The 57,671-nt window shown below is 73.2% G+C and carries 47 protein-coding genes, 2 pseudogenes and 1 riboswitch (2 of these 50 running past the window's edge); of the genes and pseudogenes, 16 read left to right on the top strand and 33 right to left on the bottom strand.

What is annotated here, in order from left to right; translation table 11 throughout:
- Positions 1–1,370: the 3' portion of an NAD-dependent malic enzyme gene (locus ACIRG9_RS04205; RefSeq protein ID WP_402849831.1), read on the top strand. 142 nt of this gene lie to the left of the window's left edge; 1,370 of the gene's 1,512 nt are visible here — the last part of the coding sequence; the start codon falls outside the window, past its left edge; it ends in the stop codon at positions 1,368–1,370.
- A 227-nt stretch (positions 1,371–1,597) separates the two neighbouring features.
- On the opposite strand, the gene dapF is transcribed toward ACIRG9_RS04205, so the two are convergent.
- Genes dapF through ACIRG9_RS04190 form a run of 3 tightly spaced genes read right to left on the bottom strand, consistent with a single transcriptional unit; the run spans position 1,598 to position 4,084 of the window.
- Positions 1,598–2,443: a diaminopimelate epimerase gene (gene dapF / locus ACIRG9_RS04200; protein WP_402849829.1), complete on the bottom strand. Its 846-nt coding sequence runs from the start codon at positions 2,441–2,443 to the stop codon at positions 1,598–1,600.
- 7 nt (positions 2,444–2,450) lie between these two features.
- Positions 2,451–3,383, bottom strand: a complete 933-nt coding sequence (miaA, locus tag ACIRG9_RS04195) for a tRNA (adenosine(37)-N6)-dimethylallyltransferase MiaA (RefSeq protein ID WP_402850269.1) — start codon at positions 3,381–3,383, stop codon at positions 2,451–2,453.
- A complete protein-coding gene (locus tag ACIRG9_RS04190) occupies positions 3,359–4,084 on the bottom strand; it encodes a class III extradiol dioxygenase subunit B-like domain-containing protein (protein WP_402849826.1) in 726 nt (241 codons plus the stop codon). Before ACIRG9_RS04190 ends, miaA begins: the two co-directional genes overlap by 25 nt.
- Before the next feature lie 201 nt (positions 4,085–4,285).
- Here ACIRG9_RS04190 and ACIRG9_RS04185 point away from each other — a divergent pair, with 201 nt between their 5' ends.
- Together ACIRG9_RS04185 and ACIRG9_RS04180 are read left to right on the top strand one after the other, a co-directional pair.
- Positions 4,286–5,494 (top strand): DUF349 domain-containing protein, encoded by a 1,209-nt coding sequence (locus ACIRG9_RS04185; protein WP_402849823.1) that lies wholly within the window; start codon positions 4,286–4,288, stop codon positions 5,492–5,494.
- Between the two features lie 347 nt (positions 5,495–5,841).
- A complete protein-coding gene (locus ACIRG9_RS04180; protein ID WP_402849820.1) occupies positions 5,842–7,509 on the top strand; it encodes a cellulase family glycosylhydrolase in 1,668 nt (555 codons plus the stop codon).
- 56 nt (positions 7,510–7,565) lie between these two features.
- Here the strand turns inward: ACIRG9_RS04180 and ACIRG9_RS04175 are convergent.
- Together ACIRG9_RS04175 and miaB are read right to left on the bottom strand one after the other, a co-directional pair.
- Positions 7,566–7,805, bottom strand: a pseudogene (locus tag ACIRG9_RS04175) (tRNA (N6-isopentenyl adenosine(37)-C2)-methylthiotransferase MiaB); the annotation flags it as partial.
- A 108-nt stretch (positions 7,806–7,913) separates the two neighbouring features.
- Positions 7,914–9,173: pseudogene (gene miaB, locus ACIRG9_RS04170) on the bottom strand (tRNA (N6-isopentenyl adenosine(37)-C2)-methylthiotransferase MiaB); the annotation flags it as partial.
- A gap of 52 nt (positions 9,174–9,225) precedes the next feature.
- Here miaB and ACIRG9_RS04165 point away from each other — a divergent pair.
- Positions 9,226–9,453, top strand: a complete 228-nt coding sequence (locus ACIRG9_RS04165; protein ID WP_402849817.1) for a DUF2277 domain-containing protein — start codon at positions 9,226–9,228, stop codon at positions 9,451–9,453.
- Between the two features lie 33 nt (positions 9,454–9,486).
- Here the strand turns inward: ACIRG9_RS04165 and ACIRG9_RS04160 are convergent, their stop codons facing one another.
- Positions 9,487–9,966 (bottom strand): hypothetical protein, encoded by a 480-nt coding sequence (locus ACIRG9_RS04160; protein WP_402849814.1) that lies wholly within the window; start codon positions 9,964–9,966, stop codon positions 9,487–9,489.
- A 201-nt stretch (positions 9,967–10,167) separates the two neighbouring features.
- Positions 10,168–11,157, bottom strand: a complete 990-nt coding sequence (gene selD, locus ACIRG9_RS04155) for a selenide, water dikinase SelD (RefSeq protein WP_402849812.1) — start codon at positions 11,155–11,157, stop codon at positions 10,168–10,170.
- Positions 11,158–11,338: 181 nt separating this feature from the next.
- Between selD and ACIRG9_RS04150 the strand changes: the two genes are divergently transcribed.
- Genes ACIRG9_RS04150 through ACIRG9_RS04135 form a run of 4 tightly spaced genes read left to right on the top strand, consistent with a single transcriptional unit; the run spans position 11,339 to position 14,752 of the window.
- On the top strand, positions 11,339–12,109 hold the full coding sequence (locus ACIRG9_RS04150; RefSeq protein ID WP_402849809.1) for an amino acid ABC transporter ATP-binding protein: 771 nt from the start codon (positions 11,339–11,341) through the stop codon (positions 12,107–12,109).
- Positions 12,110–12,165: 56 nt separating this feature from the next.
- Positions 12,166–13,041 carry a glutamate ABC transporter substrate-binding protein gene (locus ACIRG9_RS04145; protein ID WP_402849806.1) on the top strand — a complete coding sequence of 292 codons (876 nt, stop codon included), beginning with the start codon at positions 12,166–12,168 and terminating at the stop codon, positions 13,039–13,041.
- A gap of 41 nt (positions 13,042–13,082) precedes the next feature.
- The gene (locus tag ACIRG9_RS04140; RefSeq protein WP_402849804.1) at positions 13,083–13,790 is read left to right on the top strand and encodes an amino acid ABC transporter permease; all 708 of its coding nucleotides are present in this window, start codon (positions 13,083–13,085) and stop codon (positions 13,788–13,790) included.
- Complete coding sequence (locus ACIRG9_RS04135; protein WP_402849801.1) at positions 13,787–14,752, top strand: amino acid ABC transporter permease; 966 nt, start codon at positions 13,787–13,789, stop codon at positions 14,750–14,752. Before ACIRG9_RS04140 ends, ACIRG9_RS04135 begins: the two co-directional genes overlap by 4 nt.
- Positions 14,753–14,815: 63 nt before the next feature.
- On the opposite strand, the gene rny is transcribed toward ACIRG9_RS04135, so the two are convergent.
- The 8 genes from rny to ACIRG9_RS04095 form a co-directional block, all read right to left on the bottom strand.
- The gene (gene rny, locus ACIRG9_RS04130; RefSeq protein WP_402849798.1) at positions 14,816–16,582 is read right to left on the bottom strand and encodes a ribonuclease Y; all 1,767 of its coding nucleotides are present in this window, start codon (positions 16,580–16,582) and stop codon (positions 14,816–14,818) included.
- A gap of 710 nt (positions 16,583–17,292) precedes the next feature.
- Positions 17,293–17,979 carry a regulatory protein RecX gene (locus ACIRG9_RS04125; RefSeq protein ID WP_402849795.1) on the bottom strand — a complete coding sequence of 229 codons (687 nt, stop codon included), beginning with the start codon at positions 17,977–17,979 and terminating at the stop codon, positions 17,293–17,295.
- Positions 17,980–17,987: 8 nt separating this feature from the next.
- A complete protein-coding gene (gene recA, locus ACIRG9_RS04120) occupies positions 17,988–20,345 on the bottom strand; it encodes an intein-containing recombinase RecA (protein WP_402849792.1) in 2,358 nt (785 codons plus the stop codon).
- 185 nt (positions 20,346–20,530) lie between these two features.
- Positions 20,531–20,731, bottom strand: coding sequence for a DUF3046 domain-containing protein (locus ACIRG9_RS04115; protein WP_018785963.1), 201 nt, complete (start codon positions 20,729–20,731; stop codon positions 20,531–20,533).
- A gap of 4 nt (positions 20,732–20,735) precedes the next feature.
- Positions 20,736–22,034, bottom strand: a complete 1,299-nt coding sequence (locus tag ACIRG9_RS04110; RefSeq protein WP_402849788.1) for an MFS transporter — start codon at positions 22,032–22,034, stop codon at positions 20,736–20,738.
- A 70-nt stretch (positions 22,035–22,104) separates the two neighbouring features.
- Positions 22,105–23,247 (bottom strand): acyl-CoA dehydrogenase family protein, encoded by a 1,143-nt coding sequence (locus ACIRG9_RS04105; protein WP_402849785.1) that lies wholly within the window; start codon positions 23,245–23,247, stop codon positions 22,105–22,107.
- Between the two features lie 80 nt (positions 23,248–23,327).
- Positions 23,328–24,026: a UdgX family uracil-DNA binding protein gene (locus ACIRG9_RS04100; RefSeq protein ID WP_402849782.1), complete on the bottom strand. Its 699-nt coding sequence runs from the start codon at positions 24,024–24,026 to the stop codon at positions 23,328–23,330.
- A 254-nt stretch (positions 24,027–24,280) separates the two neighbouring features.
- The gene (locus ACIRG9_RS04095; RefSeq protein ID WP_402849779.1) at positions 24,281–25,621 is read right to left on the bottom strand and encodes an aminotransferase class I/II-fold pyridoxal phosphate-dependent enzyme; all 1,341 of its coding nucleotides are present in this window, start codon (positions 25,619–25,621) and stop codon (positions 24,281–24,283) included.
- 38 nt (positions 25,622–25,659) lie between these two features.
- Between ACIRG9_RS04095 and ACIRG9_RS04090 the strand changes: the two genes are divergently transcribed.
- Together ACIRG9_RS04090 and leuE are read left to right on the top strand one after the other, a co-directional pair.
- The gene (locus ACIRG9_RS04090) at positions 25,660–26,907 is read left to right on the top strand and encodes a bifunctional pyridoxamine 5'-phosphate oxidase family protein/GNAT family N-acetyltransferase (RefSeq protein ID WP_402849776.1); all 1,248 of its coding nucleotides are present in this window, start codon (positions 25,660–25,662) and stop codon (positions 26,905–26,907) included.
- Complete coding sequence (gene leuE, locus ACIRG9_RS04085) at positions 26,904–27,572, top strand: leucine efflux protein LeuE (protein WP_402849774.1); 669 nt, start codon at positions 26,904–26,906, stop codon at positions 27,570–27,572. Before ACIRG9_RS04090 ends, leuE begins: the two co-directional genes overlap by 4 nt.
- A gap of 113 nt (positions 27,573–27,685) precedes the next feature.
- Here leuE and ACIRG9_RS04080 read toward each other — a convergent pair whose 3' ends face one another.
- The 10 genes from ACIRG9_RS04080 to ACIRG9_RS04035 all read right to left on the bottom strand — a co-directional run bounded on the left by ACIRG9_RS04080 (position 27,686) and on the right by ACIRG9_RS04035 (position 38,232).
- On the bottom strand, positions 27,686–28,615 hold the full coding sequence (locus ACIRG9_RS04080) for a sporulation protein (protein ID WP_402849771.1): 930 nt from the start codon (positions 28,613–28,615) through the stop codon (positions 27,686–27,688).
- A gap of 97 nt (positions 28,616–28,712) precedes the next feature.
- Complete coding sequence (locus tag ACIRG9_RS04075; RefSeq protein ID WP_402849768.1) at positions 28,713–29,777, bottom strand: hemolysin family protein; 1,065 nt, start codon at positions 29,775–29,777, stop codon at positions 28,713–28,715.
- A 139-nt stretch (positions 29,778–29,916) separates the two neighbouring features.
- Entirely contained in the window at positions 29,917–31,272 is a 1,356-nt protein-coding gene (locus ACIRG9_RS04070) for a hemolysin family protein (RefSeq protein WP_402849765.1), read from the bottom strand.
- A gap of 162 nt (positions 31,273–31,434) precedes the next feature.
- On the bottom strand, positions 31,435–31,764 hold the full coding sequence (gene mnhG, locus ACIRG9_RS04065; protein ID WP_402849763.1) for a monovalent cation/H(+) antiporter subunit G: 330 nt from the start codon (positions 31,762–31,764) through the stop codon (positions 31,435–31,437).
- A complete protein-coding gene (locus ACIRG9_RS04060; protein ID WP_402849760.1) occupies positions 31,761–32,027 on the bottom strand; it encodes a monovalent cation/H+ antiporter complex subunit F in 267 nt (88 codons plus the stop codon). The genes mnhG and ACIRG9_RS04060 overlap by 4 nt, the downstream gene beginning before the upstream one ends.
- Complete coding sequence (locus ACIRG9_RS04055; protein ID WP_402849757.1) at positions 32,024–32,701, bottom strand: Na+/H+ antiporter subunit E; 678 nt, start codon at positions 32,699–32,701, stop codon at positions 32,024–32,026. The genes ACIRG9_RS04060 and ACIRG9_RS04055 overlap by 4 nt, the downstream gene beginning before the upstream one ends.
- Positions 32,698–34,206: a Na+/H+ antiporter subunit D gene (locus ACIRG9_RS04050; protein WP_402849754.1), complete on the bottom strand. Its 1,509-nt coding sequence runs from the start codon at positions 34,204–34,206 to the stop codon at positions 32,698–32,700. Before ACIRG9_RS04050 ends, ACIRG9_RS04055 begins: the two co-directional genes overlap by 4 nt.
- A 114-nt stretch (positions 34,207–34,320) precedes the next feature.
- Positions 34,321–34,791 (bottom strand): Na(+)/H(+) antiporter subunit C, encoded by a 471-nt coding sequence (locus tag ACIRG9_RS04045; protein ID WP_402849751.1) that lies wholly within the window; start codon positions 34,789–34,791, stop codon positions 34,321–34,323.
- Positions 34,788–37,613 carry a Na+/H+ antiporter subunit A gene (locus tag ACIRG9_RS04040; protein WP_402849748.1) on the bottom strand — a complete coding sequence of 942 codons (2,826 nt, stop codon included), beginning with the start codon at positions 37,611–37,613 and terminating at the stop codon, positions 34,788–34,790. The genes ACIRG9_RS04045 and ACIRG9_RS04040 overlap by 4 nt, the downstream gene beginning before the upstream one ends.
- A gap of 235 nt (positions 37,614–37,848) precedes the next feature.
- Positions 37,849–38,232, bottom strand: coding sequence for a hypothetical protein (locus ACIRG9_RS04035; protein WP_402849745.1), 384 nt, complete (start codon positions 38,230–38,232; stop codon positions 37,849–37,851).
- 149 nt (positions 38,233–38,381) lie between these two features.
- On the opposite strand from ACIRG9_RS04035, the gene ACIRG9_RS04030 reads away from it, so the two are divergent.
- Positions 38,382–43,094, top strand: a complete 4,713-nt coding sequence (locus ACIRG9_RS04030) for a DEAD/DEAH box helicase (RefSeq protein ID WP_402849742.1) — start codon at positions 38,382–38,384, stop codon at positions 43,092–43,094.
- A gap of 122 nt (positions 43,095–43,216) precedes the next feature.
- Positions 43,217–43,723: a GNAT family N-acetyltransferase gene (locus tag ACIRG9_RS04025; RefSeq protein WP_402849739.1), complete on the top strand. Its 507-nt coding sequence runs from the start codon at positions 43,217–43,219 to the stop codon at positions 43,721–43,723.
- Positions 43,724–43,804: 81 nt separating this feature from the next.
- Here the strand turns inward: ACIRG9_RS04025 and ACIRG9_RS04020 are convergent, their stop codons facing one another.
- Positions 43,805–44,899 (bottom strand): TIGR03118 family protein, encoded by a 1,095-nt coding sequence (locus ACIRG9_RS04020; protein WP_402849737.1) that lies wholly within the window; start codon positions 44,897–44,899, stop codon positions 43,805–43,807.
- 271 nt (positions 44,900–45,170) lie between these two features.
- Here ACIRG9_RS04020 and ACIRG9_RS04015 point away from each other — a divergent pair, with 271 nt between their 5' ends.
- The 3 genes from ACIRG9_RS04015 (at position 45,171) to ACIRG9_RS04005 (ending at position 50,949) form a co-directional block, all read left to right on the top strand.
- Entirely contained in the window at positions 45,171–45,980 is an 810-nt protein-coding gene (locus ACIRG9_RS04015; protein ID WP_402849734.1) for an S-adenosyl-l-methionine hydroxide adenosyltransferase family protein, read from the top strand.
- Between the two features lie 82 nt (positions 45,981–46,062).
- Positions 46,063–46,869 carry a DNA-formamidopyrimidine glycosylase family protein gene (locus ACIRG9_RS04010; RefSeq protein ID WP_402849731.1) on the top strand — a complete coding sequence of 269 codons (807 nt, stop codon included), beginning with the start codon at positions 46,063–46,065 and terminating at the stop codon, positions 46,867–46,869.
- A 402-nt stretch (positions 46,870–47,271) separates the two neighbouring features.
- A complete protein-coding gene (locus ACIRG9_RS04005; protein WP_402849729.1) occupies positions 47,272–50,949 on the top strand; it encodes a multicopper oxidase domain-containing protein in 3,678 nt (1,225 codons plus the stop codon).
- A 59-nt stretch (positions 50,950–51,008) separates the two neighbouring features.
- Here ACIRG9_RS04005 and ACIRG9_RS04000 read toward each other — a convergent pair whose 3' ends face one another.
- From ACIRG9_RS04000 to ACIRG9_RS03970, 7 genes are all read right to left on the bottom strand, one after another.
- A complete protein-coding gene (locus tag ACIRG9_RS04000; RefSeq protein WP_402849726.1) occupies positions 51,009–51,779 on the bottom strand; it encodes a hypothetical protein in 771 nt (256 codons plus the stop codon).
- Positions 51,780–51,793: 14 nt separating this feature from the next.
- Complete coding sequence (locus tag ACIRG9_RS03995) at positions 51,794–52,651, bottom strand: PspA/IM30 family protein (RefSeq protein WP_402849724.1); 858 nt, start codon at positions 52,649–52,651, stop codon at positions 51,794–51,796.
- A gap of 174 nt (positions 52,652–52,825) precedes the next feature.
- Positions 52,826–53,260: a helix-turn-helix domain-containing protein gene (locus ACIRG9_RS03990; protein ID WP_402849721.1), complete on the bottom strand. Its 435-nt coding sequence runs from the start codon at positions 53,258–53,260 to the stop codon at positions 52,826–52,828.
- Positions 53,261–53,491: 231 nt separating this feature from the next.
- Positions 53,492–54,079: a CinA family protein gene (locus ACIRG9_RS03985; protein WP_402849719.1), complete on the bottom strand. Its 588-nt coding sequence runs from the start codon at positions 54,077–54,079 to the stop codon at positions 53,492–53,494.
- Positions 54,080–54,097: 18 nt separating this feature from the next.
- Complete coding sequence (gene pgsA / locus ACIRG9_RS03980) at positions 54,098–54,682, bottom strand: CDP-diacylglycerol--glycerol-3-phosphate 3-phosphatidyltransferase (protein WP_402849716.1); 585 nt, start codon at positions 54,680–54,682, stop codon at positions 54,098–54,100.
- A 77-nt stretch (positions 54,683–54,759) separates the two neighbouring features.
- Entirely contained in the window at positions 54,760–56,259 is a 1,500-nt protein-coding gene (rimO, locus tag ACIRG9_RS03975; protein ID WP_402849715.1) for a 30S ribosomal protein S12 methylthiotransferase RimO, read from the bottom strand.
- Between the two features lie 204 nt (positions 56,260–56,463).
- On the bottom strand, positions 56,464–57,384 hold the full coding sequence (locus ACIRG9_RS03970; protein WP_402850266.1) for an ornithine cyclodeaminase family protein: 921 nt from the start codon (positions 57,382–57,384) through the stop codon (positions 56,464–56,466).
- Between the two features lie 89 nt (positions 57,385–57,473).
- Positions 57,474–57,539: riboswitch (guanidine-III (ykkC-III) riboswitch) on the top strand.
- Positions 57,540–57,596: 57 nt separating this feature from the next.
- Here ACIRG9_RS03970 and ACIRG9_RS03965 point away from each other — a divergent pair.
- Positions 57,597–57,671: the beginning of a DMT family transporter gene (locus tag ACIRG9_RS03965; RefSeq protein ID WP_402849712.1), read on the top strand. 240 nt of this gene lie beyond the right edge of the window; the window shows 75 of its 315 coding nt (coding positions 1–75); it begins with the start codon at positions 57,597–57,599; its stop codon lies beyond the right edge, outside the window.

Raw genomic sequence — 57,671 nt, 5'->3', positions numbered from 1 at the left:
AGGCCGGCGCCATCGTCACCGCGCTCGACGTGGTCGACTCCGACCCGGCGCACGTGATCGTCGACCTCACCTGCGACACCGCCGACGCCGGCCACGCCGACCAGGTGGTCCAGGCGCTGACCGCGCTGGACGGGGTGGACGTCCGCAAGGTCTCCGACCGGACGTTCCTGCTGCACCTGGGCGGCAAGATCGAGGTCAACTCGAAGGTGGCGCTGCGCACCCGCGACGATCTGTCCCGCGCGTACACCCCGGGGGTGGCCCGGGTCTGCCAGGCGATCGCCGAGAACCCGGCCGACGCCCGCCGCCTCACCATCAAGCGCAACACGGTCGCCGTGGTCAGCGACGGCTCGGCCGTGCTCGGCCTGGGCAACCTCGGGCCGGCCGCCTCACTGCCGGTGATGGAGGGCAAGGCGGCCCTGTTCAAGCGCTTCGGCGGGGTGGACGCCTGGCCGGTGGTGCTGGACACCCAGGACACCGACGAGATCGTCTCGATCGTCAAGGCGATCGCCCCCGCGTACGGCGGGATCAACCTGGAGGACATCGCCGCGCCGCGCTGCTTCGAGATCGAGGCCCGGCTGCGCGAGGCGCTGGACATCCCGGTCTTCCACGACGACCAGCACGGCACCGCGATCTGCGTCCTCGCCGCGCTGACCAACGCGCTGCGTGTCGTGGGCAAGCAGCTCCCGGACGTCCGGGTGGTCGTCTCCGGCGCCGGCGCGGCCGGCACCGCGATCATGAAGCTGCTGCTCCGGCAGGGCGTGGGCGACATCATCGCCTGCGACCGGCAGGGCGCCCTGCACCGCGGGCTGACCGGCCTCAACCCGGCCTGGCAGTGGCTGGCGGAGAACACCAACAGGGAGAACTACTCCGGCGACCTGCGCGGGGCGGTCAAGGGCGCGGACGTGTTCATCGGGGTGAGCGCGCCGAACCTGCTCACCGGCGAGGACATCGCCACCATGGCCGAGGACTCGATCGTCTTCGCGCTGGCCAACCCGGACCCGGAGGTGGACCCGCGGGAGGCGCGCAAGCACGCCGCGGTGGTCGCCACCGGCCGCTCCGACCAGCCGAACCAGATCAACAACGTGCTCGCCTTCCCGGGCGTCTTCCGGGGCATGCTCGACGCGCACGCCGAGGAGTTCACCGAGGAGATGGCGCTCGCCGCGGCCCAGGCCATCGCGGACGTGGTCGGCGAAGACAAGATCAACCCGACGGTGATCGTGCCGAGCGTCTTCGACGCCCGGGTCGCCCCGGCCGTGGCCGCCGCCGTCCGCGCCGCCGCGCAGAACCCGGGCGCGACCCCGCCGCCGGCCGCCGACCCCGGCCCGGCCGACCTCCCCGAGATCGCTGCCAACGCCAGCGCCACCCCCTGACCAGCCGCCACATCTCTCCCCCGGCCCCGGCCAACCGGTCGGCGCCGAAGTCCCCCCGGGACTGGTTCCGGCGGCTCCGGCATATCGCGACCACCCCGCCCAAGCCGTGAGAGCGACATGTCTGTGAGACGTATTTATGTCTCACAGACATGTCGCTCGACAAGCTCTGCCGTCGGGACGGCCCACGGTTCGGATGGTGCCACTGGAGTTGAGCAGTGCGGTGCGGGTCAGGGTAGGAGGGTGGGGAGGGTGACCTCGCCGGTGGCGACCAGGACCGCCGGGCCGGCCAGCCAGCAGGAGTCGGCCGTCACGGTCACCGTGAGGCGGCCACCGCGGACGTCGACACCGATCGTGCCGCCGGCCCGGCCGGCGTCGCGCAGCGCCACCGCCGCCACGGCGCAGGCACCGGTGCCGCAGGAGAGCGTCTCGGCGGAGCCACGCTCGTAGACCCGCATCAGCAGGTGACCGTCGGTGCCGGCCACCGGCTCGCCCGGCGCGGTGAACTCGACGTTCACCCCGGCGGGAAAGACCGCCGGGTCGACCTCGGGTGCCCGGCTGAGGTCGAGGGCGGCCAACTCCAGGCCGGCCGGCAGGGCGCAGACCAGGTGCGGGTTACCCACGTCCACCGCCGTGCCGGTGAGGGTCAGCCCGCCCAGGGCGGTGGCCGCCGGGTCGCCCAGCCGGGGGCGGGGCATCTCGACGGCGATCTCCTCCCCCTCCACCCGGGCGCGGACCAGCCCGGCCCGGGTGGCGACCGGCAGCCCCGCACCGGAGGGGACGGCCAGCCCCGACTCCAGCAGGTAGCGGACGAAGACCCGGGCGCCGTTGCCGCACATCTCGGCGTACGAGCCGTCGGAGTTCCAGTAGTCCATGAACCACTCGGCCTCGCCGGCCAGGGCGACACCCTCCGGGTGCTTGGCGGCGCGTACCACGCGCAGCACGCCGTCGCCGCCGATGCCGCGCCGCCGGTCGCAGAGCGCGGCGACCAGCCGGGGCGTCAGGTCGAGCGCCCCGTCCGGGTCGGGCAGGATGACGAAGTCGTTGCCGGTGCCGTGGCCCTTGGTGAACTCCACGCCCCCATCATTCCCGATGGTCGGCGACCACCCGCAGCGCAGTGTCCAGAACCGAAGGCGACGCCGAGTCCAGCCAGTGGATCCGCGGGTCGCGACGGAACCAGGACCGCTGCCGGCGGACGAACCGGCGGGTGGCCCGGATCGTCTCCTCGTACGCCTCGGTCTCGGTCAGCTCCCCGGCCAGGAAGCGCAACACCTGCTGATAGCCGAGGGCCCGACTCGCCGTACGCCCGTCAGGCAGACCCTGGCCGACCAGCGCCCGCGTCTCGGCGACCAGGCCGTCGGCCCACATCCGGTCCACCCGCAGCGCGATCCGCTCGTCCAGCAGCGCGGTGTCCAGATCCACCCCGAGCTGCACCGACGGGTAGAAAGGCCGCGGCTCGGGCAGCGCGGCGGTAAACGGCGCCCCGGTCAGCTCGATCACCTCCAGGGCCCGGACGATCCGCCGCCCGTTGCCCGGCAGGATGCCCGCCGCCGCCGCTGGATCGGCCTCCCTGAGCCGGGCGTACAGCGGGGCCGGGCCGACGGCGGTCAGCTCCGCCTCCAGCCGCTGGCGCACCACCGGGTCGGTGCCGGGGAACTCGAACTGCTCCAGCACCGCCCGCACGTACAGGCCGGAGCCACCGACCAGCAGCGGCACCCGCCCCCGGCCCAGGATGTCGTCGACCGCCGCGCGGGCCAGCTTCTGGTACTCAGCGACGCTGGCCGGCTCGGTCACCGCCCAGATGTCGAGCAGGTGGTGCGGCACGCCCTCCCGCTCGGCCGGGGTCAGCTTGGCGGTGCCGATGTCCATACCCCGGTAGAGCTGCATCGAGTCGGCGTTGACCACCTCGCCGTCGAGGGCGTGCGCGAGGGCGATGCTCAGTGCCGACTTCCCGGCCGCGGTCGGCCCGACCACGGCCACGACGGTCCCGGTCACCGCTGCACCCGCTCCCAGCAGGCCACGAAGTAGGCGACGCCATAGGGGGCCTGGTGGTAACCAAGGTCACCCCGCCAGTCACCGCCCGCCGCGCGGACCGCGCCGGCCAACACCTGCCAGGGCGCCCGACCGGCGACCCCCAGCTCCGCCGACAGCACCGGGTCCAGACCGAGCAGGGCCTCGGCGTCCGCGTCGGCCAGGGCCCGGGCCACCCCGTCGTCGTACGCCTGCGCACGCGGGTCGTCGTAGCCGGGCGCCTTGACGCCCCGGCACGCCGAGCCGTCCCCCATCGCCAATACCGCGGTACGCCCCTCGGACCCGGCGGAGAGGGCCGCACCGAGGTCGACGCACTCGGCCGCCGGGGCGTCAACGGCGACGGAACGGGCCAGCCGGGGCAGCTCGGTGCGGGTACGACCGACCAGCCACGCCCCGATGGTGAGGCTCAGCGGGAGCACCTCGGCACCGGAACAGGCGATCTTCCACAGCCGCACCGGCCGGTCGAGGCCGTAGCCACGCAGCGTCCCAGCATCGGCGGAGCCGAAGATCCTGGTCTCCGGCCCGCCACCCACCAACAGGATCACCTCCGGTTCGGCGGTGAGGAGCCGGGCGACGGCGGCGTCGCAGGCGGCGCGGAGGTCGTCCAGCTCCGGCGCGGCGGCACCGGCCAGCTCGGGCACGATGAGGGGCGGGTGGGGGCAGACGGCGGCGGCGACCAGAGGCACCCGCCCAACCTATCCGGATGCCCCGGTGCGTCCCCGCGCCGATCCGGTCATCCGGGCGCTACGACACCGTATGGTCACGGTCGACGGCAGGCGCTCGACACGGACCGGGTCGGACCTGTGACAATGCCGGAAGTAACTTTGCTGCGCCGTGGCGGCGATCGCGGGGACATCCGTCGACGCCGGGAGAACGAGGATGGGCACATGAGCGACTGGACTGCCTTCGGACGGGTGGACGCGGACGGCACCGTCTACGTCAAGACCGCCGAGGGCGAGCGGGTGGTCGGATCCTGGCAGGCGGGGGCCCCGGAGGAGGGGTTGGCCCACTTCGCCCGGCGCTTCGACGACCTGGTGACGGAGGTTGACCTGACCGAGGCCCGGCTCAACTCGGGTGCGGCTGACGCGGGTCATTCACTGACCACGATCCGGCGGATCCGTGCCTCGCTGGCCGAGGCGCACGTCGTGGGCGACATCGACGCCCTGGCCGCGCGCCTGGACAAGCTGGCCACCGTGGCCGAGGAGAAGGCCGGCGAGGCCAAGGCGGCCCGGGAGGCCGCCCGGGGCGAGGCCCTGGCCCGCAAGACGGCCCTCGTGGAGGAGGCGGAGAAGCTGGCCGCCGAGTCGACCGGGTGGAAGACCGCCGGGGACCGGCTCAAGGAGATCCTCGACGAGTGGAAGACCATCCGCGGGGTCGACAAGAAGACCGACGGTGAGCTGTGGAAGCGGTTCGCCGCGGCCCGGGACGGCTTCACCCGGCGTCGGGGTGCCCACTTCGCCACCCTGGACCAGCAGCGCAAGCAGGCGCAGACGGCCAAGGAGGAACTGGTCGCCGAGGCCGAGAAGCTGAAGGACTCCACCGACTGGGGGGCCACCGCCGGCCAGCTCAAGGACCTCATGACCCAGTGGAAGGCCGCGCCGCGGGCGTCCAAGGAGGCCGAGCAGAAGCTCTGGGAACGGTTCCGGGCGGCGCAGGACGAGTTCTTCACCCGGCGCAGCGAGGTCTTCTCGGCCCGGGACAACGAGCAGCGCGCCAACCTGGAGCGCAAGCAGGCCCTGCTCACCGAGGCGGAGTCGCTCGACGTCGACGGCGACCCCAAGGGCGCCCAGGCGAAGCTGCGGGACATCCAGGCGCAGTGGCACGAGGCCGGCCGGGTGCCCCGGGAGGCCGCCGCCGGGTTGGAGCGCCGGCTGCGCGTCATCGACGAGAAGGTCCGCGAGGTGATGGAGTCGGCGTGGCGGCGTACCTCCAAGGAGGACAGCCCGCTGCTGGCCCAGATGCGGGCGCAGGTCGCCGAGGCCGAGGACCGGCTGGCCCGGGCCCAGGCCGCCGGCGACGCCCGGCGGATCAAGGAGGCTGAGCAGGCGCTCGCCTCGAAGCGGCAGTTCCTCCAGCTGGCCGAGCAGACCAGCTGAGCTGAGCCAGTTCCACCGGAGCCCCCGGTCCCGCCACACGGGACCGGGGGCTCCGGCGTGTCAGGGCCGGGACCTGGGCGACCACGACCACCGCATGATCCACTTCAGGTGTTCTTGACGCATCGAGGCGAGCTGATCAGAATTAGCGGCGGAGCCAGGTCAGCCCACCGGCGTGAGGGCACCGACGGCGAGGCCGCCGTCGCAGTCGCCGGTGCATCCCCGTGAGTGGCCGTCCACGTGACACGGCCCGTCGCGGCTGTCCGCGTACTCGATGACGAGCGGGCCGCCTCCCTTGGTCTTTCCGCGCGCGGCGCCTGCGCGCCGCGGGCATCCGAAGTGGAGTTCGAATGCACCGACCATCCGCCCTCGGCGGCGCGCTCGCCGCGCTCGCCACCGCTGCGGCCGGCGTCCTCGTCGCCGCCGCCGTCAGCACCACCCCGGCCGCCGCCGCCACCGGCGGCACCGGCACCGGTTACCTGCACACCAGCGGCAACAAGATCGTCGACAGCACGGGTGCCACCGTCCGGCTCACCGGCATCAACTGGTTCGGCATGGAGACCGACAACAAGACCTTCCACGGTCTGTGGTCGAGCAACCCGTGGCGCGGCCAACTCGACACCATGGCCCAGCTGGGTTACAACACGCTGCGCATCCCGTACTCGAACGACGCGATCAAGTCGGGTGCGACGGCGACCGGGATCAACGACTTCGTCAACCCGGACCTGGTCGGGCTTTCCCCGTTGCAGATCCTCGACAAGGTCATCGACTACGCGGGCAGCAAGGGGATGCGGGTCATCCTGGACCGGCACCGGCCGACCGCGGCGGGACAGACGGCGCTCTGGTACACCTCCTCCGTCACCGAGGCGACCTGGATCAATGACTGGAAGATGCTGGCCCAGCGGTACGCCGGCAACACCACGGTGATCGGCGCCGACCTGCACAACGAGCCGCACGCCGAGGGCACCAACCCGGCCGCCAAGGGCTCCTGCTGGGGCTGTGGTGACACCAACCGGGACTGGCGGCTGGCCGCCGAGCGGGCCGGCAACGCGATCCTCGGGGTGCAGCCGAACTGGCTGATCTTCGTGGAGGGGGTGAGCTGCCCGAGCGGCGGTGAGTCGAACATCTGGGACGGCGATCCCAGCAACGACGAGGACTGCGGCTGGTGGGGCGGCAACCTGACCAAGGCCAAGGACTTCCCGGTCCGGCTGAACGTGGCCAACCGGCTGGTCTACTCCCCGCACGAGTACGCGACCTCGGTCTACCACCAGGCGTGGTTCGACGACCCGACGTACCCGGCGAACATGCCGGCCATCTGGGACAAGTACTGGGGCTACCTCTACAAGCAGAACATCGCGCCGATCATGATGGGCGAGTTCGGCACCACGCTCCAAGACCCGAAGGACAAGGTGTGGCTGCAGAACCTGATGGCCTACACCGGCACCGGGGTGAACGGCATGTCCTTCACCTACTGGTCGTGGAACCCGAACTCCGGTGACACGGGCGGCATCGCCAACGACGACTGGACCACCATCAACCAGGCCAAGCAGAGCATCCTGCAGCCGTACCTGATCGCGCCGGTCGGCGGAGGCACCACCAGCCCGTCCCCGACGCTCTCCCCCACGGGCCGGCCGACCACGCCGCCGCCCACCACGGCGCCGCCGACCACCCCGCCGCCCACCTCTCAGCCGCCGACCTCGCCGCCGCCGGCCGGTGGTTGCTCGGCGACGTACAAGCAGACCAACTCGTGGCAGGGCGGCTTCCAGGGTGAGTTGACCGTGAAGAACAACGGCACCGGGACGTTGAACCCGTGGTCGGTGACCTGGACCTGGCCGTCCGGGGTGACCGTGGGCAGCGGCTGGAACGCCACCGTCACCCAGTCGGGCACCACGGTCACCGCGGCCGCGCCCGACTGGGCGAGGACCCTCGCCCCCGGCGCCTCGGTGGTCATCGGCTTCACCGCCAACGGCACGGCCGCCGCGCCCGCCTCGGTGAAGCTCAACGGCACCGCCTGCTGAGTGAAAGGAGGGGCCCCTTGTCAACGCCTGGCGTTGACAAGGGGCCCCTGCCTACTTCAGTGCGCGGCGCAGCCGGTGGTCGGCGCGGGCGGCGCGGCGGGCGCGCCGATGGTGGGCAACCCCAGCAACACCCCGGGGGTACGCGGGGCGCGCCCGGCCTCGGCGGCGTCGCCGGCCCGGGTACGCCGGTGCGAGAGCGGCTCCCCGTCGGCGTTGAGATGGTGCGGGGCGGCGTAGGTGATCGTGGTGTGCACGATGTCGCCGGGGCGGATCTGCCCGGCCAGGCCGCCGGCGTCGCCGTGCTGGCCGTTCGCTCCGGCTGCGCTCGTCGCCCCGTGCTGGCCGTTCGCTCCGGCTGCGCTCCTCGCGCCGTGCTGGCCGTTCGCTCCGGCTGCGCTCGTCGCGAAGTGCACGAGGCGGCCGTCCCGGGCTCGGCCGGACATCCGGCCGGTGCGCTCGTCCTTGCGGCCCTCGCCGACCGCGACCAGCACCTCGACGGTCTCGCCGACCAGTTTCTTGTTCTCCGCCCAGGTGATCTCCTCGACGCAGGCGATCAGCCGCTCGTACCGCTCCTGCACGACCTGCTTGGGGAGCTGGCCGTCCATGGTCGCGGCCGGAGTGCCGGGACGCTTGGAGTACTGGAAGGTGAACGCGGAGGAGAACCGGGCCTCGCGGACCACGTCGAGGGTCCGCTCGAAGTCGGCGTCGGTCTCGCCGGGGAAACCGACGATGATGTCCGTGGTGATCGCCGCGTCCGGCATGGCCGCCCGGACCTTCTCGATGATGCCCAGGTATTTCTCCGACCGGTACGAGCGGCGCATGGCCCGCAGCACGTCGTCGGAGCCGGACTGCAACGGCATGTGCAGCGAGTGGCAGACGTTGGGCGTCTCGGCCATCGCGGCGATCACGTCGTCGGTGAAGTCCTTCGGGTGCGGGCTGGTGAACCGGACCCGCTCCAGGCCCTCGATGTCGCCGCAGGCCCGCAACAGCTTGCCGAACGCGTGCCGGTCGCCGAACTCGACGCCGTAGGAGTTGACGTTCTGCCCGAGCAGGGTCACCTCCAGCACGCCCTCGTCGACCAGGGCGCGCACCTCGGAGAGGATGTCGCCGGGGCGGCGGTCCTTCTCCTTGCCGCGCAGCGAGGGCACGATGCAGAACGTGCAGGTGTTGTTGCAGCCGACAGAGATCGACACCCAGCCGGCGTACGTCGACTCGCGGCGGGTCGGCAGCGTGGAGGGGAAGACGTCGAGGGACTCGAGGATCTCCACCTCGGCGGCCGTGTTGTGCCGGGCCCGCTCCAGCAGCACCGGCAGCGAGCCGATGTTGTGGGTGCCGAAGACCACGTCCACCCAGGGGGCCCTGCGGACGATCTCGCCGCGGTCCTTCTGGGCCAGGCAGCCGCCGACGGCGATCTGCATCCCGGGATGCTTGTCCTTCACGGGGCGCAGATGACCCAGGTTGCCGTAGAGCCGGTTGTCGGCGTTCTCCCGCACGGCGCAGGTGTTGAACACCACCACGTCGGGCTGCTCGTCGGCCTCGGCGGCACGCACGTAACCGGCCTGTTCCAGCAGGCCGGAAATGCGCTCGGAGTCGTGCACGTTCATCTGGCAGCCGTACGTGCGCACCTGGTAGGTGCGCGGGCTGCCCGCGGCTGCGGTAGTCATGACGGGGATAGCGTATCCGGGCCGAGCCGGTCGGACCGAACGAGGAGGAGCCATGTGCCGGAGCATCAAGACCCTGCGTGAGCCGTACGTGCCGGTGGTCACCGAGGAGGACATCCGGGCCGCCGCGCTGCAGTACGTCCGGAAGATCTCCGGGTTCCGCGCCCCTGCCGCACACAACGCCGAGGCGTTCGACGCGGCGGTGGACGCGGTGGCCGCCGCGACGGCGACCCTGCTGGACCAGTTGGTGGTCCGGGGGCAGCAGCCGGCCGCCCGGGGCTGACCCGGGTCTCGGGGCCGCCGGGCGGCGCCTCGGTCAGGCGGCGGCGAGCGCCGGGGCGACCGAGTCGGGGCCCCACTGTGACCGGTGGCACTGCGACCAGCCCCGACAGCCGGGGTCGGCCACGGTGCAGAGCCGCTGGTCGCTGAGCACCTCACCCTCGTCAGTCTCGACGACGTCGAAGTGCACCGGGCGGATGGTGCCGTCCGGGGCGACCAGCAGGTGCCGCCCGGCGTCGAGGGTGTCGTCGCGCATCAGGCAGTTGCGGTCCAGCAGCTTGGCCAGCGCCGCGATGCTGGGCAGTTCGCGCAGCCGCTCGGGCACCCCGTAGCAGTCGATCATGGTGCCGTACACCCCGGGCGCTTCCCACACGTCGCACACGACCGCGTACGCGGGAAGCCGGGCCGGGTCGGCGGCGGCGAGGGGCATCACCACCCGGCCGAGCGCCTCGGCCAGCGCCGGGTAGACCTCCACGGGCGCCGCGCCGTCGATTCTCCAGTTCCACAGCTCGGTCATGCCGCCTCCTCGCTGTGCTCGTCCCACCGGCCTCCGGATCGGGCCTTACTGACGATGGTGGGGTGCATATGACCTCAGCCGGGGGCAAGTTACCGGTCTGTGACCATTCCGGGCAAAATTTCCTCCGGCACCGTTGCTCGAAGTAGCGGGAAGATGACAGTTTATCGGGTACGGTGCCCCGCCGGGGCAGGGACATGAGCTTCAGCGGACCCGGACCAGGCCCTCCCCGGCCGGCAGCAGTTCCCCGATCACCGTGCCGCCGGGCACCTCGCCCGCCACCAGCAGCCCGCCGGAGGTCTGCGCGTCGGCCAGCAGCAGCCGCTCCCCCTCGTCGAGGCCACCGAAGTCGGTCCACGGCGTCACCCAGTCCAGGTTGCGGCGGGTGCCGCCGCTGACGTAACCGTCGCGCAGCGCCGCCCGGGCCCCCGGCAGGTACGGCACCGCCGCCGCGTCGATCGCGACCGTGAGCCGGCTGGCCCGGGCCAGCTTCGAGGCGTGCCCGAGCAGCCCGAACCCGGTCACGTCGGTGCCGCAACGGATCCCGGCGGCGACCGCCGCCCGGGCCGCGTCCCGGTTGAGCCGGGCCATCGCGGCGACCGCCTCCGGGAATCGTTCCCCGGTCCGCTTGTGCCGGGCGTTCAGCACCCCCACCCCGAGCGGCTTGGTCAGCGACAGCGGCACGCCGGCCCGACCGGCGTCCAGAGTGATCAGTTCCTCCGGCCGGACCACCCCGGTGACGGCGAGGCCGTACTTCGGGCCGTCGTCGTCCACACTGTGCCCGCCGGCCAGGTGGCAGCCGGCCTCGCGGGCCACGTCCTGGCCCCCGCGCAGCACCTCCCGGGCCAGTTCCAACGGGAGTACGTCCCGGGGCCAGCAGAGCAGGTTGAGCGCGACGAGCGGGGTGCCGCCCATGGCGTACACGTCGGACAGTGCGTTGGCAGCGGCGATCCGGCCCCAGTCGTACGCGTCGTCCACCACCGGCGTGAAGAAGTCGGCGGTGCTGACCAGGCCGGTGCGCTCGTCCAGCCGGACCACCGCGGCGTCGTCGCCGTGGTCCAGACCGACCAGCAGATCCGAGGTGCCGGTGGCCGGATCGAGGCCGGCGACCATGGCCTCAAGTTCACCCGGGGGGATCTTGCAGGCACAACCGCCACCGCGGGCGTAATCGGTCAGCCTGAGCGCCTCGGTCATCTCCACATGATCTACCTGGGCTGCCGGGACCGCCACTCGAACGGGCCGGGTCCGTGACGGAATTCGGACTCCCGAGCGCACCGGTGTTCGGTGTTACCGCTCCGTGACCATTCGAGTTGCATCCCGACACATCGCGACGCCTACAGTTGCCCAACCGGGGACGACCGCCCTCGGTTTTGCCATGGACGACAGGGACGGTGACGACGTGACGACGGGCGAACCGCTCATCGTGCTGGACGGGGTCGACAAGTGGTACGGCCCGCTGCACGTGCTGGACGACGTCTCGCTTTCCGTCGGCCGGGGCGAGGTGGTCGTGGTGATCGGTCCCTCGGGTTCCGGCAAGTCGACGCTCTGCCGGACGATCAACCGGCTGGAGCCCATCAACTCGGGCACCATCACCTTCGACGGCACCCCGCTGCCGGCAGAGGGCAAGGCCCTCGCCAAGCTGCGCAGCGAGGTCGGCATGGTCTTCCAGTCGTTCAACCTCTTCGCGCACAAGACCATCCTGGAGAACGTCACCCTCGGCCCGCTGAAGGTCCGCAAGGAGAAGCCGGCCGCCGCCCGCGAGCGCGGCCTGGCCCTGCTCGACCGGGTCGGCATCGCCAACCAGGCGAACAAGTACCCGGCGCAGCTCTCCGGCGGCCAGCAGCAGCGGGCGGCGATCGCCCGCGCGCTGGCCATGCAGCCCAAGGCGATGCTCTTCGACGAGCCGACCAGCGCGCTGGACCCGGAGATGGTCGGCGAGGTGCTGGACGTGATGACGTCGCTGGCCCGCGACGGCATGACGATGGTCGTGGTCACCCACGAGATGGGGTTCGCCCGGCACGCGGCGAACCGGGTGATCTTCATGGCGGACGGCAGGCTCGTCGAGGACGCCCCGCCGACCGAGTTCTTCGCGAACCCGCGCAGCGAGCGGGCCAAGGACTTCCTGTCCAAGATCCTCACGCACTGAGCGTACGTAGTGGAGCGGGCCGTCCCCCGGCGGCTCCGTCGAAGAAGGAGATGATTATGCGTTTCAAGCGCGTGGCCGCGGTCGCCGCGGCGGCGACCCTGGCGCTCGGCCTGGCCGCCTGTGGCGACAGCGACGAGGGCGCCGGTGGCGGCGGCGACAAGTCCTTCAAGGCCGGCAGCACGATGGAGCGGCTGTACAAGGCCCAGAAGATCAAGGTCGGCACCAAGTTCGACCAGCCGGGCTTCGGCCAGAAGGGCCTGTCGGGCAAGCCGGAGGGCTTCGACGTCGAGATCGCGAAGCTCATCGTCAAGGAACTCGGCATCCCCGAGGACAAGATCGAGTACGTCGAGACCCCGTCGAAGGTCCGCGAGGACAAGATCGTTGACGGCAGCGTCGACCTGGTCGCCGCGACCTACACGATCAACGACAAGCGCAAGGAGCGCATCGCGTTCGCCGGGCCGTACTACGAGGCCGGCCAGAACATCATGGTGAAGAAGGGCGACTCCTCGATCACCGGCCCGGACTCGTTCAAGGCGGGCGACAAGAAGGTCTGCTCGGTCACCGGCTCGACCCCGGCCGAGGAGATCAAGAAGTACGTCAAGGACGTCGCCTCGCAGCTGGTGCTCTTCGACACCTACGACAAGTGCCGGGACGCCCTCAAGGGCGGCCAGGTCGACGCCGTCACCACGGACAACGTGATCCTGCTCGGCTACATCGCCAAGGACGAGGCGTCCTTCCAGATGGCCGGCGACAACTTCACCAAGGAGCCGTACGGCATCGGGGTGAAGAAGGACGACACCGACTTCCGCAACTTCATCAACGACACCCTGGACAAGGCGTACCAGGACGGCAGCTGGAAGAAGGCCTGGGACGACACCGCCGGCAAGTTCGGGGCCACCCTGGGCGACGCCCCGGCCATCAACCGCTACTGAGCTAAAACCTTCGATCTGGAGGGTGGGGAGGAAACCGACCGGTGAGTGTGCTCATCGACAAGTTCGACGTCTTCGCGGGTGGTTTCTGGCTCACCCTCCAGATCTGCGTACTCGCCGCGATCGGCGCCCTGGTCCTGGGCGCCGTCGTGGCGACGCTACGAATCTCCCCGGTGCCGCCGCTGCGCGCGCTCGGCACCGGCTACGTGACCGTCTTCCGGAACATGCCGCTCACCGTGGTGCTGTTCTTCGCCGCCTTCGGCCTGCCGGCCCTGGGGTCGAACGCCGACTTCCTCCGGATCCCCGGCCTGGAAGTGATCTTCAAGCGGCTCGGCACCGACCTGCCGTACTTCCGCTTCGCGCTGATCGCGCTGGTGCTCTACACCGCGGCGTTCGTCTGTGAGGCGCTGCGCTCCGGCGTGAACGCGGTGCCCGCGGGACAGGCCGAGGCCGCCCGCTCGCTCGGCCTCACCTTCGGCCAGAACCTGCGGCACGTGGTGCTGCCGCAGTCCTGGAAAGCATCGGTGGTGCCGCTCGGCTCCGTGATCATCGCAATGATCAAGAACTCCGCGCTGGTGGGCTTCTTCGGCGTCGTCGGTGACCTGTCGCAGACCGCCGACCAGCTCACCTCGGCCGGCGGCTACGCCTTCATCCCGGTTGCCATCGGCATCTCCATCGGTTACCTGATCATGACCGTGCCGCTCGGCGCCCTCCTCGACCGAATCGAGAAGCGACAGGCGGTGGCCCGATGAGCCAGCAGACCGTCCTCTACGACGTCCCCGGCCCCCGCCAGCGGCGGATCACCCTGGTCAGCAGCCTGGTCGCCGTCGCGGTGCTGCTGGTCGGGGCGTACTACCTGATCTACCGGCCGCTGTCCGACAAGGGCCAGTTCTCGATGGAACTGTGGGGGCCGCTGATCGCCCCCTCGAACGAGAGCTTCCCCCTCGTCTGGGACCGGATCGGCACCGGTCTGACGAACACCCTGACGGCCGCCGCCCTGGCCATCGTCTCGTCGCTGGTGATCGGCACCCTGCTCGCCGTGCTGCGGATCCAGCTCAAGAGCCTGGTCCAGCGCCGGTTCACCGGCCTGGCCACGCCGGTCGCGTACCTGCTGCGCGGGTTGAGCGTGCTGCTGTCGGCGGTCACCCGGGTCTGCGTCGAGGTGTTCCGTGGCCTCCCGGTCGTGATCACCATCTTCTTCGTGGCCCGCGGCTTCCCCGAGTTCGGCGTCACGTTCGACAACCTCTGGTATCTGGTCATCGGCCTGACCATCTACAACGGGGTGGTCATCGCCGAGATCCTCCGCTCCGGCATGGAGGGGCTGCCTGGCGGCCAGGCGGAGGCCGCCTCCGCGATCGGCCTCGCCCCGATGCAGGTCACCCGGATGATCCTGCTGCCGCAGGCGTTCCGGATCATGCTGCCGGCGCTGATCAGCCAGCTGGTCGTGGTGCTCAAGGACACCTCGCTGGGCTTCATCATCAGCTACGAGGAGACCCTGAACATCGGCAAGCAGATCATCGGCGTACTGGGCAACCCGATCCAGGTCTACGTGGTGATCGCCGTGCTCTTCATCGCGGCCAACTACTCGCTGTCCAAGCTGGCCCAGTACGTCCAGCGCCGCCTCTCCCACGGCCGCAAGACCGCCGGCACGCCGGCCCAGAACCCGCCGCCAGCGGCGCTCATGTCGCAGGCCGAAGGCGCCGGCGGCCACTGAGACCCACCCGTACGAGAAGGGCCGACCCGGTTCCCCGGGCCGGCCCTTCTTGCGTCGTCGGGGTCAGCGGGCGATCTCGGTGACCCGGGACTCGCGGACCACGGTCACCCGGATCTGGCCCGGATAGGTCAGCTCCTCCTCGATCTGCTTGGCCACGTCCCGCGCGAGGACCGCCGCGCCGATGTCGTCGACGTCCTCCGGCTTGACCATCACCCGAATCTCCCGGCCGGCCTGCATGGCGAAGACCTTCTCCACGCCGAGCTTGCCGGCCGCGATCTCCTCGATCCGCTCCAGCCGCTTGACGTACGCCTCCAGGCTCTCCCGCCGGGCCCCCGGCCGGCCGCCGGAGCAGGCGTCCGAGGCCTGGGTGAGCACCGCCTCGATGGTCTGCGGCGGCACCTCGTTGTGGTGCGCCTCGATGGCGTGCACCACGTCGTCGCTCTCGCCGTACTTGCGGGCCAGGTCGGCGCCGATGATGGCGTGGCTCCCCTCCACCTCGTGGGTGAGCGCCTTGCCGATGTCGTGCAGGAACGCGCTGCGCTTGATCGTCGGCACGTCCAGCCGCAGCTCGGCGGCCATGATCCCGGCAATGTGCGCGGTCTCCACCAGGTGCTTGAGCACGTTCTGCCCGTACGACGTCCGGTAGCGCAGCCGGCCGAGCAGGTTGACCAGCTCCGGGTGGATCTCGGTGATGCCGACCTCGACCAGGGCGTCCTCGGCGGCCCGGTGGCAGAGCTCCTCGACCTCGTGCCGGGCCAGGTCGTAGACCTCCTCGATCCGGTGCGGGTGGATCCGGCCGTCGAGCACCAGCTTCTCCAGGGTGAGCCGGCCGACCTCCCGGCGTACCGGGTCGAAGCAGGAGAGCAGCACCGCCTCAGGGGTGTCGTCGATGATCAGGTTGACCCCGGTCACCGACTCGAAGGCCCTGATGTTGCGCCCCTCCCGGCCGATGATCCGCCCCTTCATCTCGTCGCCCGGCAGGTGCAGGACGCTCACCACGCTCTCCGCCGTCTGCTCGCTGGCGACCCGCTGGATGGCGTCGACGACGATGTGCCGGGCCCGCTGCTCGGCGGTGCTGCGCGCATCGGACTCGATGTCTCGCACCAGCAGGGCCGCCTCCCGCTTGGCCTGGCTCTCGATCGACTCGACCAGCTCGACCCGAGCCGCCTCGGCGGTCAGCCCGGCCACCCGTTCCAACTCCCGGCGGCGCTGTTCCTCGGCCTGTTTGAGCGCCTGCTCCCGCTCGGCCAGGGCCGCCTCCCGAGCGGCCAGGGCGGCGCTGGCGGCGGTGAGCTGCCGTTCCCGCTCGGCGAGCCGTTCCACCTCCTCGGTGTGCAGCCGCTCCCGCTCGTCCATCCTGGCCGCCCGCCGCTCGACCTCGGCGGCCTGCTCGCGGGTGGTCGCGGCGAGCACCGCCACCTCCCGCTCACCGCTGCGCCGGGCCGTCGCGCGGAGCTGCTCGGCGTCCGCCTCGGCCTGCTTGTGCGCCCGCTCCAGCACGGTGTCGGCCTCGGTCCGGGCGTCGTCGAGGACCCGCCCGGCCTCGGCGCGGGCCGCCTTCGCCTCCGCTTTGGCGGCAGCCGCCTCCGCACGGGCCGCCGCGGCGACCGACTTCGCCACGTCGATCGTGCTGTTCGCCTCGTCGGCGGCGCTGCGGAGCGCAGCCAGCGACTGCTCCTGCCGGTCCTTCTCGGCGATGAAGGCCGGGTCCTCGGGGGCGGGCCCGAAGCTGAACTGGCGCAGGGTGCGGGCCCCGACCAGGACGGCACCGACCACCACGACGGCGAGGATCAGCACCACCGCGAGGATGACGAAGTCGAAGGCGCTCATACGGCGGCTCCGAACGGGCGGCCGGATCGCCGGTCCCCGGTGGCCGGCAGCAGGCCGGCAGGCGGTCCCCCGCCGGCGGCACGTGGAAGACCGCCGGTGAACCTGTGCCGCCGCGCCATGGCCGCCTCCCCTGAACGTCACGCCGCAGGTCGTGTGCCAAATGGGCACGCACCTGCGGCTCTGGACGCCCGACCGGAGCGACTGGCCGTGGGTAGCTTTCCGTCAGCGGTGCCCGATGCGGGCATCGCCGGCGGCCGGTTGCAGTTGTCGGTCGGTTCCGGAACCCCGTCCCGGAACTACCGTCAAAGGCCGGTGAAGCTGGCCCAAAGTGATGCTGTTCTGTTACGCGTTCTATGTTGTGCGCTTAGCCTGCGCTGGTCGGGCAATGTGAGCCTGTATGGCGAGGCTAGGTCTCCGAGGGCCGTTCGGTCAAGAACTCATGATCAAATCACCCGGACGGAGAGAAGTCGCGGCACTACGCTGCGCCGATCAGATGCCGGACACGGCCGGACAAACACCTCGGCCGTCCGACCCCCGCGGTCACCTTTCCGACCTGCTCAGACCCGCGCCGCAGCAGCTCAGGGCCCGGAACCGCGGCTTCGGGGAAGTGTGTGACTCGACGCAACGGTAGCGCTGGTTTCCGGAAATGTTGTACGGGCGCCGGCCGGGCCTCCCGGGCCAGCACTAGGAGGGGCCCAGTGGGTGGCGGGTCAGTCGGGACGTCGCGCGTCCCGGTCGAGGTCGTAATCGGCGTCAGCGAGCGCGTCGGCGTCGACGTGCTCGGCGAACTCGGCCGCCTCGGCGCTCTGCGCAGCCAGGGCGTCCTTCACCGCCCGGATCGCCACCCCCGGCGGATAGCCCTTGCGGGCCAGCATGCCGACGAGGCGGCGGAACACCGCGTCGGGCTCGCCCCGGGCCGTCCGCAGCTTCCGCTCCACCAGGGCGCGGGCCGTCTCCGCCTCGGTCTCCTCGTCGAGCTCGCCGAGCGCCTCGCTGGCCACCTCGCCGTCGACGCCGCGCTGGCGCAACTCGTTGGCGAGCGCCCGCCGGGCCAGCCCACGGCCGGAGTGCCGGCTGCTGATCCAGGCTCGGGCGAAGGCGGCATCGTCGACGATGCCGACCTCGTCGTACCGGTCGAGGACCTGGGCCGCGACCTCCTCGGAGATGCCCCGCCGGGCGAGGGCACCGGCCAGCTCCGCCCGGGTACGCGGCCGGACGGCGAGCTGCCGAAGGCAGATCTCCCGGGCCAGCTCGGCCTCGTCCCGGGGCGGCGCGGCCTCGGAATCGGGCTCCTCGGCACGGCGACCCCGGCGGGGGCGGGGCGGGGTGGTGGCATCGCCCGTGCGGGGCGGACTGGCATCCCAGCCCCGCCCCGTACGGGCACGTCGTCCTGCCACGGGTCAGGTCAGAAGTCGACCGGCGGCAGCTCCGGGCCACCGGTGGCGTCGCCCACGCCGATCCCGACGCCGAGCTTCTCCAGGATCTTCTTCTCGATCTCGGCGGCCACGTCCGGGTTCTCCCGGAGGAACTCGCGGGCCTTCTCCTTGCCTTGGCCGAGCTGGTCGCCGTCGTAGGTGTACCAGGCGCCGGACTTGCGGATGATCGCCTGCTCCACGCCGACGTCGATCAGCGAGCCCTCGCGGGAGATGCCCTTGCCGTACATGATGTCGAACTCGGCCTGCTTGAACGGCGCGGCGCAGTTGTGCACGACGATGTCGTCGGCAACGAGGGTGTGCAGTTCGTCAACCTCGACGTCGAAGGTCCGGGCTCGCCGGGCCGGCAGAATCTCCTTGACGGTGGAGTAGCGCACCTGCTCGGCGAGGAGTTCGCGCAAGAACGGGTCGTCGAGCGCATCCGCCAGCAGTTGGAGTCGGTCTCGCCGGATCTGATGCAACCCGAGAACCTGCTTCATGCCACCGCGCGGATCACCAGCCGTTACGCCGATCAACTGAGCGGCGAGTGTGGGCGTGACTCCTCTACCCGCAAGGTGCGCCAGCACCGGCTCAGTGAGAACCGGCGAAAGGTAGACCGCCTGCGAACCCCGGCGGCGCCCCTCCTGGTTGCTCAGCGCCTCGCGCAGCACGACACCGCGCGGACCCCAGAGCGGGACGGCCCCGGCAAACGCCTCGACGTTGTCGCTACCGGCCACCCGAACCTCGTAACACACCCGCTTCGCCTGGACGCGGCCCCCCTCAATGAGGCTGGGACGCTGGTCGGTCGGGTCATAGTGACGAACTGAGCTGGCAATGCCAAGCCGCAACAACAGCCAGTGGAACTGGTGAGCCAACTGCTCCGAGGTGGTCGTGTAGCCGACCCGGATGGCACCGGTCTGCTCCCTGCTCACCCAACCGTCGCTCTCGAGCAGGCCGAAGAGCAGGTTGCCCGCTACCTCGCGGGAGAGTTCCGGGTGGAAGAACTCGACGGGGATCGTCTTCTCCCAGGCCAGCTTGCCGTAGATGCCCGCTCGGCGGCACAGCGCCAGCAGTTCGTTACGCTCCCCCGGACGGTGGGAGAAGGAGATAGCAAGCTTGTCGGCGTGATCGTGCGTGTCGCAGCCGAGGCCGCTGGCGATCCGCGCGGCGTCGGCTTTCAGCGATTCTTGAATGTTGATGAACTGCAGCGGGGTCTTCCCGCCGACGTATCCGTCACCGATCAGGTAGCCGAGCATTCGCGCCTGGTCAGGCGAGTAGGGCTCATAGTCGCCGAAGCCGAGGAACTGGCGCGGCTGCGCCACCCGGTCGCCTGTAGCCAGCTCGCCTGCAATCTTCCAACCACGGTCGGTCAAAACCTTGTGATCGGGAGTCGCCCAGATCATCGCGCCACCACGTAGGCGTACCCCGATGACATCCTGCTCACCCTGGTCGAACCATGAGACGACCGGACGGGTGTGCAGGGTGCCGTCCTTGGCCGCAGCCACCGCCGAAACGGGCAGCCGCCCATCGACGATCTCCTCGATCCGGTGCGTCCGCCCGCTCGCCGGGTCGAAGACCATCGTGCCCTCGGCGAGGCACTTGTTCTTCACCACCTTGACCCGGGTGCGGTTACCGACCACCTCGGTGCCGTCCTTGAGACTCTCGATACGGCGCACGTCGAGCCGGACCGAGGCGTAGAACTTCAGCGCCCGACCACCCGTCGTCGTCTCGGGACTTCCAAACATGACGCCGATCTTCTCGCGGAGCTGGTTGATGAAGATCGCCGTGGTGCCGGTGTTGTTGAGCACACCGGTGATCTTGCGGAGCGCCTGGCTCATCAGCCGGGCCTGGAGGCCCACGTGGCTGTCGCCCATCTCGCCCTCGATCTCGGCGCGCGGCACCAGGGCGGCGACCGAGTCGATCACGATGATGTCGATCGCGCCGGAGCGGACCAGCATGTCCGCGATCTCCAGCGCCTGCTCGCCGGTGTCCGGCTGGGAGACCAGCAGGGCGTCGGTGTCGACGCCGAGGGCCTTCGCGTACTCCGGGTCGAGCGCGTGCTCGGCGTCGATGAAGGCGGCGATGCCGCCGGCCCGCTGGGCGTTGGCCACCGCGTGCAGGGCGACCGTGGTCTTACCGCTGGACTCCGGCCCGTAGATCTCGACGACCCGGCCGCGGGGCAGACCGCCCACGCCGAGCGCGACGTCGAGCGCGATGGAACTGGTCGGGATCACGGCGGTCTGGATGACCGGCCGCTCCCCCAGCCGCATCACCGACCCCTTGCCGAACTGCTTGTCGATTTGAGCGAGAGCAAGGTCGAGTGCCTTCTCCCGGTCCTGCCCTGCCGCCATCGTTGCCACCCCTGCCTTCGCCGGCGTCTTACCTGAGCTTCGCGTCACGCGGGACACGCTAGGCGCTGGGTCCGACAGAAAACCAGCCGACGGGCCGCGAGCTGTGGACGAGCACCCCGCTGTGGACAATAGCCGAACAGGTGTACGACTCGGCAAGCGACACGCGGACCCGCGAAAAAGGCTGCTCAGCGTAGCCGCGCGGGCACCCGGTCGGGATACGCGGCGACCACCGCCCGCCACACCACATGAGTCTCCTCGCCCGCCGCGAGGGCCTGCTCGACGGTCCGCCCGCCGAGTTGGGACAGCACCTGGTCGCTGGCGATGCTGGCCGCGTAGCCCGGCCCGAACGCCTCCTCCAGCCGGGTCCAGAAATCGGTCAGCCGCACGTGATCAATCCTCCTCGCCGGGCACCGTCGGCACCGGACGCAACGCTAGCGCCACCAGGGGCACCACCGCGATCGCCGCCAGCAGGGTGAGCGTCGGATAACCGGCCACCCGCATGACAAACCCGCTGAGCGCCGCGGCACCGGCGCCGGCCAGCCCCATGGTCAGGTCGGAGAGCCCCTGCACCACCGGCCGGACGGCGGTGGGCACCGACTCCGACAGCAGCGTGGAACCGGCCACCATGGTCGCCGACCAGCCCAGCCCGAGCAGCACCAGACCCACCGAGAGACCCGGCGTGTGGTGTCCGGCGGTGCCGGCGACCGCGCAGGCGGCCAGCAGCACCCCGACCCCACCGAGGATCACCGGACGCCGGCCGAGCCGGTCGGTGAGCCAGCCCACCACCGGGGCGAGCGCGTACATGCCGGCGATGTGCAGGCTCAGCACGACACCGACCACCCGCAGCACGTCGGCGTCGTGGTGGAACTCGCCGAGGCGTACCGGGGTCATCGACATCACCGCGATCATGACCAGGTGGCCGACCGCCACCGCGGCGATGCCGAGACGGGCGGCGGGTCGCTCGCGTACCACCCGCCAGGCCGACCGCATCCCGGTGCCGCGCCGCGCGGCGGCCCCGGCCGGCGCCGCGACCGGTTCGGCCGCCGCCAGCCGGCGGGCGGTGAGCAGCGGGTCGGGCCGCAGCAGGATCAGCAGTACGACGGCGGCCAGCACGAACGCGGTGGCGCTGAAGGCGAACGGGCCGGCCAGCGGAGGCAGCCCCCAGCCGCCGGTGGTGTGATCAGCGAGCGTGGCGAAGTTCGGGGCGGCCACCGCACCGATGGTGGTGGCCCAGACGATCAGCGAGAGCTGGCGCCCCCGCCGGGCCGGCTCGGCCAGGTCCACCGCCGTGTAGCGGGCCTGGAGATTCGCCGCGCTGCCGCCGCCGAAGAGCAGCATGCCGAGGAAGAGCAGCGGCACCTGGCGGGTGACCGCGGCGAGCACCACCAGCACGCCCCCGGCCGCCCCGGCCAGGTACGCCACCACCAGGCCCGGCCGGCGGCCGTACCCGGTCATGATCCGGGTGACCGGGACGGCGAGCAACGCCGCACCGACCACGGCGGCGCTCTGCGCCAGACCGGCCACGGCGGTGCCGGCGATCCGGGCGGCGAGCAGCGTGCCCACGGCGACGCCGATGGTGACACCGATCCCGCCGATGGTCTGGGTGGCGAAGAGCAGCCGCAGCGTCCGGCGCTGGATCCGCGCGACGTCGGGCCGGGACGGTGCCGGGACGGTCAGGTCGGTGGCCATGCGTGGATGCTCCTCGGTAAGGGGTGACCCATCCTCCCGTACCCGACCGGGCCACCGGCACCCGGTTCTGCTACAGGCCGAGGCCGCGGCCGATGATCTCCTTCATGATCTCGGTGGTGCCGCCGTAGATGGTCTGCACCCGGCCGTCCAACCAAGCCCGTGCCACCGGGTACTCCAGCATGAAGCCGTAGCCGCCGTGCAACTGGAGGCAGCGGTCGGCGACCCGGTTCTGGAGTTCGGTGGTCCACCACTTGGCCTTGGCCGCGTCGGTCGCCGTAAGCCGGCCGGCGTTGAACTCGGTGACGCAGTGGTTGACGAAGGTCCGCGCGATGGTGACCTCGGTGTCCAGCTCGGCGAGGAGGAAGCGGTTGTGCTGGAACGACCCGATCGGCCGGCCGAACGCCTCCCGGGAGCGGACGTGGTCGAGGGTGAGGGCCAGTAGCCGCTCGGCCGCCGCCACGGCCACGACGGCGATGCTCAGCCGCTCCCGGGGCAGGTTCGCCATCAGGTGGTAGAAGCCGTGGTTCTCGGTGCCGATCAGGTTCTCCGCCGGCACCCGGCAGTCGTCGAAGAACAGCTCGGCGGTGTCGTTGGCCTTCAGGCCGACCTTGGCCAGCCGCCGGCCACGGCTGAATCCGGGGGTGCCGGTCGCCACGGCGATCAGGCTCACCCCGTGCGCGCCCCGGTCCGGCGCCGTCTTGGCGACCACCACCACGAGGTCGGCCAGTTCCCCGTTGGTGATGAAGGTCTTCTGCCCGTTGAGGACGTACGAGTCGCCGTCGCGGACCGCGCTGGTACGGATTCCCGCCAGGTCGGAACCGGCCCCGGGCTCGCTCATCGCGATGGCGGTGACCAGGTCGCCGGAGCAGAAGCCGGGCAGCCAGCGCTTGCGCTGGTCGCCGGTGGTCAACTCGGTGAGGTACGGGGCCACCACGTCGTTGTGCAGCCCGAACCCGAGACCCGAGCAGCCCGCCACGACGATCTCCTCGTCGAGCACCGCGTTGAACCGGAAGTCGCGCTGCCCCCCGCCGCCGTACGCCTCGTCGACGTCCATGCCCAGCAACCCGGCGGCACCGGCCCCGCGCCACACTGCCCGGTCGACGATCCCGTCGGCCTCCCAGCGCGCGTGGTGCGGCACCGCCTCCCGGGCCAGGAACGTGCGGCACAGGTCGCGGAACTCTTCGTGCACCGGATCGTAGAGATGCTGCTCCATGCGACGAGTGTGCCCGCCGCCGCCCCGCGGTGAGAAGGGCGACCTTCTCTACCGTAGGCGTTGATAGGGGGCCCGTCCTTTCACCGCAGGGCGCGGGCGGCCACCTTGAGGTCGGCGACGAGGCCGTCGTACGCGACGTCCTGGTTGTCGGCGCGCAGCACCGCGGAGGGGTGGATGGTGGCCAGCAGTTGGGCCTCGGGGGCGTCGGCCACCTTGCCGGTGTTGTCCACCGGCACCCGGGTGAAGTCCTCGGGGCGCTGGGCGGCAGCCGGCCAGGGCAGCAGTTCCCCGCGTTGTCTCGTCACCCGGAACGCCGGGCCGAGCAGGGCCTTGGCGGCGGTGGCGCCGAGCACCACCACGACCGCCGGGCGGAGCCGGGCGAACTCGGCGACCAGCCAGGGCCGGCACGCGGTGATGTGCACCCGGTCCGGCGTCTGGTGGATCCGCCGCTTCCCGCGCAGCTCGAACCGGAAGTGCTTGACCGCGTTGGTGAGGTAGATGTGGCCGGGTTCGATGCCGGCGTCGTCGACCGCGCGGCGCAGCACCCGGCCGGCGGGGCCGACGAAGGGCAGCCCCTTCTGGTCCTCCAGGTCACCGGGCTGCTCGCCGACGAAGACCACCCGGGCGCTCTCGTCGCCCCGGCCGAAGACGGTCTGCGCGGCGTCCCGGTAGAGCTCGCAGCCCCGGCAGCCGGCTGCGGCGGCGCGTAGCTGGTCGATGGTGTCCGCCTGCGGCGGGATGAACTCCTGGGCGCCGGGTGCGCTCTCGGTCTCGGCCATGCCGACTTTATATACCGGTTTCGGGTGCGCCGCCCGGTCCGGGGTACGGCATCCCGCGTCAGTAGCCGCCGCCACCTCCGCCACCGTGCCGGGTGGCCAGCACGATGCCGATGATCACCAGGATGATCACCACCGCCACGGCGATCCAGAGCCCCGTCCTGGACCTGTTCGAAGCCATTGTCGTCCACCTCCCGGCCCGCGGGTACCCGTCCGGGGTCGCGCCATGCCGCATCCGGCTCCAGGCGGCGGCCGGGTCAGGCGGTGTAGCCGGCCGGCGCCGTGGGACGGACGGCCCGGGCCACCGCGTCGGCGAACGGCGCCAGGTCGGCCTCGTCGAGGGAGCTGACGGTGACGCGTACGCCGGGGGCGGCGGCGATCCGGTTCAGCGCGCCGGGGGCGACCGACCAGCCGGCGTCGCGCAGCGCGGTGACCACCACCGTCTCGTCCGGGACGGGCACCCAGACGTTGATCCCGGTCCGGCCCTGGGCGGGCAGCCCGCGGGCGGCCAGCGCCTCGACCAGCCCGGACCGCCGCCGCTCGTAGCTCTCCGCCGCCCGGCGTACCAGGTCCGCGGTGGCCGGGTCGCGCCAGAGCGCCAAGACCAGGCGCTGCAGCACGGTGGAGACCCAGCCGGCACCGACCCGGACGCGCCCGGCCACCCGGGCCACGGTGGCCTCGTCGCCGGCGAGCACGGCGAGCCGCAGGTCGGGGCCGTAGGGCTTGCTCACCGAACGGACGAAGGCCCACGCCGGGGTCGCCCCGGCCAGCGGGTGCAGGGGTACGCGTGCCAGCTCGGCGGCGTGGTCGTCCTCGATCAGCAGCAGGTCGGGCCGGCCGGCGAGCAGCGTACGCAGTTCCTCGGCCCGGCCGGCGGAGACGGCGGCGCCGGTCGGGTTCTGGGCGCGGCTGGTGACGACCAGCGCGCGGGCCCCGGCGGCGAGGGCGGCCCGGACGCCCGGCTCGGTGGGGCCGTCGTCGTCGACCGGCACCCCGACGGCGCGCAGCCCGAGCGCGGCGATCAGGTCGAGCAGGTTGGCCCAGCCGGGGTCCTCGACCGCGACCGCGTCGCCGGGGCGCAGGTGGGCGGCGAGCAGGCGCTCGATGCCGTCCAGCGCGCCCCCGGTCACGGTGATCTCCCCGGCCGGCACCCCGTCGGCGGCGAGCCGCTCCCGCGCGGCGGCGACCAGCTCGGGCAGGACGGCGCTGGCCGCGTACCCGCTGGGCGGACCGACCTCGGCGGCGAGCGCGGCCAGGTGCGGGCCGAGCGGCGGCAGCAGCCGGCTGTCGGGCTGCCCCGAGGAGAGGTTGCGGGCGCCGGGCAGCGGGGGCGGCATCAGCATGGCGCGGCGGGTGGCCACCGGCGGGCGGGGCCGGATCCGGGTGCCGTGCCGGCCGGCGGTGACGACCAGGCCGCGTTGCCGCAGCTCCTGGTACGCCTTGGCGACGGTGGCCGGGCTGACGGCCAGCTCGGCGGCGAGGGCGCGGACGGCCGGCAGGGCGTCGCCGGGGGCGAGGGCGCCGGTGCGGATGCCGGTTTCCACGCTGGCCGAAATGGCGGCCGAGGACGAGCCGGCGATCTGATAATGTGCTGCCACAGTTCGGAGATTGTACTAGAACAAAAGGTGACTGCCACATGTACCCCCGAACCGAACGCACCACCGCCACCCGGATGCGCCACCGGATGAGCTACGACGAGGCCGCCGCGCACGCCGCCCTGGACGAGGCGTACCACTGCGCGCTGTCGTTCGTCTCCGACGGTGAGCCGCGCGTGCTCCCCACCCTGCACGTCCGCGTCGGCGACACCCTCTACCTGCACGGCTCCACCGGCAGCCGGCCGCTGCTCGCCGCCCGCGGCGGGGACGGGCTGCCGGTCTGCGTCGCGGTGACCCACCTCGACGGCCTGGTCCTCGCCCGGACCCAGTTCAACCACAGCGCCAACTACCGGTCGGTGGTCGTCCACGGCACCGCCCGCCTGGTCACCGACGAGCGGGAGAAGGCCGAGGTGCTCACCGCGCTGGTCGAGAAGGTGGCCGCCGGGCGCAGCACCGACAGCCGCCCGCCAACCCGACGGGAACTGGCCGAGACGGCCGTGCTGGCACTGCCGCTGCGCGAGGTGTCGGTACGGAGCCGCGCCAAGGGGGTGGGCGACGATCCCGCCGACCACGACCTGCCCTACTGGGCCGGGGTGGTGCCACTGCGGCTCACCGCCGGGGCGCCGGAGCCGGACGTCGGGGTGACCGCGCGGGTGCCGGCGTACCTGCGGCCGGCCCGTTCACCCTGGCTGGAGCCGGTGGCGCTGCGGGGCGAGCACGTGGTGCTGGAGCCGCTCGACCTCTCCCACGTCGAGGAGCTGTACGCCGCGCTCGACGACGAGGAGGTGTGGCGGTACGTCGGCAGCCTCCGGCCGCGCAGCGTGAGCGACATGGCCGGCTACGTCCGAGCTGCCCTGGCCGCGAACCTGCGCGGGGTCCGGACCCCGTGGGTGCAGCGGTGCGCCGCCACCGGGGTGGTGGTCGGCACCACCTCCTACTACCAGCCCGATGCCGACCTTCGAACGTTGGAGATCGGCTTCACCCAGCTCGGCCGGGCATGGTGGCGTACCGGGATCAACACCGAGGCGAAGCTGCTGCTGCTCACCCGCGCCTTCGAGGAGCTCGACGCGATCCGGGTGACCTGGCAGACCAGCACGCTCAACGAACGCTCGCAGCGGGCCATCGAGCGGCTCGGTGCGACCCGGGAGGGGACGCTGCGGTCCAACCGGCGGCGGGCCGACGCATCCTGGCGGGACTCCGCGCTCTACTCGATGCTCGCGAGCGAGTGGCCGAATGCACAGCTTCGGCTGCGGGAAAGGCTTCGCCCGACGGCACCCCTGGCGTCATGATGTCCGGCGTGCTGGGCATCACCGACATCTGGACATACGTGCTGGGGACCGTGGCGATCGTGCTGCTGCCCGGGCCGAACTCACTCTTCGTGCTCTCCACCGCCGCCAAGCGCGGCGTACGGACGGGCTACCGGGCCGCGGCCGGCGTCTTCGTCGGCGACTCGGTGCTGATGTTCCTCTCCGCCGCCGGGGTGGCGTCGGTGCTCAAGGCGTACCCGCCGCTCTTCCTGGTGATCAAGTACGCCGGCGCCGCGTACCTCGGCTACGTGGGGTTGACCATGCTGCGCGGCGCCTGGCGGCGCTGGCGCGACCGCAACGACCCGACGACGCCGCGGCTGATCGACGCGGCGGAGCCGGCCGCACTGCGCAGCCCGTTCCGGAAGGCGCTGGTGATCAGCCTGCTCAACCCGAAGGCGATCCTCTTCTTCATCTCGTTCTTCATCCAGTTCGTCGACCCCGGGTACGCCTGGCCGGCGCTGTCGTTCGTGCTGCTCGGGCTGATCGCCCAGGTGACCAGCGCGCTCTACCTCACCGCGCTGATCTTCACGGGCACCTTCCTGGCCGCCCAGTTCCACCGGAGGCGCCGCCTCGCCGCCGGCGCCACCACCGGCATCGGGATGCTCTTCCTGGGCTTCAGCCTCAAGCTCGCCACCGCCTCGGTCTAGCCGGGCCCGACACGCGATCATGGAGTTGTGGCGCCGCGCAGAAGCCGCCGATGACGGCAGAGTGGGCGCCACAACTCCATGATCGGCGAAGAGCGCGGCGGGGGCGGGGGCGGTCAGGTGCCGTCGCCGGAGCCGCCGCTGCCGCCGACGCCGGCGCTGCCGGCCGTGCCGCCCAGGCCGTAGCCGGGGGCGATGGGCTCGTCCGGGTGGCGGCTGACGTGTGCGGACTCCCGAATCATGGCGGACCAGTCGGCGTGCGCGGCGGCCGCCGCGTGCCGGTCGATCGCGTGCCGCAGCCAGCCGTCCACGGTGGCGACCCAGTCCCGCTGCTCGGCCCCGGCGTGCCAGACCCGGAACCGGCTGATGCTCTGGTGGGTGACCCCGGCCAGGGCGAGCCGGCGGTCCAGCCAGAGCAGCACCTCCAGCCCCGCCGCGTTGGTCACGAAGATCACCTCCAGCTCGGTGATCGGGCCCGCGTACAGCGGTGCCACCCAGTAGCCCAGCCGCTCCTGGAACGGCAGTTTCTGCTCCACCCCGGGCAGCCGGCCCTGCTGCAGGCCCGCCTGCCGCATAACGAAGCCGAGGGTGTCCAGCGCGGCGAGCACGTGTTGCTGGATGGGAAGCGGGTGCACGAAAACCGGCACCATCGCGCCCTGGTCCAGGTCCGGATCCACCGACACCTCGGTACGCAGCCCGGTGCGCAGGCTCATCAGCGGCACCCCACCGAAGATCGTCACCGGGGTCTCCCAGGGCAGCGGGAAGGCGAAGTCGACCGCCCGCCGCCGCCCGGCCGGCACCACGAACCGGCCGGCGACCGGCACCTGGTGGTACTGCACCAGCCGGCGGGGCGAGTCCGGATCCTCCGGCTCGACCTGGGCGACCAGCCCGAGCCGGACGTGCCGGACCGGCACGTCCTCACCCGCGGCGGTGAGGGTCACCCGGCCGGGCAGCCGCAGACCCGGCCGGGTACTGGGGTTGGGCACGCTGGTGCTCACCGAGAGCCCGGTCCAGGCGGACTCCGACGACACCCCGGTCAGCCGCACGCCCGCGCCCTCCCGTCCTGGTTGCCGACCCGTGCGCGGCGCATTCCCGGCCAGCGCCGGGGCACGCCTGCGGCGTCGGGACGGAAGGGGCGGGGCGTCAGCGCATCCGGCGGCCCCGGGGCACCGGGTCGGTCTCGTCGTCGAACTCGCCGATGACCTCCTCCAACAGGTCCTCCAGGGCCACGAAGCCGATCGGCCGGGTCGGGCCGCCGCCGTTGCGAACCAGCGCCAACTGGGCCTGCCGGCCGCGCATCGCCGCCACCGCCTCGGTGACCGAGGCCCCGGCGGGCAGGACGAACGCCGGGGTCATCAGCTCGCCGGCGGTCGTCGCACGGCCGTTGGTGACCGCCCGCACCGCCTCGCGTACGTGGACCAGGCCGCAGACCTCACCACCGGGGTCGACGACGGCCAGCCGGGAACGGCCGCTGTCCCGGGACACGTGCTCGATCCGCTCGGCGTCGTCGTCCCGCCGGACCGTGACGATCCGCTCGAACGGCTCCATCACCTGCGCCACCGTGGTGCCCTGCAACTCCAGCATGCTGGTCAGCATCTGGTGCTGCTCGGCGCCGAGCAGCCCGTGCTCGCGGGACTGCTCCAGCAGGATCCGCAGCTCGTCCGGGCCGTGCACCTGGGCGAGCTGGTCCTGCTGGCGTACGCCGACCACCCGCAGGACCGCGTTGGCCAGCGCGTTCAGCGCGGACAGCACCGGACGGGCGACCCGGGCGAAGGCCCGGAACGGCAGCGCCAGCAGCATCGCCGAGCGCTCCGCGTCGGTGATCGCCCACGACTTCGGGGCCATCTCGCCGACCACCAGGTGCAGGAAGGTCACCAGGGCCAGGGCCAGCAGCAGCCCCACCGCGTGGCTCGCCGCCGCGGGCAGCCCGACGGCGTGCAGCAGCGGGCTGAGCAGGTGTTCGATCGCCGGCTCGGCCAGGGCGCCCAGCCCCAGCGTGCACAGGGTGATGCCGAGCTGCGCCCCGGCCAGCATCAGGGCCAGCTCGCGGACGCCGTCCAGCGCCGCGCGGGCCGCCCGACCCCCGCCGGCAGCCTGCTGTTCCAGGCGGTACCGCTTGGCCGCCACCAGGGCGAACTCGGCCGCCACGAAGAACCCGTTGAGGGCCAGCAGGACAACCGAGAAGAACAGCGCGAAACCAGGCGTCATGCCGCCACCTCGCCCGGCTCGGCGCCGGCATGTGCAGTGCGCCGATGATTCACTCGCCGGCGCTCACTCATGCCGCCACCTCGCTCCCGCTCGGCCCCAGCATGTTTACTGCGCTCGATGACTCGCTCACTCCGCTCGCTCATGCCGCCTCCTCACCGGGTTCGGCCGGGGTCATCCGGAGCCGGACGGAATCGGCCACGTGCCGGTCCACGGCCAGCACCTCGACCAGCGCCCGCGGCTCGACGTCGGAGTCGTCGCCGTCGACGCCAAGGCTGATCTCCAGCCGGTCGCCCACCTCGGGCACCCGGCCCAGCTCCCGCATGACCAGCCCGGAGAGGGTGTCGTACTCGGGTGCCTCGGGCAGCGCGATGCCGGTGCTGTCGGCGACCTCGTCGATCCGCCAGCGGGCGGGCACCACCCAGGAACCGTCCTCCTGCCGCGCCGGGGCCCGCTCGGGCGGGTCGTCCTCGTCACGGATCGGCCCGACCAGCTCCTCGGCGATGTCCTCCAGCGTGATCACGCCGGCGAAGCCGCCGTACTCGTCGACCACGCAGGCGAGCTGCCGGTGCCCGACCCGGAGCCGGTCCAGCACCGTCGGCAGCGGCAGCGTCTCCGGCACCAGCAGCGGGGGTACGGCCACCGCCGAGACCGGGGTGGTGGCCCGCTCGGCGGGTGGCACCCCGAGCACGTCGGCGATGCCGACCACACCGACCAGGTCGTCGACCCCCTCGGCGCCCCGGACGGGGAACCGGGAGTGGCCGGTGTCGAGCAGCTCGACGATCCGGCTGACCGGCTCGTCGGCCCGTACGGTGTGCACGTCGACCCGGGGAACCATGGCCTCCCCGGCGGTCAGCTCGCGGAAGTCGAGGCCCCGGTCGAGCAGGTCGGACATCGCGGCGTCGAGGTGCCCCTCCTCCCGGGACTCGGCGATGATCTGCTCCAGGTCCTCCGGGGTGGCGCCGCTGGGCAGTTCCTCGATCGGCTCGATGCCGAACCGGCGCAGCAGCCGGATGGCGGCCCGGTCGAAGAGGGTGATCACCGGTCCGGCGACCCGCAGGTAGACGAGGGTGGACCGGGCCAGCGCCCGAGCGACAGGTACGGCGCGGGCGATGGCCAGGTTCTTCGGGGCCAGCTCGCCCAGGACCATCTGCACCACGGTGGCGATGATCAGAGCGAGGGCCACCGACAGCGGCAGCGCGACGCCGGTGGAGACCCCGGCGACGCCGAGCAGGTCGGCCAGCCCGGCACCGAGGTACGGCTCGGCGGCGTAACCGACCAGCAGCGCGGTCACGGTGATGCCGAGCTGGGCGCCGGAGAGCATGAACGAGAGCCGGCCGGTCACCTCCAGGGCCCGGGCGGCGGCCCGGTCGCCACCGTCGGCGAGCTGCTTGAGCTTGCCCCGGTCCACGGCGACGTAACCGAACTCCTGGGCCACGAAGTAGCCGGTGGCGGCGGTGAGCACGATGATGAGAACGAGACCGACGAGGATCAGCACGGGAGGTTCAGGGCTCCCGGGGTCGTCGGGGCGAGGGGTTGCCGGGCCGGACCCGGCTGGCTACTGCTGCCCTCCTGGGCAGAAGAGTCGATCATGCGGCCATTCTATCGGCGCCGGCTGGACATCCGCTGAAGGTGCCGGGAAGCCTCCCCGCAGTCCGGTTCACCGCCCGGCCAACTCGTCGACCTCGAGCAGCTCGCGGTCGATCCGCCCGGACCGGTACGCGGCCCGGCCGATCATCTGGGCCGCGACCGGCGCGGTGGCCAGCTGGAAGACCGCGATCAACGCGATCATGCCCAGGTCCGCGGCCGTACGCAGCCGCAGCGCCAGCCCGAGCAGGAGCACCAGCACGCCCAGCACCTGCGGCTTGGTGGCCGCGTGCATCCGGCCCAGCACGTCGGGGAAACGCAGCACGCCGATCCCGGCGGCCAGCGCGAGCAGTGCCCCGGCCAGCAGGCAGAATCCGCCCAGCCAGTCGGCGATGGTGCTCATCGTGTCTCCTCGCGTACGGCGAAGCGGGCCAGGGAGACCGATCCGACGAAGCCGAGCAGAGAGAGCACCACCAGCACGGGCAGCGTGGTGGCATGCCGGTTGACCGCCGCCTCCGCGCCGACCGCGCCGAGCATGGTGGCGAGCAGCAGGTCGGCGGCGACGACGCGGTCGAGCAGCGACGGCCCCCGATAGATGCGGGTCAGGGCGAGCAGCGCGGTGACCGAGAGCAGCACGGTGAGCGCGACGGCGAGGACGGTGGTCATGTGGGTTTCCTCCTGTCGACGGGTTCGACGGTGAGCCGGCGTACCTCCTCGGCGGAGCCGACGGCGCGGACGATGCGCCGTTCGGCGGCGAGGACGCGGTCGCGGCTGTCGGTCAGGTCCCCGGGGCGGCGGACGTCGAGGACGTGCACGTAGAGGACGCCCCGGTCGCGGTCCACATCGAGGATCAGGGTGCCGGGCACCAGGGAGACCAGCTCGGCGGTGAGGGCCAGGTTGAGGTCGGTGCCGATCCGCAGCGGCACCGCGATGATCGCGCCGCGCGGCTGGTAGCCGGGGCGGACCGCGATGGCGGCGACGTGCACGCTGGCGGTGACCAGCTCGCCCACGAAGGTGACCGCGAGGATCAGCAACGCGCCGGCGCGGAGCCGACCGCCGAAGGTGACCGGCGGAAGCGGAAAGAAGATCAGCACCGCGGCGCCGACGACGAGGCCGCCGAGCAGGTTGGCCCAGGTGATTTCGCCCCACAGCAGCAGCCAGATCAGTACCAGCCAGCCGAGCGTCACGGCCCGGTCCCGGCGCCGCCCGCCCCGCCCGCCGGCCGCCGACGGTCCGTCGTCGGGCACCTGCGGGTCGTGGGCCGTGCGCGGCTCGTCCGGCGGGCGGGCCTCCGGCGTCGGCCCGCCGCCGGCCGGCCGGCCCGGCCGGTCGTCGGTCACGGTGTGCCCACCGGCAGGACGGCCCGCAGGTACGGGGTGCGCTCGCGCAGGTCGGTGGCGGCGTCCACGCTGACCCGGAACAGCGGCCCGGCGGCCAGGGTCAGCGCCACGCCGAACACCACCAGGGCGGTGGTGGCGCCGACCATCAGCGCGGGCAGCCGCGCGGGCGGGTGCGGGGCGGCCTGCCGGGGTGCCCGCCAGAACGCGATGTTCCACACCCGGGAGGCGGCGTAGAGGGTGAGCAGGCTGGTCAGCGCCCCGGCGGCGACCAACACGGCGGGCAGCGCCCCGCCGGCCGCCACGCCGGCCTGGAGCAGGCCGAGCTTGCCGAGGAAACCGGAGAACGGCGGGATGCCGGCCAGGTTCATCGCCGGCACGAAGAAGAGCACGGCGAGCGCCGGGGCGACCCGGGCCAGCCCGCCCAGCCGCCGCAGGTCGGTGCTGCCGGCCCGTTCCTCGATCAGGCCGGCGACCAGGAAGAGGGTGGTCTGGACGGTGATGTGGTGGACCACGTAGAAGATCGCCCCGGCCAGGCCGGCGACGCTGCTCAACGCCACCCCGAAGATCATGTAGCCGATGTGGCTGACCAGGGTGAAGGAGAAGAGCCGCTTCAGGTCGAACTGGGCGACCGCGCCGAGAATGCCGACCACCATGGTCAGCCCGGCCACCACCAGGAGCAGGCCGGCGACCTGCCCGCCGGGGAAGAGCAGCGTCTCGGTGCGGATGATCGCGTACACGCCGACCTTGGTGAGGAGGCCGGCGAAGACCGCGGTGACCGGGGCCGGCGCGGTCGGATAGCTGTCCGGCAGCCAGGCGGAGACCGGGAAGACCGCCGCCTTGATGCCGAAGGCGAGCAGCAGCATGAGCTGCAACCCCAGGCGTACGCCGCCCGGCAGGGCGTCCAACCGGCCGGCGAGCTGAGCCATGTTCAGGGTGCCGGTGGCCGCGTACACCAGGCCCAACGCGGTCAGGAAGATCATCGAGGAGAGCACGTTGACCACCACGTACGTCGGGCCGGTGCGGATGCGGGTCTCGGTGCCGCCGAGCGTGATCAGCACGAAGCTCGCGGCCAGCAGGATCTCGAAGCCGACGTACAGGTTGAACAGGTCACCGGCGAGGAAGGCGTTGGTCACGCCGGCGGTGAGCACCAGGTAGGTGGGGTGGTAGATGCTCACCGGCGCGCTCTCGCCGACCTCCGACCGGCCCTGGCCGACGGAGTAGAGCAGCACGCAGAGGGTCACCGCCGAGGAGACCACCAGCAGCAGCGCCGCCAACTGGTCGGCGATCAGCACGATGCCGACCGGCGCGGGCCAGCCGCCCACCTGGACCACCACCGGCCCGTGCCGGTACGCCTCGACCAGCAGCAGCACCGAGACCGCCAGAGTGGCGGCGAGGCCGACCACGCTGATCGAGCGCTGCAACCTGGGCCGGTTGCCCAGGATCAGGGTGAGCGCGGCGCCGAGCAGCGGCACCACCACCGGCAACGGCACCAGCGCCGGAGTCACTGGGTCACCCCTGTTCGCGACTGCGGGGCTCGCAGAACCGGCTCACTCCTCGCGCTCACTCAGCCACCCCTGTTCGCGACTGCGGGGCTCGCAGAACCGGCTCACTCCTCGCGCTCACTGGTCCTCCGTCCGGCGGCGGAGCCGGCGCAGCGCCGGCTCCGGGTCCACCTGCTCCGGATCCTCGTCCGGCCCCTCACCGCCGAGGTCCGCCGTGGACACCTCGTTGCGCTCGGCGAGCCGGGCGATCTGCCGGTCCTCCAGGTCGTCCTGCACCTCGTCGTCGCCGCTGAGATACCAACTCCGGTAGGCGACGGCGAGCAGGAACGCGGTCAACCCGAAGGTGATCACCACGGCGGTGAGCACCATGGCCTGCGGCAGGGCGTCGCTCGTCCCGCCGGCCGGCCCGGTGCCGACCAGCGGCGCGCCGCCGGGCCGGCCACCGACCAGGATCAACAGGTTCACCCCGTTGCCCAGCAGGATGACGCCGAGCAGGATGCGGGTCAGGCTCCGCTCCAGCAGGAGCGTTACGCCGGTGGCGACGAGCACCCCGACGGCGATCACCAGGACCAGGCTCGGCTGCCTCACCTCCGCTCCGCCTCCCGCTCGACGGCAAGGCCCTGGGACGGTTCGCCGGCCGCCTCGACGTGCCGGTCCACCTCGGCACCGAGGCTGCGCAGGACGTCCAGCACCAGCCCGATCACGACCAGGTAGACGCCGATGTCGAAGAAGAGCGACGTGACCAGGTGGAAGTGGCCGACCAGGGGGAGCCACAGGGACACCTTGACGCTCTGCAGCACGGTGCCGGTGGTCAGCAGCCCGACCACGCCGCTGCCGACCGAGAGCGCCAGCCCGGCGCCGAGCACCGTGCCGGCCCCGACCGGGACGGCCTCGGCCAGCTCGTACCGGCCGCCGGCCAGGTAGCGGACCGCCAGGGCGAGGCTGGCGACCAGCCCGCCGGCGAATCCGCCCCCGGGAGCGTTGTGCCCGGAGACGAGGAGGAACAGGGAGAAGATCACCACGGTGTGGAAGATCAGCCGGGTAACCACCTCGAAGACGATCGATCTTCGGTGTTCCTGCAGGGTGGCCCCGCCGCGCAGCCACACGGTGCGCCGCTCCTGCGCAGGCTGCAGGCGGCGCGGGCGGGGCCCGGTACGGGACCGCTCGTAGATCAGGCTGGCCACCCCGGTCGCGGCCACCACCAGCACCGAGATCTCGCCCATCGTGTCCCAGGCCCGGATGTCGACCAGGGTCACGTTGACCACGTTACGGCCGTGCCCCTCGGCGAACGCCAGGTCGGGGAAGTCCAGCGAGATCGACGGGGCACGCCGGGCACCGGCCGCGACGAGGGCGAGCCCGGCCAGCACCAGCCCGACCGCGACCCCGATCCCCCGGCGTACCCAGCGGCTGCTGCGCAACGGACGGGCCGAGAAGCGGTCCGGCAGCCGGCGCAGCACCAGCACGAACACCGCGATGGTGGCCGTCTCCACCAGGAACTGGGTGAGGGCCAGGTCGGGCGAACCGTAGAGCACGAACATCATGGCCGTGCCGTAGCCGGTCACCCCGACCAGCAGCATCGCGGTGAGCCGACGCCGGGCGCCGACCGCGAGCACCGCCGCCCCCGCGATCACCACGCAGACCACGACCTGCGCCGGGGTGTCCCAGGCGACGACGCTGGTCCGCCAGGGCCGGCTGGCCAACATCGCCGCGCCGGGCACCAGGACCAGCACGAGCAGCATGGTGCCGAGGTACTGCGGCAGGGCACCGCGCTGGGTGGTGCCGGTGACCTTGATGGCGAACCGGTCGAACTGGTGGGTCACCCACTCGTACCCCTGATTGCCGCCGACCGGGGCGCGCAGCCGGGCCAGCGCGGGGGCGAGCGGGCCACGGACCAGGTGCAACCCCACGCCACCGGCGATCGCGGCGGCGGAGAGGCCCAGCGCCACGGTCGGTCCGTGCCAGAGCGCCAGACTCTCCTCGACCGGGCCCAGCAGCTCGGCGTACGGGCGGAGCAGGCCGCCGAGCCGGCCGGCGGCCAGGCCCGCGGCGAGCCCGGCCACGGCGAGCAGGGCCGGGGGGCCGAGCAGCACGGCCGGGGGCCGCTCGATGTCGGTTGCCGGGACGCCCGGCCGGGCGGCGAAGGCACCCCACACGAAGCGGATGCTGTACGCGACGGTGAGGGCGCTGCCGGCGACGAGCAGCGCGAGCACCACGGGCCGCCCGGGGAACGCGGCGAGGACCGCCTCCTTGGCGACGAAGCCGAGCAGCGGCGGCAGCCCAGCCATCGAGGCGGCGGCCAGCGCGGCGACCCCGGCGAGTACCGGCGCACCCCGCCAGACGCCGGACAGGTCGCGCAGGTCCCGGCTGCCGGCGCTGTGGTCGAGGATGCCGACGACGAGGAAGAGCGCCGCCTTGAACAGCGCGTGCGCCAGCAGCATCGTGATGCCGGCGAGGGCCGCCTGCGGGGTACCCGCGCCGAGCACCACGGTCAGCAGGCCGAGCTGGCTGACCGTCCCGTACGCCAGCAGCAGCTTGAGGTCGGTCTGCCGCAGCGCCGCCCAGCCCCCGAGGACCAGGGTGACCAGCCCGGCGACCACGGTGACCGGCCGCCACGGGCCGGCCGGGGCGAGCGCCGGGGCGAGCAGCGCGACCAGGAAGACGCCGGCCTTCACCATCGCCGCCGCGTGCAGGTAGGCGCTGACCGGCGTCGGGGCCGCCATCGCCACCGGCAGCCACGAGCTGAACGGGAACACCGCGGACTTGGCCAGTGCCCCGGCCAGGATCAGCAGCACGGCCGCGACGAGGTGGCCGCCGCCGGACGGCGGCGCGGCGGTGATCACGGACCAGCGGTAGCCGCCGGCGTGGTGGCCGAGCAGGAGGAAGCCGACCAGCATGGCCAGTCCGCCGAGCGTGGTGACGATCAGCGACTGGGTGGCGGCCAACCGGCTGGACCGCCGTTCGGTGCTGTGCCCGATCAGCAGGTAGGAGAAGACCGTGGTCAGCTCCCAGAAGACGTAGAGCAGCAACAGGTCGTCGGAGACGACCAGGCCGAGCATCGCCCCGGCGAAGGCGACCATGACGGCCGCGAACCGGGCCAGCCCGGCCGAGCCGGCGTGGAAGTAGCGGGCGGAGTAGACCAGCACCAGCGCGCCGACGCCGCCGACCAGCAGCAGCATCAGCCAGGACAGGGTGGTGACCCGCAGCGCCACGTCGAGCCGGAGGTCCGCGATCCAGGGGTACGTCTCGACCACCGCACCACCGGCGCGAACCGTCCCGGTGTGGGCGACGGCCCAGCCGAACGTAGCGGCCGGGGCGAGCGCCAGCGGGTAGCAGGCACGCGGCCCCCACCTGCCCACCAGCGGCGGCGCGAGCAGGGCCGCCACCAGGTGCAGGATCAGCAGGACGAGCACGCATACTCCAGGTCGAGGTGGCCGCGCGTGCCGCCACGCCGCGCCACGACCGATCAGACGTCAGATCGCCGCCCCAGGGGCAGGTTTGCGGAAAATGCCCCGCTCGGTGGCTGGTTGGGCGTATCCCGGGTTGCCGGGCTGGCCCACCCGGCGCGACGTCGCCGGACGGGCGTTCATGGAGGCCAGCACCGCCCGTGCAGGCCGACCCGAGGTAGGCCCGGGTCGCCGCGCGGCGTCAGGCGTGCCGAGCCGGAATGGTCGTGGCCGGCTCGGGGGCCGGGCGCTCCCGCGGGGTCTCCACCAGCAGGTCGGGGCGCCCGAGCTGGCGGACGGCCTTGTTGACCACCCGCTGCGCGGCGGCGAGGGAGCGCACCGGCAGCAGGCTGCCGCGGCTCTCGCGGCGCAGGACGAAATAGTGCACGGCGGCGCGGACCAGCCCGCGGTCGGCGGCGCTGGAATGGGCGGTGGCGACGACCAGCTCGCGCAGGCAGCGGGCCAGTTCCTCGGCGAGTTCCAGCTCGGGGCCGTGCAGGCCGGCGCGAAGCGCGGCGAGGTGGCTGTCGACTTTGCGGATGAGCACGTCGGTCCCGGGCCCGGAGCCTCGCCCCTCGACGGTCATCCAAGCCCTCCACCCACGCTGTGTTGCGAGTGAAGTTACTTTATGTTGTGCCACACAAGCAAGCAGTTAAGTAAGACTTAACAGCTGCAACGTCTCATCCATCGCGTAAGCCTTCCTACCCGGACAGAACAGCGACCGGCACGGGCAGAATGTCACATCGGCGAGGCAGGATGGGCGGTGTGGCGGACGAGCTGACCGGCGGAGACGTGCTGGCGGAATTCGGTGCGGCGACCCGGGAGTGGTTCACCGCCGCCTTCGCGGCGCCCACCGCCGCCCAGATCGGCGCGTGGCGGTCGGTGGCCGCCGGGCGCAACGCCCTGGTCGTGGCGCCCACCGGCTCCGGCAAGACGCTGGCCGCGTTCCTCTGGTCACTCGACCAGCTCGCCAAGGCGCCCCCGCCGGCCGAGGCGCGGCAGCGCTGCCGGGTGCTCTACGTAAGCCCGCTCAAGGCCCTCGCCGTCGACGTGGAGCGAAACCTGCGCGCCCCGCTCGCCGGCATCCGGCAGGCGGCCACCCGGCTCGGCGTCACCCCGCCGGAGATCACCGTCGGCATGCGCACCGGCGACACGCCGGCCGACGAGCGACGGGCGTTCGCGCGTACCCCGCCGGACATCCTCATCACCACGCCGGAGTCACTGTTCCTGCTGCTCACCTCCGCCGCCCGGGACTCGCTGCGCGGGGTGCGGACGGTCATCGTCGACGAGGTGCACGCGGTCGCCGGCACCAAACGCGGGGCACACCTGGCGCTCTCGCTGGAACGCCTCGACGCGCTGCTGGAGGGGCCCGCGCAGCGGATCGGCCTGTCCGCCACCGTACGCCCGGTCGACGGCTGTGCCCGGTTCCTCGGCGGTGCCCGTCCGGTCGACGTGGTGCAGCCGGCCAGCGGCAAGACCATCGAGGTCAGCGTCCAGGTGCCGGTGGAGGACATGACCCGCCTCGACGAGCAGGAGCCGCCGGAGGACGATCTCGGCGGCCCCGGCCCGCGCCGGGCGTCGATCTGGCCGGCCGTCGAGGAACGCGTCTTCGCGCTGATCCGGTCACACCGGTCGACCATCGTCTTCACCAACTCCCGGCGCAGCGCCGAGCGGTTCTGCGCGCGCCTCAACGAGCTGGCCGCCGAGGAGCTGGAGTCGGCGGGCGCCCCGAACGGCGGCCGCGTGGCGCAGGGCGGCGGGCCGGTGGGCGTATCCGGTCCGCCTGGGCGGGACGACGCGCCGGCGACCGCCGGCGGCGGGCCCGGGCGCGGAGGCGGCGCGTGGGGTGGCCCGGCCGGGTCGCCGCGGGCGCCCCGGCAGCCGGCCGAGGTGATGGCGCAGTCCGGGGCGGCGGCCGGCGCGGCGCCGGTGATCGCCCGCGCCCACCATGGCAGCGTCTCCCGGGAGGAGCGCAAGCACATCGAGGAGGCGCTGAAGGCCGGGCAGCTCCCCGCCGTGGTCGCCACCTCCAGCCTGGAGCTGGGCATCGACATGGGCGCGGTCGACCTGGTGGTGCAGATCGAGGCCCCGCCGAGCGTCGCCGCCGGGCTGCAACGCGTCGGCCGGGCCGGGCACCAGGTGGGCGCCGTCTCTCGGGGCGTGGTCTTCCCCAAGCATCGCGGCGACCTGCTCTCCTGCACGGTGGTCGCCGAACGGATGGCCGGGGGCGCGATCGAGGAGCTGCACTACCCGCGCAACCCGCTCGACGTGCTGGCCCAGCAGATCGTGGCGATGGTGGCCCTGGAGCCGTGGCAGCTCGGCGATCTGGCCGTGCTGGTCCGCCGGGCGGCGCCCTTCGCCGAGCTGCCCGACTCGGCGCTGCACGCGGTGCTCGACATGCTCTCCGGGCGCTACCCGTCGACCGCCTTCGCCGAACTACGACCCCGGCTGGTCTGGGACCGGGCCACCGACGTGCTCACCGGCCGGCCCGGCGCGCAGCGGCTCGCGGTGACCAGCGGCGGCACCATCCCCGACCGGGGGCTGTTCGGGGTCTTCCTGGCCGGGGCGGAGCGGGCCGCCCGGGTGGGCGAGCTGGACGAGGAGATGGTCTACGAGTCCCGGGTCGGCGACGTCTTCCTGCTCGGCTCGTCGTCCTGGCGGATCGAGGAGATCACCCCCGACCGGGTGCTGGTCTCGCCCGCCCCCGGGCAGGCCGCCCGGATGCCGTTCTGGAAGGGCGACCAGCTCGGCCGGCCGGTCGAGCTGGGCCGGGCCATCGGCGCCCGGGTCCGGGCGCTGCTGCGGTCCAGCGACCCCGACGCCGTCGCCGCCCTGCGAGCCGGCGGGCTGGACGACTGGGCCGCCGGCAATCTGATGGCCTATCTGCGGGAGCAGCGGGAGGCCACCCGTGCCCTGCCCGACGACCGGACGGTGGTGGTCGAGCGGTTCCGCGACGAGCTGGGCGACTGGCGGCTCGCCGTGCACTCGGTGCTCGGCGCGCGGGTCAACGGCCCCTGGGCGCTCGCCATCGGCAGCCGCCTCGCCGAGCGGTACGGGGTGGACGCCCAGGTGATGCCCTCCGACGACGGCATCGTCGTACGCCTGCCGGACACCGCCGACTCCCCGCCCGGCGCCGACGTGGTGGTCTTCGAGCCCGACGAGATCGCCCAGCTCGTCGAGGAGTCCGTCGGCACCTCGGCGCTCTTCGCCTCCCGGTTCCGCGAGTGTGCGGCCCGGTCACTGCTGCTGCCCCGCCGCGACCCGCGTCGCCGGCAGCCGCTCTGGCAGCAGCGACAGCGGGCCGCCCAACTCCTCGACGTCGCCCGGGAGTACGCCGACTTCCCGGTCACCCTGGAGGCGGCCCGGGAATGCCTCCAGGACGTCTTCGACCAGCCGGCACTGGCCGAGCTGATGCGCGACCTGGCCGCCCGCAAGGTACGCCTGGTCGAGGTGGAGTCCGAACGCCCGTCCCCGTTCGCCCGTTCGCTGCTGTTCGGCTACGTCGGCGCGTTCCTCTACGAGGGCGACGCGCCGCTGGCCGAACGCCGGGCCGCCGCGCTCGCCCTCGACTCCGGGCTGCTCGGCGAGCTGCTCGGCCGGGTCGACCTGCGGGAGCTGCTCGACCCGGCGGTGCTCGCCGAAACCGAACGGCAGCTGCGGTGGCGCACCGAGCAGCGCCGCCCCCGCGACGCCGAGGACGTGGTCGAGCTGCTCCGCGTCGCCGGCGACCTGAGCGATGCCGAGCTGGCCGAGCGGGGCGTACCGGCCGGGTGGCTGACCGAGCTGACGGCGGCCCGCCGGGTGCTGCGGGTCCGGATCGCCGGCGAGGAGCGCTGGGTGGGCGTGGAGGACGCGGCCCGGCTGCGCGACGCGCTCGGCGTGGCGCTGCCGGTCGGGGTGGCCGAGGCGTACCTGGCGCCGGTGGCCGACCCACTCGGCGACCTGGTCGCCCGGTACGCGCGCACCCACGGCCCGTTCGCGGCGGCCACCTGCGCCGCCCGGTTCGGGCTCGGGGTGTTCGTGGTCGAGCAGGCGCTGCGCCGCCTCGCCGCCACCGGGCGGGTGGTCTCCGGCGAGTTCGCCCCGGACAGCGTCGGCACCCAGTGGTGCGACGCCGAGGTGCTGCGGCTGCTGCGCCGCCGTTCCCTGGCCGCGCTGCGCCGCGAGATCGAGCCGGTGCCGCCGCGGGCACTCGCCGCGTTCCTGCCCCGCTGGCAGCAGGTCGGATCGTCGGCCCGGGGCGTGGAGGCGGTCGCCGCCACCGTCGAGCAGTTGCAGGGCGCGACGGTGCCCGCGTCCGCGCTGGAACGGCTGGTCCTGCCCGCCCGGGTGGCCGACTACTCCCCCGCCCAGCTCGACGAGCTGTGCGCCAGCGGCGAGGTGGTCTGGGCCGGGTCCGGGGCGATCTCCGGCGGCGACGGCTGGGTCACCCTCGCGTACGCCGACGTCGCGCCGCTGCTGCTCCCGCCGCCGGACGAGGCGCTGGCGCTGACCCCGCCGCACGAGGCCGTACTGGACGCGCTCGGCGACGGGCAGGCGCTGTTCTTCCGCCCGCTCTCCGACCGGGTCGGCTCGACCGACGACGCCGCGCTCGCGGCCGTGATCTGGGACCTGGTCTGGGCCGGGCACCTCACCAACGACACCCTCGCCCCGCTGCGGGCGGTGCTCGGCGGCGGTGGGGCGCACCGGTCCCGGCCGTCCGCGCCGCGTACCCGCTACCGTCGGCCCGGCCGGGTGGCGCTGCCCACCCGGGGCGGCCCGCCGACCGTGGCCGGGCGCTGGTCCCGGCTGCCCGAACGGGACCTCGACCCGACCCGCCGGGCCGCCGCCCTCGCCGACCTGCTGCTCGAACGGCACGGCGTGGTCACCCGGGGCGCGGTCCTGGCCGAGCAGGTCACCGGCGGCTTCGCCGCGGTCTACCCGGTGCTGTCCGCGCTCGAGGAGCGTGGGGCGGCCCGCCGGGGCTACTTCGTCGAAGGGCTCGGCGCGGCCCAGTTCGCGGTGCCCGGGGCGGTGGACCGGATCCGTGCCCTGGCCGACGACGCCCGTGGCCCGGGCGGGCCGGCCGTGGTGCTCGCCGCCACCGATCCGGCCAACCCGTACGGCGCGGCGCTGCCCTGGCCGGAGCGGGTGGTCGACTCCGGTGACGGCACCCCGGCCACCGGGCACCGGGCCGGGCGCAAGGCCGGCGCGCTGGTCGTGCTGGTCGGCGGCGACCTGGTGCTCTACGTGGAGCGGGGTGGACGGACCCTGCTGTCGTTCACCGGCGACGCCGACGCGCTCGCCGTGGCCGGCAAGGCACTCGCGGACGCGGTGCACTCGGGTGCCCTCGGTGCGATCTCGGTGGAACGCGCCGACGGCGAGGCGGTGCACTCCTCCCCGCTGCGCGACGCGCTGACCGCCGCCGGCTTCCGGGCCACCCCGCGCGGCCTGCGCCTGCGCGGCTGACGCCTCCGTCGGCGCCCCGCGCGCGATTTTGCGAACCGCCGCCGGTGTCGCACGTGCGGTGCGCGGGGGCGCGGTTCGTGGCGGATAGGGTGTGGCCGGCGGACGACGAGGGAGGACGGTCGATGGCCGCGATCCAGGTACGACCTGCGGAACCGCGCGACGAGGCCGACGTGGCGGTCCTGCACCACCGCGCGTGGGGCGGCCCGTACGTCGTGGTCCACGACACCCGCTACGACCTGCGGGAGCTGCCGACGCTGGTGGCGGTGGACGGCGCGGGCGAGCTGGCCGGGGCGCTGGTCCATCGGCTCGCCGCCGACGGGCTGGAGGTGGTCAGCCTCGCGGCGAGCAGCCCGGAGCTCGGTGCCGGCAGTGCCCTGCTGGTCGCCGCCGAGGCGGTCGCACGGGCCGCCGAGGTGGACCGGCTCTGGCTGGTCACCACCAACGACAAGCTCTCGGCGCTGCGCTTCTACCAGCGACGCGGGCTGCGGATCGTGGCGGTCGACGTGGGCGCGGTCGACCGGGCCCGGCGGCTGAAGCCGACCATCCCGTACGTCGGCGAGGACGACATCCCGCTGCACGACGAACTGCTCCTGGAACGCCGGTTGGAGACGACGCCGCGACCTCGGTGACCGGTCCGACGGTCCGCGCCGCAGAAGCGACGCCGCGCCCCCGGGGTGCCCCCCGGAGGCGCGGCAGGCAGCAAACGACCGTCAGTTCGCCCGGATCAACTGCCCCACCAGGCCGTGCTGCTCGTCGTCCGGCCCGGAGCTGAACCAGAGTGTGCCCTCGCCGCCGGTCTGCTCGGTCCCCGGCAGCAGCGCCCAGAGTCCGTCGATCGTGATGACGTCGCCGTCGTCGTCCCGCAGCAGGCCCTCGAACTCGTCCCCGTCGAAAACGTTGATCTTGCCGTCGCCGAAGTTGCCCACCAGCAGGTCACCGGCGAACCTGCCGAAACTCTTCGGCGCGATGGCCATGCCCCACGGCGCGTTGAGCGTCCCCCGGCTGGCGACCCGGCACACGCTCCGCCCGAAGTCGGTGAAGAGGTCGACGAAGCCGAGCCCCACACCGGGCACGTCGTCGTGGGCCGCCGCGTCCTGCTTGGCGTAGCTGACGTAGACCGCCTCGCCGACCGCGAACACGTTGAACGGCGCGAATCCCTCCGGCAGTTCCTCGTCCTGAAAGCGGTCCGAACGGTTGACCTTGTCGAAGTGCTCGTCGAACACGTCGATGCGCGCGTTGTGGAAGTCGGCGGCGAGCAGGAAGTTGCCGGCGTCCGTGTGCAGCAGGGTGGCTCCCTTGTAGACCGCGCCCTCCGCCCCGTGGGCGACGACGACTCCGTTGGCGCCGGCGTTCTGGTTCCAGGCGATGACGTCGCCGCCCTCGGTCACGAAGATGAACCTGGCGGGCGCGTTGTCCCCCGCGTCCGGCACCGCGAAGCCGTCCGTGTCGTTGAACACCGCGCCGGTCGGCCCACCGGGCACGCTGACCGTGATGTTGACCTTGTCGACGCGTTCACCGTCCACCCCGCCGCTGTAGACGGTGGCCGTGTCGGTGCCGTTGTTGGCCACCCACAACGGCGTGTCCGGCCCCAGGGCGAGGCCCCAGGTGTTGACGGCGTTCGGATCCACGAGCGCCGGTCTTCGGGAGTCCTGCTTCAGCGCCTGGTCCGAGACCTGGTTGATCACGTCGAAGCGGGGCGTCTGGTGCCTGTCGTGGCCGCCGTCGTGGGCCCACGCCGGACTACCGACGGCGGTGGTCGCGGCCACCGCTCCGATGGCCACCAGCCGTGCCATCTTCGTCGCCATGCTGCTCCTCTCGATCGAGTGACAGGGCCCGCGTCCGCGAGGCAGGTCGCGGCGACCGACGTCGGGCGCGGGCGTGGGCGCTGGCGGCTCGGTACGCGGGAATCCGTGGAGCCCTCGACCGTCCCGAGTCAGTTGGCTGCCCATAGCGACCATTCCATGGTGATCCGACACCCGACGCCAGCTTGATGAAATATTGTCACATTTCACCCGGTAGAGACGCCTCACCTGCCGCCCGTCCCGCTGCCACCGGCCTGCCCGATAGCCTTCCCGCATGGCCCGGACCGCCTGGATCTCGTTGACCACCGACTACGGCCTCACCGACGGATTCGTGGCGGCCTGTCACGGAATGCTCGCCCGGCTCGCCCCGGCCGCCCGAGTGATCGACGTGACCCACCTGGTGCCCCCGGCGGACGTCCGCCGGGGCGCGGCGGTACTCGCGCAGACCGTGCCGTACCTGCCGACGGGAGTGCACATCGGGGTGGTCGACCCGGGCGTGGGTACCAGCCGGCGGGGGATCGCCCTGGCCACCCCCGGCGGGCTGCTCGTCGGGCCGGACAACGGCCTGCTGCTGGACGCCGCCGAGGCCCTGGGCGGGATCACCGGAGCGGTGGAGCTGACCAACCCGGCATGGTTGGCACCGGAGGTCTCCCGCACCTTCCACGGTCGGGACGTGTTCGCGCCGGTCGCCGCCCGGTTGGCGCTCGACGCGCCGCTCGTCGAGGCGGGTCCGGCGCTGGACCCGGCGGCGCTGGTCCGGCTGCCCGTGCCGGTGGTCCGCCCGGAGCCGGACGGATTCGCCGCCGAGGTGCTCACCGTCGACCACTTCGGCAACGTGCAGCTCGCCGCCCCCGCCGGCCTCCTCGGCGGGCTGCCCGAGCGGATCCAGGTGGCCGGCCAGCCCGGTGCGCCGGGCGTTGGAACGGTCGCGGTGCACGGGCGCGCCTTCGGCGACGCCCCGGCCGGGGAGCTGGTGGTGTACGCGGACTCGGCCGGCCTGGTCGCGCTGGCGGTCAACACCGGCCGGGCGGTCGATCTGCTCGGCGTACGACCCGGGGACGTGCTGACGGTGACGGCGAGCTGAGCCGGCGGGCCCGGGTAGGCCCGGTCGCGGCCCGGGATGCGGCCCGCGGCACGGCCCGGGATGCGCGAGGGAGGATGGTCGGGTGCCCGAAGGCGACACCGTCTGGAACACCGCTCGCGTCCTGCAGCGGGCGCTGGCCGGTGCCCGGCTCACCGGCTCCGACTTCCGGGTGCCGCGGCTCGCCGCGACCGACCTGACCGGCTGGACCGTTCGGGAGTCGGCGAGCCGGGGCAAGCACCTGCTGCTCCGGCTCACCGCCCCGGACGGGCCCGCCGACGGCCGGCGGGACTGGACGCTGCACTCGCACCTGCGGATGGAGGGCGCCTGGCGGGCGTACGTTCCGGGCGAGCGGTGGGCGGCCCGGCCGGCGCACCTGATCCGGGCGGTGCTCCGCTCACCCGGCGCGGTCGCGGTCGGCTACCACCTGCACGAGCTGGCCCTGGTCCCGACCGCCGAGGAGGAGTCGCTGGTCGGCCACCTCGGGCCGGACCTGCTCGGCCCGGACTGGGATCCGGACGAGGCGGTCCGCCGGCTGGCCGCCCACCCGGACAAGACCATCGGCGAGGCGCTGCTGGACCAGCGCAACCTGGCCGGGGTGGGCAACCTCTACAAGTGCGAGGTGCTGTTCCTGCGCGGGATCTCGCCGTGGACGCCCGTCCGCGCGGTGCCCGACCTGCCCGGCACCGTCGCCCTGGCGCAGCGGTTGCTGGCCGCGAACCGGGGCCGCTGGACGCAGAGCACCACCGGCTCGCTGCACCGGGGGCAGACCAGCTACGTGTACGGCCGGCGGGCCCAGCCCTGCCGGCGCTGCGGCACCGCAATCCGCAAGGAGGAGCTGGGCGAGCGGGTCACCTACTGGTGCCCGGCCTGCCAGCCGGAGCGCTCCTGACCGGCAGCCCGTCCATCCTCGTCCACTTTGCAGCCTGGGTGCTCGTTTGTTCGAGCCGCCCGCGCCTCGCGCCACGTCCAGGAGGGCCGACACGGCGTCAGCCCCGGGGAGGGATCTGTTCCGCGGTTCACCGGCACCGCCGGCTCGGCGTGGAGGGCCAGGACAACCCGGCGGGCCGGGCCCGGAACCGGCGGGTGGAGATCCGTTTCGACCGGTGACAACGGCCGCCGATTCGTGGAACTTCCACGAACCGGCAAGATCCCCCTGAGATAGGGACGATTGGGTACTTCCGTCACCGCCTCCGGCGTCGCATGCTGCGGTTGACCGCTCACCGATCGTCAGCAGCGCGTACGCCCGGCACGCCGGGGTGGCGGCGGCCGCGCCTTGATCCCGGGGAGAGCAATGGCCCTGTTCCGCAGACTCCGGCCCGGCTGGGCGGACCGCGCCGTCCAGACCGGCGAGGACCACGCGCCGACCGTCCCCGCCACCCGCGTCGCCGAGGAGGAGACCGGGCCGGGGCCGGCCAGCCTCGACCCGGCCGCCGTGCCGCGCTGCTTCGGCCCGGTGCCGAACTTCGCCGGCAGCCCGCTGCCGGTGCTCGACCGGGACGGCCGGCCGATGCCCGGCACCGGCATCCGCAAGTTCGTGGACGCGCTGCCGCTACCCGGGTTCGACAACTCCAGCTCGGCGCGTCCGACGCCGCGCCACGACCTGGAGCCGTCGTTCGACAACTCCAGCCCGGCCGGCGACGGGCTGGACGCCCGGCTGCCGGTGGCGATGCCGGACACCATCACCTGGCCGGGCTGCGACTACTACGAGATCGGGTTGCAGGAGTACGGCCAGCGCCTGCACCGCGACCTGCCGGCCACCCGGCTCCGCGGTTACCGCCAGCTCAACCTGGGCACCGACCCGACCGGGCACAACACGGTCAGCCCGCCCGACCGGCCCTGGCACCTCGGCCCGGTGATCATGGCCCGTCGCGGTCGGCCCGTCCGGATCAAGTTCATCAACCAGCTGCCCACCGGGCGGGCCGGCGAACTCTTCCTACCGGTCGACGAGACCCTCGACGGGGCCGGCACCGGGCCACTGGGCGGGCCGGCGCCGTACCCGCAGAACCGGGCGGTGCCGCATTTGGCCGGGGCACACACGGCGTGGATCAGCGCCGGCAACCCCTGGCAGTGGGTCACCCCGGCCGGCGAGATCACCCCGTACCCGGTGGGGGTGGGGGTGGTCCCGGTGCCGGACATGCCGCCGCCGGGCGCCGGAGCCACCACCCGCTACTTCCCGAACGACCAGAGCGGCCGGCTGATGTGGCTGCACGACAACACGCTCGGCCTGTCCCGGCTCACCGTCTACTCCGGGCAGCTCGCCGTCTACCTGCTCACCGACCCGGCCGAGGAACGGCTGGTCGACGACGGGGTGCTCCCCGCCGACCAGATGCCGCTGGTGATCGAGGACAAGACCTTCGTGCCGGACGACGCCCAGCTCGCCGCGCAGGACCCGACCTGGGACCGGGACCGCTGGGGCACCAAGGGCAGCCTCTGGCACCCGCACGTCTACCAGCCCCGACAGAACCCGTACGGCGACACCGGCACCAACCCGACCGGCCGCTGGGACTACGGGCCGTGGACGCACGACCCGGACGGCGGCGACAGCCCGTGGGTCGCCCCGGTGCCGAACCCGTACCACGACCCGGTCGCCGAGCCGGACGAGCCGCCGCTGGCACCGAACGTGCCGCACCCGTCGGCCGTCCCCGAGGCGTACGGGGACACACCGCTGGTCAACGGGGTGGCCTATCCGTACCTGGTGGTGGCGCCGCGGGCGTACCGGTTCCGGATCCTCAACGCCTGCGCGGACCGCAGCCTCAACCTTCAGCTCTACCGGGCCGGCTCGGACGGGCCGATGTGGGCCGAGGACGGCAGCCTGGCCGACCCGGACGCCGGTGAGGTGCCGATGGTCGAGGCGGTACGGGCGGCCGGGCGGCCGGAGTGCTGGCCCACCGACGGGCGCGACGGCGGGGTGCCCGATCCCGACGCCGCCGGCCCGGAGCTGATCCGGATCGGCAACGAGTGCGGGCTGCTGCCCGCTCCGGTGGTGCTGGCGAACCGGCCGATCGGCTACCGGTACGACCGGCAGGACCCGACCGTGCTCAATGTGGACGGGCACGCCCTGCTGCTCGCCCCCGGGGAGCGGGCCGATGTGGTGGTCGACTTCGCCACGGTCCCGCCGGGCAGCACCCTGATCCTCTACAACGACTGCCCCGCGCCGGTGCCCCGGTTCGATCCCCGGTACGACCACCACACCGGCGCCGCGGACCGCACCGGCACCGGGGGACTCCCTGCCGCCCGGCCCGGCTACGGCCCGAACACCCGGACCCTGCTCCAGTTCCGGGTGGCCGGCACCCCGGCCGTGCCGTACGACGTGGCCCGGCTCGCCGCCCGCCTGCCCGGCGCGTACGCGGAGAGCCAGCGACCGCCGATCGTGCCGCAACCGGCGTACGACGCGGCCTTCGGCACCCGTACGGTTCGGGAGACGCTTGTCGCCGCGCCTGCCACCTCGGTCACCTACGCCCCGGCCGGGTCGGTCGCCCCGGTGACCCTGCCGCTGCTCGTCAAGTCGGTCGGGCAGGTCTTCGAGGCCCGGCACGGCCGGTCGGTGGGACGGCTCGGCGTCGGCCATCCGAACGCCGGCCCGCTCACCGCGGCCACCCTGCCGCTCGGGCCGGTCGACCCGGCCACCGAGGTGCTGTACGTGGCCGACCCCACCACGCCGGTCGGCGGGCCGGCCGACGGAACCCAGCTCTGGCGGATCGTCGGGGACGCCTCGCGTACCCACCCGGTGCACCTGGAGGGCTGCGACGTGCAGCTGGTCAACCGGGTGGGCTGGAACGGCACGGTACGCCCGCCGGACCCCGACGAGCTGGGCTGGAAGGAGACCGTCCGGGTCAACCCGCGGGAGGACGTGATCGTGGCGCTGCGCCCGGTCCCGCCCAGCCTCCCGTTCAAGATCGGCGACAGCGTACGGCTGCTCGACCCGGCCCGGCCGGCGGGCGCCCGGCTCGACGCCAGCCCGGTCAGCCCGGTCGACGGGCGGCCGACCACGGTGGTCAACCAACTGGTGAACCTGGGCTGGGAGTACCGGTGGCAGACCCGCGCGGCGGGGCTGCGCGACCAGGGGATGAGCCGGCCCCTGGTGCTGCGGGTCGCACCCGTGGCCCCGACCGGGCTGACCGCCAGCCCGGCGCCCGGCTCGGCCACCGCGCTACCGGCCATCGCGCTGGCCTGGACCGGCAACGGCAGCCGCCCACCGGCCACGAGTCACCTGCTGCAGCGGGCCACCGACGCCACCTTCACCGGCGGGCTCACCGAGATCACCGTGGCCGCCACCGCCACCCGATACACGGATGCCACGGTCACGCCCGGGGTCACCTACCACTACCGGATCCGGTCGGAGAACGCGGTGAGCTGCTCGGCCTGGTCGAACAGCGCCCCGGCGTCGGTGCAGCTCGCCTCGCCGCAGAAGCTGGTCGCGGCGGTGCCACCGGCCGCGCCGCTGCGGGTCGCGCTGCGCTGGGCCAACCGCTCGTTCGCCACCGGCGTGGACGTGCAGCGGGCCACCAACCCGACGTTCACCAGCGGGCCGGGCATCACCGCCATCGCGGTCGGCGGCGCCCACCTCGATCCGGCGGTCGCCCCGGACACCACGTACTACTACCGGGTCCGCACCACGTACCTGGGCGCGGCATCGCCCTGGTCGACGGTCGCCACGGTGACCACCCCGCCGCGGCCGGGGCTGCCGGCCGGGGTGAGCGCCACCGCCACCGCGCCCGCCCCGGACACCGCCACCGTGATCCTGAGCTGGTCCGCCAGCACACCCACCGGTGGGGGCTCCGGGTTCGTGGTGCAGCGGGCCGCCGACCCCGCGTTCGGCCACGAGCTGACCACCTTCACCGTCACCGGCCGGGGGTTCACCAACACCGGGCTGGCCCGGGGCGTCACCTACCACTACCGGATCCGGTCGTTCAACGTCGTCGGCACCTCCCCCTGGACCGGCCCCATCCCGGTCACCACCCCCGCCTAGCGCCGTCGATCAAGGGGCTTGCGTCGAGAATCCGCGCTGGCCCGACCCGAGCTCCTTGATCAACCGCGAACGGTGGGGATGTGGGGGGTGCGGAGTTCGGCCAGGGCGGAGGCTATGCCGTGCAGGAGGTCGGTCGCCTCGGTGAGGCGGGCCGCGGCGGGGTGCTCGGTGGTGGGGCGGGCGTCCTCGGCCACGTAGCTGGCGGCGGCCACCACCAGCCGCTCGTACGCCGACACGCCGCTCTCCAACTGGGCGGCAAGGGTGCCGTGCGTCTCGGCCAGCGGCCCGTGCGGGGCGAGCTTGAGCGCCCGTTCCACGCTGGCCACCCGGGCGGCCAGGTCACGCAGCGAGCGGTCGGCGTCGGCCGCCTCGCGGACCGCCGGCTCGGCCAGCCCGGTGAGCCGGCCGGACATCCCGTCCAGCGTCAACGCCGCCCGGTCGAGCCGGGCCCACGCCTGCGCGGCCGTGGTGCCGCGCAGCGCCATGCGGGACCGGACCCGGCGTACCTCGGCCAGAACGCCCGGCCCGACGGGCAGCCGCTCGACGGCGGCGACCAGCCGGGCGCGCGAGCGGGCGGCGGCCTGGGCCGCGTCGAGCGCCGGCGGGGCGGGCATGGCCGCGAGGGCCCGCAGGTCGGCCCAGCGCCAGGCGGCGATCGCGATCGCGCTGCCCGCGGCGCCGGCCCAGATCGCGTCCGGCAGGCCGATCCCGGCGTACGGAGTCAGCACCGCCGCGGCACCGCCGAGCCCACCGGCCAGGACGCTCCACCGACGGGCGGAGCGCCGCAGCCGGCGCAGCCGGCGGAAGTGTCGGGCCCGTTCGTCCGCCATCGCTCTCCTCGTCCCTAGCTGGTGGTGCTCTCCCCGGTGCCGCGCTCCCGGCTCATGCTGGCCCGGATCTCGTCCAGCCGGGCGGCGGCGGCCGGGTCGGCCGGCTGCGCCTGCCCCACCGTCGGGGTCTCCTGCCGGCCGGTCAGCCGCTCGCCGGCCATGCTCGACCGGATCTGCTCCAGTCTGGCCGACCCGGCCGAGTCGAGCGTCGCCTTCTGGATCTCCAGCATCCGGCCCTCGACGGAGTTGCCGGCCAGCTCGGCCCGGCCCATCGCGGTGGCGTACCGGCGCTCGATCCGGTCCCGGACCTCGTCCAGCGAGGGGGTGGTGCCGGGGGCGGTGAGGGCGGACATGGACTCCAATGACTGGGCCACGCTCTCCTGCATCTTGGCCTGCTCGAGCTGGCTGAGCAGCTTGGTGCGCTCGGCCAGCTTCTGCTGGAGGATCATGGAGTTGTTCTCGACCGCCTTGCGGGCCTGGGCGGCCGCGGCGAGCGCCTGGTCGTGCAGGGTCTTCAGGTCCTCGGCAGCCTGCTCGGCGGAGACCAGCTGCGTGGCGAGGAGCTGCGCCGACTGCTCGTACCGCCCGGCCTCGGCCTCGTCGCCGCGGGCCCGGGTCTGGTCGGCCAGCACCAGGGCCTGGCGGGCGTTCGCCTGGAGCTGCTCGACCTCGGACATCTGCCGGGACAGCTTCATCTCGAGCTGGCGCTGGTTGCCGATGACCGCGGCCGCCTGCTGGACCAGCACCTGGTGCTGCCGCTGGGCCTCCTCGATGGCCTGCTGGATCTGCACCTTCGGGTCGGCGTGCTCGTCGATCTTCGAGCCGAAGAGCGCCATCAGGTATTTCCAACCCTTGACGAACGGGTTCGCCATCTCCGCGTTGCCCCCTCAGTAGCGTCGCGCCGCCTCGCCCGCGCCGGGCGAGTCGACCGGCGGGCCACGCGGTGTGCCTCCATCGTTCCAGGCGTACGCCAGCCCGGCACCCGGACGACCCTGATCAACAGTACGCGGCGGATGCCACCGGAGCCATGGCGTGACCTGACGGGGTCAGGCGGCGCAGACGACGTCCCGTTCCGCGGTGCGGACCCGGGTGCTGCGCAGCGTCGCCTTGAGCGGCGAGTCCTGGCGGACCTGGACGGCCACCGACCCGTCGGAGGCCACCTGGCGAACCGCCCGGTTGGTCGCCTTGCGGACGGCCGGCGGGGCCACCGGCTGGTCGGCCACGGGGACCAACACCCCCGGCAGATGCTCGGCCAACGCGACCGTGTCGCTGACCTCGCGGAGCAGCTCGGAGAGGCGGGCGCCGAGCGCGTCGCAGATCGCCGCCAGCAGCTCGCTGGAGGCCTCCTTCTGGCCACGCTCGATCTCGGAGAGGTAGCCGAGGCTCACATTGGCGGCGGAGGAGACCTCGCGAAGGGTGCGGTGCTGCCCCTGACGGCGCGCCCGCAGTGCGTCACCGATCACCCGGCGTAGCAGGACCATCGCACCTCCTCCTGACGAGACCACCTGCTCCGGGCCGGCTGGCCGCGCCGCGTCGGGCGCGGCGGACCGCTCCCGGCGCCGATACCGTCCGTCGGAGCCTTCCCGCAACCGTACCCGTTGGCCGCCCGCGCGACATCCCGCCCCGCCTCTCCAATTGCCCGGATCCATCCGGACGGCACGCCGGACCGCCGCCCCCGGGCGACCCCACGCCCGGGCGCGGCGCGGTGCGCCTCACCGTCGGCCCGCTCCGGTCCGGTCGGCATCGCCCGTCCCGTCGCCCGTCTCCGCGTCGCTCTCGGCGCCCACCTCGGTGCTCGTCTCGCCGTGGATCCGGCCGACCAGCAACCGCAGCGCCTCCGTCACGGCGGCCGACCGGATGTGGTCGCGGCCACCGTCGAGGTCGAGCCGGCGCACTTCGGTACCGCCGGGACCGGCGACGGCGACGTACACCAGGCCGACCGGCTTGCCGTCCTGCGGTTCCGGCCCGGCTACCCCGGTGGTGGCCAGGCCCCAGTCGGCGCCGCAGCGGCGGCGCCCGCCCTCGGCGAGCGCGACGGCCACGTCCGGGTCGACCGGTCCGCGCGCCGCCAGCAGATCCTCCGGTACGCCGGCGAGCTGCGACTTGAGCTCGGTGGCGTAGACCACCAGGCCGCCCCGGTAGACGCCGCTTACCCCGGCGATCTCCACGATCGAGGCGGCGAGCAGTCCGCCGGTGAGGGACTCGACGGTCGCGAGGGTCTCGTGCCGCAGCGAGAGGCGGTGCACCACTCCCGCCGCCGGGCTCCCGACGGGCGGCTGGTGCCGCGCATCCGTCCCCATGCCGATCCTCTCTTCTGGTCAGCGAATGGGGCGGCGGCGAAGGCGGAGGGCCTGGGCGATGTAGTCGAACCCGGTCAGCACCGTGACGACGACCGCGGCAGCCATGATCCACGGGCCGACGGCGGCCGCGGCGCCGGGCATCGGCCAGAGGTACCAGGTGATGGCGAGGATCTGGAGCGCCGTCTTGATCTTGCCGCCCCGGCTGGCCGCGATCACCCCGTGCCGGATCACCCAGAACCGCAGCCCGGTGATGCCCAACTCGCGCAGAAGGATCACCGCGGTCACCCACCAGGGCAGCCGGTCGTACCAGGACAGCAGCACCAGGGCGGCACCGGTGAGCGCCTTGTCGGCGATCGGGTCGGCGACCTTGCCGAGCGAGGTGACCAGCCCGAACCGGCGGGCGATCCAGCCGTCCACCAGATCCGTCGCCGAGGCGACCACGAAGATCAGGCAGGCGGTCATCCGCCAGCCGGCCTGGGCCATCCCGGAGGTGACCACGGTGGCCGCGAAGACCGGCACCAGCAGCAGGCGCAGCGCGGTCAGCAGATTCGCCGCGTTGAGCAGCGGAACCCGCGACGCCACCGTCGACTCCGCCCCGGTCATCCCCGCACCCCGCTCCGGCCGCCGTGGCGTCCCTCGAACCGCACCACGTGGCTCCCCCGCTCCGCCCGGGCCCGTCGTCACCGTGCCGCGCCGGGCGCCGCCGAGATCATCTCATCCGGCACGGCGACCAGGTCGACACCCTCGGTCGCGGTGACCGTGGCCCGGACCAGGTCGCCGGGACGCAGCGCGGCCAGGTCGACCCCGCCGGCCTCCGGCGCGACCAGGGTGGTCGAGCCGTCCACCTCGGGCGCCTGGTGGGCCGCCCGGCCCTCGACCACGCCGTCGGCGATCGAGTCCACCAGCACCTCGACCGTCGACCCGAGCCGCTCCTCGGCCCGCTGCGAGCAGAGCTCGTCGGCGAGCGCGCTGAGCTTGTCGTACCGCCGCTTCACGGTGGCGGCGGAGACCTTGCCGGGCAGGCCGGCGGCCTCGGTGCCGTCCTCGTCGCTGTAGTCGAACACGCCGATCGCGTCGAGCCGCGCCTCGGTCAGAAACCGGACCAGCTCCGTCACGTCCTGACGGGTCTCGCCCGGGAAGCCGACGATGAAGTTGCTCCGGGCGCCCGCCTCGGGGGCCAGCGCGCGGGCGGAGGCCAACAGCTCCAGGAAGCGGTCGGTGGAGCCGAAGCGGCGCATCCGGCGCAGCACCGGCTCGCTGGAGTGCTGGAACGACAGGTCGAAATAGGGTGCCACGCCGGGTGTGGTGGCGATCACCTCGACCAGGCCGGGCCGGGTCTCGGCGGGCTGGAGGTAGCTGGCCCGCACCCGGACGATCCCGTCGATCGCGGCGAGCTGCGGCAGCAGCTTCTCCAGCGCCCGGGGGTCACCCAGGTCCTTGCCGTACGAGGTGGAGTTCTCGCTGACCAGCACCAGCTCGCGTACGCCGGTCTTGGCCAGCCACTCCGCCTCGGCCAGCAGCTCGTCCGGCGTACGCGAGACGAACGCCCCGCGGAACGCCGGGATGGCGCAGAACGCGCAGCGCCGGTCACAGCCACTGGCCAGCTTGAGCGAGGCGACCGGGCCGGTGTCGAGCCGGTGCCGCAGCACCTGCCGCAGGTGCGCCGGGGTGTGCTCGTCGGTTTCGGCGGTCACCCGGGCCGGGGTGCCGTGGCCCGGCAGCGACACCGCCGCGTCGCGCCGCTTGACCGGGGTGAGCGGCAGCAGCTCTCGCCGGTCCCGCGGGGTGTGCGCGTCCAGCGCCTCGCCCGCGACGACCGCGTCCAGCCGGGCGGAGATGTCCGGGTAGTCGTCGAAACTGAGCACCGCCTGCGCCTCGGGCAGGCTGTCGGCCAGCTCACGGCCGTACCGCTCGGCCATGCAGCCGGCGGCGACCACCTTGGCCCCCGTCTCGGCGGCGGCGAGCAGCGTCTGGATCGAGTCCTGCTTGGCCTTCTCCACGAAGCCGCAGGTGTTCACGACCACCACGTCGGCGCCCTCGCCGTCGGTGGTCACCTGCCAGCCGTCGGCGTGCAGCCGGGCGGCCAACTCCTCCGAGTCGACCTCGTTACGGGCGCAGCCCAGAGTCAGCAGGGCGACGCGACGGACGTCGGGGCCGGAAGGGGAGGTGGCAGACACCATCCGAGGGTACCGGGCCGCACCGGAAACCCGGCGACGGCCGCCCGCCACTCCGGCCCGGGCCTGCGCCGGTTGGCCACCGCTCCGACCCGGGCCGCCTCGCGAAGTGGCGCCGCAAGTTACGGCACATCGCGGTCTCCGCCCGCCGGGAGACCACGACTTGCCGCAACTCGCGCGACACGCTGGGCGCGACACGCGGGCGCCGGGTCAGCGGGCCGCCGCGCCTACCCGGGCCAGGCGGTCGAGCAGGAAGACCTCCGTGCCGGCCAGACCGGTCGAACAGAAGACCGAGATCTGGTCCGCGCCGGTCCGGCCGGGGACCGCCCCGGCCAGCACCGCGCCCAGGTCGCACAGCCGCCCGGCGTACGGCTCCACGGCGGCGAGCATCGGCGGGACATACGCGACGGCCTGCGCGGGCGAGTCGGTGACCAGCACGTCGGCGACGTCCAGCAGGTCCGTGCCGAACTCGTGCCGGTCGGTCTGCTTGAACCCGACCGCGTTGACGTGGGTGCCCGGGGCGAGGTCGGCGGCGGCCAGTACCGGGGTGGTGCTGGTGGTGGCGAGCACCACCACGTCCCGGTCGCGGATCGCCTCCTGGGCCGAGTCGACCGCGCGCGCCGGCACGCCCAGCTCGGCGCGGACCCGGGCGGCGAACGCCTCCCGACGGGCCACCGAACGGCTGTGCACGGTCACCTCGCGCAGCCGGCGGACCGCGGCGGCGGCCCAGACCTGGGTCCACGCCTGGCGGCCGGAGCCGACCACGCCGACGGTGGCCGCGTCGGGGCGGGCGAGCGCGTCGACGGCCACCCCGCCCAGTCCCCCGGTACGCCGGGAGCCCAGCTCCTCGCCGACGGCAATCGCCCGTACCGCGCCGCTGCGCGCGTCGTGCAGCACGACAAGTTGCCCGCTCTCCGGGAGGCCGAAGGTGTCGTAGGACCGGAAGCCGTACCACTCGCCGGTGAGGTGGCCGGCGGTGAGCACCATCCGCCCTCCGCCGAGCGCGGCGGACGCCCGGGGTGGGGCGACCAGCCGGCCCTCGTACGCGGCCAGCAACGCGTCCCGCACGGCTGCCACGGTGAACGGGGCGTCCAGGGCGGCGACGTCCTCGTCGGAGAAGAGCAGGGTCATGACGACATGGTGCAACTTGAAGTTGACGTCAACTCCAGCGGTGGTGGCCATTGTCACCGCGGTGGTCGGCCGCGGGCGGTGCTACCGTCGGCTGCGGCGGCACTGCCGCTCCGGACGAGTGGTGGGCGTACCCGGTCAGGCCAAGACGCCCCGCGTGAGTGACCACCCGTCCCGGCCCCGGCGGCCGGGCCTCACCCGCAGAGGTGACCGTCATGGCCTGGATCGTGCTGGTGTTCTCCGGGCTGCTGGAGACCGCGTGGGCGATCGCCCTCGACCGCAGCGCCGGC

Source organism: Micromonospora sp. NPDC093277 (assembly GCF_044765245.1).
Taxonomy (GTDB): Bacteria; Actinomycetota; Actinomycetes; order Mycobacteriales; family Micromonosporaceae; genus Micromonospora.
This window is presented reverse-complemented; position numbering and strand designations above follow the sequence as displayed.

Coding starts and splice junctions, on each gene's coding strand:
- ACIRG9_RS04185 (WP_402849823.1), top strand. CDS start 4,286: ATGAGCGACTGGACTGCCTTCGGACGGGTGGACGCGGACGGCACCGTC.
- ACIRG9_RS04180 (WP_402849820.1), top strand. CDS start 5,842: ATGCACCGACCATCCGCCCTCGGCGGCGCGCTCGCCGCGCTCGCCACC.
- ACIRG9_RS04165 (WP_402849817.1), top strand. CDS start 9,226: ATGTGCCGGAGCATCAAGACCCTGCGTGAGCCGTACGTGCCGGTGGTC.
- ACIRG9_RS04160 (WP_402849814.1), bottom strand. CDS start 9,966: ATGACCGAGCTGTGGAACTGGAGAATCGACGGCGCGGCGCCCGTGGAG.
- selD (WP_402849812.1), bottom strand. CDS start 11,157: ATGACCGAGGCGCTCAGGCTGACCGATTACGCCCGCGGTGGCGGTTGT.
- ACIRG9_RS04150 (WP_402849809.1), top strand. CDS start 11,339: ATGGACGACAGGGACGGTGACGACGTGACGACGGGCGAACCGCTCATC.
- ACIRG9_RS04145 (WP_402849806.1), top strand. CDS start 12,166: ATGCGTTTCAAGCGCGTGGCCGCGGTCGCCGCGGCGGCGACCCTGGCG.
- ACIRG9_RS04135 (WP_402849801.1), top strand. CDS start 13,787: ATGAGCCAGCAGACCGTCCTCTACGACGTCCCCGGCCCCCGCCAGCGG.
- rny (WP_402849798.1), bottom strand. CDS start 16,582: ATGAGCGCCTTCGACTTCGTCATCCTCGCGGTGGTGCTGATCCTCGCC.
- recA (WP_402849792.1), bottom strand. CDS start 20,345: ATGGCGGCAGGGCAGGACCGGGAGAAGGCACTCGACCTTGCTCTCGCT.
- ACIRG9_RS04110 (WP_402849788.1), bottom strand. CDS start 22,034: ATGGCCACCGACCTGACCGTCCCGGCACCGTCCCGGCCCGACGTCGCG.
- ACIRG9_RS04105 (WP_402849785.1), bottom strand. CDS start 23,247: ATGGAGCAGCATCTCTACGATCCGGTGCACGAAGAGTTCCGCGACCTG.
- ACIRG9_RS04100 (WP_402849782.1), bottom strand. CDS start 24,026: ATGGCCGAGACCGAGAGCGCACCCGGCGCCCAGGAGTTCATCCCGCCG.
- ACIRG9_RS04090 (WP_402849776.1), top strand. CDS start 25,660: ATGTACCCCCGAACCGAACGCACCACCGCCACCCGGATGCGCCACCGG.
- leuE (WP_402849774.1), top strand. CDS start 26,904: ATGATGTCCGGCGTGCTGGGCATCACCGACATCTGGACATACGTGCTG.
- ACIRG9_RS04075 (WP_402849768.1), bottom strand. CDS start 29,777: ATGACGCCTGGTTTCGCGCTGTTCTTCTCGGTTGTCCTGCTGGCCCTC.
- mnhG (WP_402849763.1), bottom strand. CDS start 31,764: ATGAGCACCATCGCCGACTGGCTGGGCGGATTCTGCCTGCTGGCCGGG.
- ACIRG9_RS04060 (WP_402849760.1), bottom strand. CDS start 32,027: ATGACCACCGTCCTCGCCGTCGCGCTCACCGTGCTGCTCTCGGTCACC.
- ACIRG9_RS04035 (WP_402849745.1), bottom strand. CDS start 38,232: ATGACCGTCGAGGGGCGAGGCTCCGGGCCCGGGACCGACGTGCTCATC.
- ACIRG9_RS04030 (WP_402849742.1), top strand. CDS start 38,382: ATGTCACATCGGCGAGGCAGGATGGGCGGTGTGGCGGACGAGCTGACC.
- ACIRG9_RS04025 (WP_402849739.1), top strand. CDS start 43,217: ATGGCCGCGATCCAGGTACGACCTGCGGAACCGCGCGACGAGGCCGAC.
- ACIRG9_RS04020 (WP_402849737.1), bottom strand. CDS start 44,899: ATGGCGACGAAGATGGCACGGCTGGTGGCCATCGGAGCGGTGGCCGCG.
- ACIRG9_RS04015 (WP_402849734.1), top strand. CDS start 45,171: ATGGCCCGGACCGCCTGGATCTCGTTGACCACCGACTACGGCCTCACC.
- ACIRG9_RS04005 (WP_402849729.1), top strand. CDS start 47,272: ATGGCCCTGTTCCGCAGACTCCGGCCCGGCTGGGCGGACCGCGCCGTC.
- ACIRG9_RS04000 (WP_402849726.1), bottom strand. CDS start 51,779: ATGGCGGACGAACGGGCCCGACACTTCCGCCGGCTGCGCCGGCTGCGG.
- ACIRG9_RS03995 (WP_402849724.1), bottom strand. CDS start 52,651: ATGGCGAACCCGTTCGTCAAGGGTTGGAAATACCTGATGGCGCTCTTC.
- ACIRG9_RS03990 (WP_402849721.1), bottom strand. CDS start 53,260: ATGGTCCTGCTACGCCGGGTGATCGGTGACGCACTGCGGGCGCGCCGT.
- ACIRG9_RS03985 (WP_402849719.1), bottom strand. CDS start 54,079: ATGGGGACGGATGCGCGGCACCAGCCGCCCGTCGGGAGCCCGGCGGCG.
- pgsA (WP_402849716.1), bottom strand. CDS start 54,682: ATGACCGGGGCGGAGTCGACGGTGGCGTCGCGGGTTCCGCTGCTCAAC.
- rimO (WP_402849715.1), bottom strand. CDS start 56,259: ATGGTGTCTGCCACCTCCCCTTCCGGCCCCGACGTCCGTCGCGTCGCC.
- ACIRG9_RS03970 (WP_402850266.1), bottom strand. CDS start 57,384: ATGACCCTGCTCTTCTCCGACGAGGACGTCGCCGCCCTGGACGCCCCG.